This window comes from Lichenibacterium ramalinae (genome assembly GCF_004137085.1).
GTDB classification, from domain to species: Bacteria; Pseudomonadota; Alphaproteobacteria; order Rhizobiales; family Beijerinckiaceae; genus Lichenihabitans; species Lichenihabitans ramalinae.
In genome coordinates this window covers 279,881-336,254 of sequence record NZ_QYBC01000001.1, presented here as the reverse complement: position 1 = coordinate 336,254, position 56,374 = coordinate 279,881, and the positions used below count along the sequence as shown (strand labels likewise).

The following is a 56,374-nucleotide window of genomic DNA, read 5'->3' as shown; positions in this document are numbered from 1 at the left end:
GCGACGTTGCGGCCGCTCAGCGGGTGGTGCCGGTCGATGACCTCGCCGGTCGCGGGGTCGACCCCGCCCCAGAAGCTGAGGCCCGTGTCGGTGAAGAGGACGGGCCCGGCGGCGGCGCCGTCCACGAGGCAGCGGCCCCGCAGGGCCGGCGGTGGCGCATCGGCGGGATGCACGGTGCCGCTCAGCTGCCGAGGAGGGCGGCGGCGCCCGCGCCGGCCAGCCCGCGTGTCAGGCCGGCCTCCGGGGACACCAGCGGGAGCAGGCAGGCCTGCAGGGCGTGGTAGAGGTCCGGCTTGCCGGTGAAGACGCGGCAGACCCGGTTCAGGGCGGGGTCGAGCTCGGGGATCCAGCCGCCGAACCGCCGGTCGATGACGTGGTCGTCGACGAAGCCCCAGATGCGCCGGTACCAGGCCTCGAAGACCGGGTCCGGGTCGACCGCGCCCAGCGCCGCGGCGGCGCCGATGCCTTCCGCGCAGGGCCACCAGTAGCGGTCGGCCTGGGCCGGCACGTCGTCCCAGCCGAGCGTGTAGTAGAAGCCGCCCGTGCCGGCGTCCCACCCCGTCGCCACCGCCCGCCGGAACAGGTTTCCGGCGGCCTCCACCATCCAGGCGTGCCGGCGGCCCCCGAGGCCCCACAGTTGGACGAGCAGCCGGCTCCATTCGAGCGCGTGGCCCGGCGTGGTGCCGGCGGGCCTGAACATGGGGTCGCCAGCATAGGCCCGGTCGACCTGCCAGGCGGCGTCGAAATGTTCGGGGACGCGCCAGCCCGCGCGGCGGGCGTGGCGGTCGATGATGAGGGTGGCGATGCGCTCCGCCATGGCGAGGCTGCGGGCGTCGCCGGTGGCCTCGAAAGCCGCCATCAGCGCCTCGGTGAGGTGCATGTTGGAGTTCTGGCCGCGGTAGTCCTCGAGCGGCGCCCAGTCGGCCGTGTAGTCCTCCGTCGTCGCCCCGGCGGCCTCGTCCCAGAACCGGTCGCGCAGCACCGCCGTGACGTCGGCGAGCAGGCGGTCGGCATCGGGGTGGCCCACCACCTTGGCGGAGGCGGCGGCCAGCAGCACGAAGGCGTGGCCATAGGCCTTCTTGACGGGCTCGGTCGCGCGCGCGTCGTCGACGCCCCAAAAGTAGCCCCCGTGCGTGCCGTCCCGGTGCCGGTCCCACAGGAAGGCCATCCCGTGGTCGACGTAGCGGTCCGCGCCCGGCAGGCCGAGAAGGTGGGCGATGGCGAAACCATGCACGGTGCGGCACGTGTCGTGGAGCTGCCGCTCGACGCCGGCGAGGCCGGGCCGCCCGGGGTTCGGCGTGCCGTCGTCGGCGAGGGTGAAGAAGCCGCCGCGGGGGTTGAGGGCGGCGGGCCGGAACAGGTCGAGCAGCGCGCGGGCCTGTCCCATGAGCCAATGCCGGTGCGCCGGCCGCGTCACGAAGCGCGGCCCCTCGGTGCCCACCCAGGGGCGGGGCGGCGGGGCGGCGGACATGAAGGGGGTGGACACGAGGTGGGCGGACATGGCTCGGCGTTCCTCCCGCAAGCTGTGGCATGCGAGCCTGTCGGCAGGCTCGGGGGTGCGCCGCGGCCGGACGCCCCGTCGCTCGCCGCGACCGTCGCAGCATGCCCATGCGGGCGGCCGGCGCAAGCCGGTCCGGGATCGCCACGGCGCCCGCGGCCGGATAGAACCGCCGCCGTCGATCGAGGGGTGGGGCGCGCTGAAGCGCCCGGGAGGACAGGACATGGCCGAAACGCTGATGGTGGTCGGCAGCCTCAACCGCCCGACACCGCCCTTCGAGCACGCGAACGGCGTCGGGCTCTCGGTCCTGGCCTTCGACGGCGAGACCGGCAGGCTTCGCCTCGTCGCCGAGGAGCGGAGCATCGACAACCCCACCTTTCTCTGCGCCGATCCCGCCGCTTCCTGCGTCTACGCCACCTCCGAGGTGCCGCATTGGCACGAGGGCACCGTCACGGCCTATCGCTACGACCCCGCGAGGCGGCGCCTCGTCTACGTCAACAAGCAGACGAGCCTCGGCAGCGTGGCGGCCCATTGCAGCCTCGACGCCGCATCCCGCACCCTGCTGGTGGCGAACTACGGCGGCGTCCCCGAGGGCGAGGGGCCGGACCGGGCCATCGCGGCGCTGCCCCTCGGCCCGGACGGAAGGCTCGGCGCCGCCAGCGCCAGCGTGGCCCACCGGGGCCGCGGCACCGACCCCGAGCGGCAGGAGCGGCCCCATCCCCATTGCGTGCTGCCCAGCCCCGACGGGCGCTTCGTCGTGGTGGCGGATCTCGGCCTCGACCTCCTGGCCTCCTACCGGTGGGGGCCGGACGGCCTCTCGCCCGAGCCCGTCGCGGTGACGCGCCTGCCCGATGGGAGCGGCCCGCGCCACCTCGCCTTCGGCCCGGACGGCGGCCTCGCCCTGCTGGTCTGCGAACTCGCCTCGACGGTGTCGAGCCTGCGCTTCGATGCCGCCACGGGCGGTTTCGCCATGATCGACACCGTGCCGGCCCTGCCGGCCTCCGCCGGCCTCAGCCACGCCTCCGACATCAGGGTCCATCCGGGCGGGCGCCGCGTCTACGCCGCCAACCGCGGCCACGACAGCATCGTCGACATGGCGCTCGACCCCGCCACGGGTCGGCTGGCCGTGATGGGCCACCGCGCCTGCGGCGGCCGCACGCCGCGCAACCTCGCCCTCGACCCGGCGGGGCGCCATCTCCTCGTGGCGAACCAGAACGGCGACGCCATCGCGGTCTTCCGGCTCGACGGCGACGGCGCGCTCGGCCCGCAGGTCGGGCTCTTCCCGATCGGCACGCCGATGTGCATCGCGGTGCTGGGGCCGGGCTGAGATCGGGGGACGGCGGGCGGCTCAGGCCGCCCCGACGACATCGTCGTTCGCCAGCCCGTCGGCCTGGAGGCGCCACATGCGGGCGAAGGCGCCGTCCCGCCGCCGCAGCTCGGCGGGCGTGCCGTCCTCGACGATGCGGCCTTCGTCGACGACGAGGATGCGGTCGAAATCCGCCAGCGTGGACAGGCGGTGCGCCACCGCCACCACGGTGCGGTCCCGCAGCAGGCGGGTCAGGGCGCGGTGCACCGCCACCTCGGATTCGGTGTCGAGCGCCGAGGTGGCCTCGTCGAAGATGATGATCGGGGCGTCCTTGAGGAAGGCGCGGGCGATGCCGATGCGCTGGCGCTGGCCGCCCGAAAGCTTGGCGCCCCGCTCGCCCACGATCGTGTCGTAGCCCTCGGGCAGCGCCTGGATGAAGTGGTCGCAATGGGCGGCCCGGGCGGCGGCCTGCACCTCGGCCTCCGTGGCGCTCGGCCGGGCGAAGCGGATGTTGTCCATGACGCTGCGGTGCAGCAGGCTGATCTCCTGGGGCACCACGGCGAGGGCGGCCCGCAGGGAGTCCTGCGTCACGCCGGCGATCGGCTGCCCGTCGATCAGGATCTCGCCCTCCGTCACGTCGTGCAGGCGCTGCAGCAGGTGGATGAGGGTGGACTTGCCGGCGCCGGACGGGCCCACGATGCCGACCTTCTGGCAGGCCGGCACGACGAGGTCGACCCGGCGCAGCGCCCGGCGGCCGTGGCCGTGGCCGTAGCCGAAGCCGACGCCGCGAAACGCGATGCGCCCGCCCGTGCAGGCCAGGGCCGGCGCCCCGGGGGCGTCGTGGACGGCGCGGGTCTGGCCGATGACCGCCAGCGTGTCGTCGATGAAGCCGACGTATTGCGCCATATCGACCAGGGACAGCGCCAGGTCCTTCGACGAGTGGAGGATGCGGAACGTCAGGGTGAAGACGATCACGACGTCGCCCGACGTCGCCTCGCCGCGGCTCCACAGCAGCACCGCCGAGGCCAGCATGGTGCCGGCCATCACCCACAGCGCCACGTCGTGCAGGGCGCGTGTCTTTTCGAGGTAGAGCCAGCTGCCGCTTTGGGCCTCGGCCTCGCGGCGAAACCGCGCCTCGTGCCGCTGCCATTCCCGCCGGCGGGCCGAGAAGGCCTTGACGGTCCACATGTTGGAGATGGAGTCGATGAGGTCGCCGCCGGTCCGCGCCGCCTCGCCCGCGTAGCGACCGTGGAGCGGCTTGCCGCGCTCGCCGAACCAGATCAGCCCCGCCGTGACGGCCACGACCGACACGCCGAGCACGGCCGACAGGACCCGGTCGATGGTGGCGAAGATGACGACGGCGCCGAGCACGTCGATGGAAGGCGGCAGGGTCCGCCACACCACCGTGTTGGTCAGGGCGCCGAAGTTCCCCGCCGTGCCGGTGATGCGCTGGCCGAGCGAGCCCGCGAGGTTCTCGGCGAAATACCGCATGGACTGGCCGCTGAGGCAGTGGAACAGGTCGAGCCTCAGCTCGACGCCGACGCCCACGGTGGTACGGCAGACGACCCAGCCGAGCAGGCGCCAGAACAGGCTCTCGCCCGCCACGCAGGCCAGGAAGGCCGCCACCACCGTCACCAGGGCGCGGTTCATCTCCCGCGGGCCCGCCATGGCGTCGACCAGCAGCTTGAGCACGTATTGCGCCCCGACGGCGCAGCCCGCCGCGCCGAGGACGAGCAGCAGGATGGCGCCGAAATGCCACCGCCAGCGCGCCGCGTGGTGCAGGATGAAGCGGGTGGCCGAGCCGAGATGCCGGGGGACCTCGGCGGTGTCGTCGAAACGGGCGGGCTCGGCCCGCGGCGCGGGCTCCGCCATCTCCGGCAGGGTCACGCGTCGACCCACGCGTCGGCGGCGGGGGCCGCCTCTTTCGCGCCGGCCCCGGCCGGGACGGCACCGGCCCGCTGGCGTGCCAGCTCGTCGCCGAAATCCGGGTCGACCCGGCGGCGCCCCTGCGCGTCGGCGGCTGAGAACAGGCCGACGTCGCAGGGCCGGTCGTCTTCCCAGCCCGGGTAGTCCAGCACCGGATAAAGGCAGATGCCCTCGACCGCCACCCCGGCCCGCCGCGCCGCCCGCACCTCGCCGCCGACGTAATGCAGCCAGGCCGGCTTGGCCGTGCCCTCGGCGCCCGTCTCGGAGACGATGAGAGGCCGGCCGTAGCGGGCTTCAACCTCGGCCAGGATGGCGCGCAGCGGCCGGTAGGCGTGATGGCCGAGCGGGATCGTGGCGCCCCCGGCGTACCATTGGTTGTCGGGATAGTAGTTGACGCCGACGACGTCGATCATGTCGGGGCCGCCCCCGAGCTCGGGCGCCAGCCGCCCGCTCACCATGTCGAGCGCCTCGAACTGGGAGATGCGGTGGCGCTCGGCCGCCGCGACGGCGTCGGGCTCGGCGGTCCCGGCCACGACGTGGATGGCGGGTTCGGCGTGGATGAAGCGCGCCTCCGGCACGGCCGCGCGGACTGCCGCCGTCGCCGCGATGGAGGCGCGCACGAGCTGCCGCTTGAGTTCGGCGCCCCGTCCCGACGCGGCGGGGCCGAACCGGCCCGTCTCGCCCCCGGCCCAGGCCCAATAGGAGATCTCGTTGACGGGACACAGGATCGGGGGGTGCCCCGATTCCGCCTCCACCACGCGCGCCGCCGCCGCCGCGAACCCGGCGAACCGCTCGACGAAGGCTCCGGACCAGATGTCGAGCCCCTCGGGCCAGCCGTAGTGGCACAGGTCCCAGATCACCCGCACGCCGGCCTGGCGGGCGGCGCGCACCATCGGCAGGAGGCTGCTCCAATCGTAACGGCCCGGCGCGGTCTCGATCAGGTGCCAGCGCAGGCCGTCGCGGGCCGACGCCATGCCGTGGCGCCTCAGCATCCCGAAATCCCCCGCGCAGAGCCGGTCGTGGTCGGTGGCGGCAAGGAGGTCGAGGCGGTGCCCGTCCGGCCGGCGGAGCGCCGAACATTCGAAGCCGCCGAGGAAGAAGCTCGGCAGGCCGAGGCCGACGGGGTGGCGGCGGGCGCCGCCGCATGCGACATCGCCCCAGAAGTCCGCCCCAGGCTGGTCCGACATCCGCTGCGACTCCGGCCGGCACCGACAGGCCGGGATGGTGTCCGACCCGGACGGACCCAGGCAAGCTCATTGCCGGTTGAAACGGCCGCCCACTACCGAGGTTCCTCGCCGGCCGGCGCCCTGCCTGGTTTTTTCGCGGCCGTCCCCCGCCCTGTCGCGCAGCCGCCCGCCCGCCCCAGCGGCGACAGCCAGCAGGTGCCGGCTGACCTCGGAAATTCAAATTCTTCTAAATCGAGGTAATGCATGTTTAGAAGCGGTTTAAGTTGGTCTCGTTTCAGATTTTATCGTGTCATCGTCCCAACGATCCCGATACAGCAGAAGTGAACTTGCGAGTCTGTTGCGTCGGGAGCGTGGAACCATGGGTGGACGGGGCGGTGACCGGGAGGAAAACGGGGCCGGATCGGCATTCGAAGGGACCTATGCTGTCCGTTCCCGCCGCGGGCCGGCGCTTCTGCTGGTGGGCTGCGCGGCTGCCGCGCTTCTGTCCGGCCATGCCGCGCTGGCGCAGCAGGCGGCCGGCGGCACGGTGGAGCTCGACCCCATCGAGGTGAGGGGCGGCGGGCAGGGCGGCACGGCCTACGGGGCCGCCACCGGCCCCGTGCAGGGCTTCACCGCCACCGAGAGTACGGCCGGCACCAAGACCGGCACGCCGCTGAGCCGCACGCCCGCCTCCGTGTCGGTGGTGGGGGCGCGGCAGATCGAGGCGACACGCGCCGAATCCGTGCCCGAAGCGCTGCGCTATACGCCCGGCGTCCGGCCCGACAGCTTCGGCTTCGATCCCCGCAACGACTGGTTCCTGATCCGCGGCTTCACCGCCCAGGAGACGGGCTATTTCCTCGACGGGCTCCAGCTGTTCTCGACCGCCTTCGGCACGTTCCGGGTGGAGCCCTGGGGGCTCGAGCGGATCGACGTCCTGCGCGGCCCGGCCTCCTCGCTCTACGGCGGCTCCGGCTCGGGCGGCCTCATCGACGCCATCTCGAAGCGGCCGACGCCCACGCCCTACCACAAGCTCGAAGTCGGCGTGGACAACTTCGGCAATGCCTACGGCGCCTTCGACGTCAGCGGGCCGGTCGCGCCCGGGAGCCCCTGGTCGTACCGGCTGGCCGCGCTCGGGCGCGGCGGCGGCACCCAGGTCGACTCCACCGATTTCGACCGCGGCTTCGTGGCGCCCAGCCTGTCCTACCGGCCGGACGGTGCCACGAGCCTGACCTTCCTCGGCCAGTACATGCGCGATTTCACCAACGGCCAGAACTTCCTGCCCTACCAGGGCACGGTGCGGCCGGCGCCCTACGGCCGCATCTCGACGCGCGCCTTCACCAGCGACCCCGCCATCGACAAGTTCGAGCGCGAACAGGCCTTCGTCGGCTACGAATTCGAGCACAGCTTCGGCAACGCCATCACGGTGCGGCAGAACTTCCGCTATTCCCACCTCGATATCCAGGACCAGACGGCCTACGGGCTCGGCTATGCGGCGGCGCCCAGCGCCACCTCGGCCCTGCTGGCGCGCGGCAACTTCATCACGACGCCGCGGGTGAACCAGATCACGGTCGACAACCAGCTGCAGGCGCAGGTCGACACCTCCGCGCTGCAGCACACCCTGCTGTTCGGCGTCGACTACAAGCACTACCAGCTCGACGACAACCAGGGCTTCACGTCGGCGCCCGCGTTCGACCTGTTGAACCACAATTACAACGTCGTCACCACGGCCCCCAACAGCCGCTACACGCTGGCCCGGGACATCCAGGACCAGCTCGGCTTCTACGCCCAGGACCAGATCCAGCTCGGCCGCGTGTCGCTGGTGCTCAGCGGGCGCGAGGACCTCGTCGACACCAGCGTGGCCAACCGGCTCTACCCGGCGCTCAGCACCGAGACGGACCCGACGCGCTTCACCGGGCGGGCCGCCGCCATCTACAACACCGATGTCGGCATCAACCCCTACGTCGGCTATTCGACCTCGTTCAACCCGGTCCTCGGCACCAACAGCGCCACGCAGCAGCCGCTGCGGCCCGAATCGGGCGAGCAGGAGGAGGTGGGCGTCAAGCTCCAGGCGCCGAGCCTGCCCGTCACGGCGTCGCTGGCCCTATTCAACCTGACGCGCTCCAACGTCCTCACCGCCGACCCCACCAACGCGCTGGTCACGCTCCAGACCGGCGAGCAGCGCTCGCGCGGCATCGAACTCGACACGACCGCGACCCTGGCGGAGGGCCTCAAGGCCGTCGGCGCCTTCACGGCCTACGACATCACCAACACGCGGGACCTCAATACCGCGATCGTCGGCAAGGTGCCGGTCGCCGTCCCCGAAATGCTGTCGTCGCTGTTCATCGACTATACGATCCCGGACGGCGCCTTCCGCGGCGTCGGCTTCGGCGCCGGCGAGCGCTTCGTCGGCCGGTCCTATGCCGACCAGCTGAACCAATACAAGGTGCCGGATTATTGGCTGACCGACGCGGCCCTGCACTACGAGCGCGACGGCTATCGTGCCGCCATCAATGTGCAGAACCTGTTCGACCGCACCTATGTGGGGTCCTGCTCCTCCGTCTCCGCCTGCTTCTACGGCGACCGTCGGCGCATCACGGCCTCGCTGAGCTACACGTGGTGAACCCGGCCCGGCGCGAGCGGACCGCCCGCTTCAGCGGACGGCCTCGATGCTCACCGGGCGGCGGACGAGGCTGCGCCGTCCCGTGATGTCGCAGCCCTCGGTCTGCAGCACGTCGTAATAGAGATCCGGGTGGGTCCCGCTGCGGTCGAAGTTGCGGGACGGCGAGGCGGGGTCGAGCAGCACCGGATAGGCGATGAGGGGCCCGCCCGCCCGGCACGCATCGTCGTAGAGGGTCGGGCCCGGCAGCAGCAGCCGCGGGGCGCTCCAGGTGACGAGGTCGGGCGAGGTCGCCGTGTAGAAGCCCGAAACCGGGAAGGCGCCGGCATCGGCCTTGGCCTGGAAGGCCGCGAGCCAGAGCCCGCCGGGCGCGACCCGCACCACCGAGCCGACCGGGGCCGGGAAGGGCCCGATCGGCGCGCAGGGCGCCGGATGCGGCCGGGCCGCGTAGGGGTCGGCATAGGCGATCCTGAAGCCGCGCCCGTCGAAGGCGCGCCAGCTCGACGGATCGGCCGGCGTGGCGGACCGGAACAGGCAGACGCCCGCCGCCTGGTCGCCGCCCGCCTCGGGCGCGAGCCCGGCGGCGCCTGCCGGCCCGGCCCAGCCCGTGGTCGAGGCGAGGAAATAGGCGAAGCGCCCGTCCGACACGATGTTGGACGGGTTGAAGAACCCGCGGTGGCGGCCCTGGTCGACGTCCTGCCGGAACGGCGCCGACGCCACCACGGCGGCGGGCCGGGCGAAGGTCGCCCCGCCGTCGCGGGAGCGGACCTCCAGGACGGTGTTGAACCAGCACTGCATGTAGGCCGGGAAGCGGCAGCGCCCGGGATGCTCGTTGGCCTGGTATTCGTGGTGGACCAGCGCCGACACGTCGCGGCCGTCCCGCGTCCAGGTGGCGGCGATCCAGCTCCGGTCGTCGTAGCGGGCCGGGTCGGCCTCGCCGCGCGACGCGTAGACGATCCGGCAGTCGACCTTGAGGTGGGCGAAGTCGGGGCCCTTCAGGGCGCGGTTGTCGTAATGCAGGCCGAACAGCGTCACGCCGCCGTCCGCGTCGCGGAAGGCCCGCACCGGCGCGTCCGGCACGTCGTTGGGCTCGCATCCATCGCGCGGCGCCGCATAGACGGTCTCGGCCGCGCCCGGTGCCAGCACTGCCCGCAATGTCGGCGCGGCCTCGCCCGGGGAGCTGAGGCCGATCACGGCCGGCACCAGGCCCAGGCGGGCGAAGCGGCGCAGGGCGGCGGCGCGCCGTCGTGGGCTGGCGGGCGCGTCCGGCATGCAGGGTCTCCCAGGTTCAGCGGGCACGCGGGTGCGCGGCGCGGTAGGCCTCGACCAGCCGCGCCGAATCCACCGCCGTGTAGAGTTGGGTGGTGGAGAGCGAGGCATGGCCGAGCAGTTCCTGGATGGAGCGGAGGTCGCCGCCCGCGCCGAGGAGATGGGTGGCGAAGGCGTGGCGCAGCGCGTGCGGCGTCGCGCTGTCCGGCAGGCCGAGCGCGCCGCGCAGCCGCTCCACCGTCAGCTGGATGATGCGCGGCGACAGCGGCCCGCCCCGCACGCCGAGAAAGAGCGGCCCGGCGCCGGGCAGGGGGTGGGGGCAGAGCGCCAGATAGGCCTCGATGGCCCGCCGCACCGGCGCGATCACCGGCACCATGCGGGTCTTGCGGCCCTTGCCCGTCACGGTGAGGCCGTCCTGCTCGCCCATCGGCGCCTCGGCCCGGGTGAGGCCGAGCGCCTCGCCGATGCGCAGGCCCGCCCCGTAGAGCAGGGCCAGCACGGCGGCGTCGCGCGCCAGCACCCAGGGCAGGCGTTCCTCCCCGTCGCGCGTCGCCGGGTCCGTCATGGCGATGGCGGCCGGCGCCGGCACGGGCTTGGGCAGCCGCCGCGCCAGCTTGGGGGACCGCACCGTGGCGAAGACGGCGGCGCGCCCGAGCCCTTCGCGCTCGAGGTGGCGGGCGAAGGAGCGCAGGCCGGCGAGGTTCCGGGCCAGCGAGCGGCTCTCGACACCCTCCGCCCGGCGGCTGGCCAGGAAGGCCCGCAGGTCCGCCGGGGCGAGGCCGGCGAAGCCCGCGAGGTCGAGCGGGGCGCCGCCGTGCCGGGCCTGGAAGCCGAGGAACTGGCGCAGGTCGCGGCCATAGGCCTCGACGGTCTCCTCCGACATGCGGCGTTCGCCGCGCAGGCGGCCGAGCCAGGCGCAGGCCTGCCCGGAAAGGTCGGCGCCGGCCGGGGCGGGGAAGACGGTGGGCGCCTCGGGGGGCGCGGCGGTGCGGTCGAGCATGGATCCATCCTGTCCCGCGGAAGCTTAAAGCCATCTGACGGCCGCGTCAGGCGCTCCCCTGCCGGACACGGCGCGGCTTGACGGGGGCCGGGGGCGCCGCCAGAACCCGGACGGGCGGAGAGGGGCACCATGGCGAACACGAGGGACGTGCTGGTGGCGGGCGGCGGCATCGCTGGACTCGCCGTGGCGCTCGCCGTGCGCCGGGCCGCCCCCATGGCGCGGGTCGCCGTGGCCGACCCCGCCTTCGCCGATCCCGCCTTCGCCGACCCCGCCTTGGCCTCGGCCGGGCCGACCCAGGGCCGGCGGACGCTGCGGGCCGTGGCCGTGGCGGCGGGGTCGCGGCGCTTCCTCGACGCGCTCGGGGCCTGGGAGCCGGTCGCCGCCGCCGCCCAGCCCATGGTCGAGATGGTGATCACGGATTCGCGCGAGGCGGATGCGCCGCGCCCCGTCTTCCTCGACTTCGACGGCGAGGCCGAGCCGGGCGAGCCCTTCGCCCATATGGTGTTCCAGGACGACCTCAGGGCCGCGGTGCTGCGCGCCGCGACGGAGAACGGCGTCGAACTCGTGCCGGACCGCGTCTCCGGCTTCCGCCGCGAGGGCGGTGCCGCGCTGGCGATCGAGGCCGGCGGCACGGCGTCCCGCGCGCGGCTGCTCGTCGCGGCGGATGGGGGGCGCTCGCGCCTGCGCGAGGCCGCCGGCATCGCGACGGTGGGGTGGGATTACCCGCAATCCGGCATCGTGGCGACGCTGTCGCACGAGATCCCGCACGACGGCCGCGCCACCCAGCATTTCCTGCCGGGCGGCCCCCTGGCCATCCTGCCCATGCGGGCCGCCGACGGCAGCGAGCGGCGCTTCTCCCTCGTGTGGTCGGTGCCCCATGTCGAGGCGGCCCGCCTCCTCGCCCTGGCGCCGGCCGACTTCATCGCGGCGCTGGAAGCGCGGATCGGCTTCGCCTATGGGGCGCTGACCCTCGAGGACCGTCCGGCCGCCTATCCGCTGCGCCTCGTCCTGCCGCGGGCCCTGGTGGCGGAGCGCTTCGCGCTGCTCGGCGACGCCGCCCGCACCATCCACCCCCTGGCCGGGCAGGGGCTGAACCTCGGGCTGCGCGACGCCGCGGCGCTGGCCGAGGCCGTGGCCGAGCCGCTCGGCCTGGGGCTCGACCCGGCCGACCCCTCCGTCCTCGACGCCTATGCCCGCGCCCGGCGCTTCGACGCCGTGCTGATGGCCGGCGCCACCGACGGGCTGAACCGCCTCTTCTCCAACGACAGCCTGCCGGCGCGGGTGCTGCGCGACGTCGGCCTGGGGCTGGTCGACCGCGTCCCCGCGCTGAAGCGCCTCTTCATCCGCGACGCCTCGGGCCTTTCGGGGGCGGTGCCGGACAGGTTCAGGCGGTAGAGCGCCTCGCCTTCGGCGCGATTTGCACGATCGAGACGCGAGCCGGTTCACCGCCATCCGTCGAAGCTTCGCTCCGACGACAGCCTGACGGGCTCTCGGGCGGCGGGGCAGGGCGCCCGCCGCCGCGGGTCACTCCGAGGTGGGCGCCAGGGCCACGGCGGTGGCGTCGAGCGCGCCGCCGGGAGCCCGGTGGGCGAGCCCCGCCTGCGGGCCGGGCTTGGAGACGGCCGGGGCGGCGGGCGCCGCAGCCGCGGCCTGGGCGGCGGGTGCCGCCGTCACGGCCCCGGCGTTGGCGTCGCTGCTCCCCCTGATGCGGTCGAAGAAGGAGCGCGTCGCGCTCTTGGGCTCGTCCTTGGCATAGGCCGAGGGCGCGGCCGCGAAGGCGGCCGGAACCGCGCCGGTCACGTCGGTGGGGCTGACGGGGCTCGGCTTGACGGCCGCGGTCGAGACCAGTGCCCGCGTGCCCCGCTGGCCCGGCCTGGGGCTGGCGGAGGCTACGGCCGTGGCGGGCTCGGGCTTGTCGAGCCCGTCGCCGACCGAACGCCGGGCCGCCGCGATCTGCACCGCCACGGGCTTGGCCTTGGGCGAGTCGTCGAGGACGATCTCGGTCGGGGCCGCCGCGATGGCGTCGGGGCGGCTGACTTCGGCGAAGCGATGCGCGAAGGCCGGGTTCTGTCCGCCGTCCTGGTAGACGATGCGGATCGGCTTCACGCCCTTGGCGACGAGGCTCTGCACCTCGCTGTCGTCCCGGGCCTCCTTGTCGGCCACGGCCCGCAGCACGTCCTTGTCGACGTCGAGCGGCGGGCAGGCCGCTTCAGCGTCGAAGGACGCGCCGCCCTTGGGCTTGGCGAAGACGTAGTGGCGGTTGCACACGCCGACCGGCGTCTGCATCTTGGTCACGTCGAACGCGTCCGAACCCTTCTTGAGTTCGCGCCAGAAGGCGATGTTGGGGTCGAGCCTGTGCTTGGCGAGGTTCTCGGCCGTCATGCGGAACGGGAAGCTCTGCATCTGCACGGCGTGCTGCCCGCCCGCGAAGGCTTCCCGCATGATGGCGTAGATCTCCTCGATCTGCGTGTCCGTCATGGAGAAGCAGCCGGCCGAGGAGCAGATCCCGTGCACCATGATGGAGCCGCCCGTGTGGCCCCAGGCGCGGTCGTAGGCGTTGGGATAGCCGACGTTGAACGACAGGTAATAGGCCGAGTTCGGGTTCATCGAGCCCGGCGTGATCGTGTAGAAGCCTTCCGGCACCTGCCGGTCGCCCTCGCGCTGCTTGGGGCCGAGCTGGCCGGACCAGCGGCACATCGGGAAGGTCTTGACGTAGACGTAGCGCCCGTCCGCCCCCTGCTTCCAGACTTCGAATTCCGCCTCCTTCTTGAAGGCGCGGATCAGCACGGGCGCGTTCTTAGTCGTGCCCTTGGCGGTGAAGGAGGCGAGGGTCGCCTCCGGGATGGGGGCGAAGGCGCGGGCGTTGCCCGAGACCCCGAGGTCCTCGTTGCAGCCCGCCAGCAAGGCCGCTCCGGTCACCGCCAGGGCGATCCGGGAAAGGACCTTGATCGCGCGTCGTGCCCGCATGTCGCCGATATCCACTGCTCGCGCCCCGGGGAGAGGCTCAACGTCACCCGACACCCCTAGGGTTCTAGGCTTAAGCCCCCGTTACCGCAACCCGCGGCCCCAGCCGCGGAAAAGTTCCCGGCACTGGCGTTAATTTTCATTAAACATGAGGCTTTCGGGTGACTCCCGGTTCACCGTCGGCCGATGGCGAGGAACTTGTCGGCCCTGGCCGCCTTCACCTGCTCGCGCGACCAGCCGTCGAAGCCGTGCAGCGCGTCCGCGACGGCATCGCCCATGGCGGCGATGGCGGCATCCGGGTCCCGGTGCGCGCCGCCGGCCGGTTCGGCCACGACCGTGTCGATGATGGCGAAGCGCAGCAGGTCCTGCGCCGTGATCTTCATGTTGGTGGCGGCGTCCTGTGCCCGGGCCGGGTCGCGCCACAGGATGGAGGCGGCGCCCTCGGGCGAGATCACGCTGTAGATGGAATGCTCCAGCATGATGACGCTGTTGGCGGTGGCGATGGCGATGGCCCCGCCCGAGCCGCCCTCGCCGATGATGGCGGCGACGTTGGGCACGCCGAGTTCGAGGCAGGTCTGGGTCGAGCGCGCGATGGCTTCGGCCTGGCCGCGCTCCTCGGCCTCGATCCCCGGGAAGGCGCCGGCCGTGTCGACCAGCGACACGACCGGCAGGTCGAACCGGTCGGCGAGTTCCATCAGGCGCACAGCCTTGCGGTAGCCTTCCGGGCGGGCCATGCCGAAATTGTGCTTGATGCGGCTGTCGATGTCGGAGCCCTTCTCCTGGCCGATGAGGCAGATGGACCGGCCCCGGAAGCGGCCGAGCCCGCCCACGATCGCCTCGTCCTCGCCGAAGGCGCGGTCGCCGGCCAGGGGGGTGAAGTCGGTCATCAGGCTGCGGCAATAGTCGGAGAAGTGCGGCCGCTGCGGGTGGCGGGCCACCTGGGTCTTCTGCCAGGGCGTCAGCGCCGCGTAGAGCTCGGCCAGCGCCTTGGCGGCCTTCACCTCGAGGCGCGTCAGCTCCTCGCTGATGTTGATGGAATCCTCGTTGCTGGAAACCTGCCTCAGTTCCTCGATCTTGGCCTCGATTTCGGCGACGGGCTTTTCGAAGTCGAGGTAGAGGCGCATGGGATCCGGAACTCGGGGGAGGATGGTTCGCCAGGCGCGGCAGCGCGCCGGACGGGCCGGGGTCGGTGCCGGCGAAAGGCGCGGGACCGTGACGGCTCACCCCGCCGTAGTCAAGGCGCGGGCCGGAGTGCCGCTGCGTTAAGGTTCGGTAAGGACTCATGCTTAACGATGGGTGACGACGCCCGGGCCCCGGCCGCCCCGATGCCCCGGGGCGGCCGGGGCCGGCTCCCGCACGAGACGCTTCATGAGACGCTCCCCGCCCAGCCCCGCCCCGCGGCCCGACGCGCCCGTCCGCGCGGGCTTGGCCGTCTCGGCCGGCTCGGGCGTTTTGGTCTCCCTGACGCTGCTGGCCGCCGTGACCGTGCTGGCGGGTCCGGCCGGCGCGGCCCCGGCCCCGCCGCCGCCCGCCGCGACGGGTCCCCTCGGGGCCGACCCGGCGGCCGGGGCGGATGTGCCCTCGCTCGCCCTCGCCCGCGACCGGGACGCCCAGGCGGCGGCGGCCGTCGACAGCCTGAAGCTGGCGCTGCGCCCCGGCCACCTCGCCGACCCCATGCCGGGTATCGACCGCAGCTATGGGCTGGACATGCTGCGGGCGGAACTTTCCGAGATGGAGCGCAAGGCCGCGGGCTACCGGGCGACGCTGGGCAGCCAGCACCCCACCCTGGCGGCGGCCGACCAGGTCATCGCCGACCTGCGCGGGCAATTGCTCGATGCGACGCGCAAGGCGTTGGCCGGCGCCGAGCGTGACGCCGCCGCCGCTCGCACGGCCGTGGCGGGCGCGGAACGCGACGCCGCCCGGACCTTCGGTCCAACCGACGTAACGGGCACCATCGCGCCGGCCCGGGAGCCGTCCCGGCCAGCGCTGTATGAGTCGTCCCGGCCCTCCCTGCAGGACCCGTCCCGGTCCGGCGAGGCACCGTCGCGGCGGGCGGCCCGGGCCGAAGCGGGCGCCGGGCAGACGCCGGCGACCGCGGCCGTCCTGGCGGAGGCCCGGCAAGGCTCCCCGGCCTGGATCCTGGCCGCCGCCGCCCTGTCGGGACTGCTGGCCCTGCTGTCCGCCGGCTGGGCGTCGCGGCAACTGCTGCGGACCTTCCGCCGTCCGCCGCGCTCCCGCTTCGTCCTGCACCGGCGCGAGCCCGGCCTGGTGCCGGGCGACGTCCGTCCGCCAGTCGCCGCGCCCTCTGTCGCGCCCTCCGCCCTGTCCCGGGAAGCGCCCCACGCCGCGTCGCCGCAAGCGCCGTCGCAGCCGCAAGTGCCGTCGCAGCCGCAAGTGCCGTCGTCCCGGCAGCCGTCCCGCCCGCCTGTGACGCGGTCGACCGACGCCCCCGCCGAGATCGCGCCGCCGCTGCCCGGCCGCGCCGCACCGGTCGAGGCCCTCGCCGCCCTGTCGACGCTGCCGCTGCCCCGGACCGCCATGGCGGCCGACCTCGTCGGCGCCGTGGCGGCCGATCCGGGCGGCCCGCTGGCGCTCGCGGCCGCCCGTCTCTACGCCGGCACTCTCGCCTTGGCGGGCGCGGCACGCAGGGATCGCCTTTCCGTGCTGGTCACGGGCGTGGGCGACGCCCGCGACGCGGATGCCGACCTCGCCGCCCTGGCCCTCGCCCTCGCCGCCACCGCGTCGGGCGGGCGCGTGGCGCTGATGGAGGCCCGGCGGGTGGGCCGCCTCCGGCGCGACCTCGTCCCGGCGCAGGCCCGGCCCGCCCTCATCGAGGCGGGCGGCGCCGTCCGCACCCTGTATCGGCTCGGCACGCCCTTCGGGACGCTGGCGGTCCTGCCCTGCGACGCCTCCGAAGCCGCCTTGGCGGCGCTGCCGTCGGGCGCCGCGCGGCAGCGCGGGTTCGATGGTTTCGACCTCGTCGTGATGGTCGGCGAGGACCTGCCGACCCTGGCGCGGGGTGCCGACCTCGTCGTGGTGGCGGCCGCGTCCTCCGGGTCGGAGGACGATGTCGCGGCGGCGGCGCGCCTGTGCCGGGCTGCGGGCCGTCCCTGTGGCGGCGTCCTGGTCGAGCGCCCTGCGGCCGTCGCGGCCGTGGCGCCCCGTCCGGTGGCGGTCGGCGCGGCCCGGCGGCGTGCCGTCGGCCCCCCGCCCGCGCGGTCCGGCGCCGGGCGGCTGCAGCTCCGCGGCACGCTGGAGCCGCAGCGGCAGGCGGCGGGCTGACCTCCATCGGCCCGCCGCGACGCGCACGACGGCCCCGCGGCGATGGGGCCCGCTCCGCCCCGCAACGATCCGGGCGGACGGGCGTTGCCCCGCCACGACGGCGCCGGGCGATCGCGCCGCGGCCGTCGTCGACGGGAGACCAGGCATGACGACCACCGGCGACATCAAGGTCGAGGCGACCTCGGCACCCCAGGGGCCGGAAGGCCAGCGCTACCTCGCCAGCGGGCGTGCCCTGTCCATGCGCCTGTGGGAAGGCGAAGCCGGCGGCACCGAGAAGGCGCCGGTGCGCCGCGACTACGAGACCGTCGGCTACGTGATCTCGGGGCGGGCCGAACTCGAACTCGAGGGCCGCACCGTGAGCCTCGAAAAGGGGTCCTCCTGGGTCGTGCCCAAGGGCGCCGCCCACACCTACCGCATCATCGAAGCCTTCACGGCCGTGGAAGCGACGGCGCCGCCGGCCGAGGCGCACGGCCGCGACGCCGTCTGACGGGCGCGGCCGCTCCGCACGACCGATCCCGCCCGGGCTCAACCGCCCGTGGCGGCCTCCGGCCCGGCAGGGACGGGGACCGCTCTGCCTCCATGGCGACGTCGTCCCTTGCCGCTCCGCCTCCATGGCGACGTCGTCCCTTGCCGCTCCGCCTTGATGGCGACGCGGTCGCGCCCCACCATGAAGAGGACCGACCCGTAATCCCGAGCACCGATCGATGCAGGCACGCTTCCTTCCCTGGCTGGACCGCTCCGGCCGCCTGTCGATGCTCAAGCTCGTGGTGTTCGCGGCGCTCTTCGCCCCGGCAGTATGGATCGCCGTCCAGTACGACCAGGGGTGGCTGAAGTCCGACAGCGTCAAGTCGCTGATCCACGAGTCCGGCCTTTGGGCGATCCGCATCCTCCTCGTGTCCTTGGCGGTGACGCCGCTGCGCCGCATCGGGCATTGGAACAAGCTCATCGCGGTGCGGCGCATGCTCGGCGTCGCGGTGCTGGCCTATGTGCTGGGGCATTTCGCCCTCTACATCGTCCAGCAGCGCTTCGACCTCGTCCACGTGGCCGGCGAGATCGCGCTGCGGCTCTACCTCACCATCGGCTTCGTGGCGCTGCTCGGCCTCGCCGTGCTGGGGTCGACCTCCACCGACGCCATGATCCGGCGCATCGGCGCGGCCCGCTGGAACCGGCTTCACCTTCTGGTCTACCCGATCGCCCTGCTGGCGCTGGTCCATTTCATGCTGCAGACCAAGCTCGACGTCAGCGGGCCGCTGCTGCTCGTCGGCTTCTTTTTCCTGGAGATGGGCTGGCGGCTGCTGCAGCGCTTCAAGCGCGGCGAGGATGTCGCGGCGCTCTGCCTGCTGGCCGTGGCGGCGCCCGTCGTCACCGCCCTGTTCGAGGCCGGCTGGTACCACCTGCGCAACGGGATCGACGTAATGGACGTGCTGGGTGCCGACCTCAGCCTCGACGACGGGTTGCGGCCCGTCTGGATCGTGCTGGCCGTTGGGCTCGCCGCCGTGGCCCTGCGCGTCGCGCGCCCGCTCTGGGCGCGGCGCCCGGCGCCGGCGTCGCGCCTGCGTGCGGCGGCCGAGTGAGGGCGGCGGCATGACCCCGCGCATGGATCGGGCGGCCCAGCGGGCCGCGCTGCTGGAACTCGGCGCCGCCGTCGCCGAGGAGATGCGCGCCGGGCAGGGCGGCGCCAGCGCCAGCGCGGTGGGCGACGTGCTCGCCACCCTGCCGCAGGCGAGCCTGGAGATCGTCGGGCTGATCGGCCGCGAAGCGCGCCGCCGCCGCCCCGACCCGCACCTCGTGGCGGCGCTCGCCTTCATCTGCGGGCAGGCGCTGGAGATGCTGCGCTTCGGGATGGAGCGCTCCGACCCCGCCGCCGCCGCCATGCTGGATTCGGTTCGCGGCCGCCTCGTCGCCGAGGCCCGCTCGGACCGCGCCGACCCCGCCGTGCTGATGCTGGTGACGAAGCAGTTCGCCATGGCCAAGCTCGACATCGGCGACGAGCTGCGCGGCGCCATGGGCGATATCCTGGACGAGCAGGCCGACGAGGCCGCCGAACAGGGCGCTGGCGACCTCGACATGGAGAACCACCTCGTCGAACTCGCCCGCGAGCTCGGCGACGACGCCTTCGCCATCCACCTCGAGCTCGCCGAGACCGCCTCTTCCTTCCCGGTGGACCATCGCCTCGCCATGGCGAGCTTCATGCTCGCTTCGGACGCCGCACCCGTGAAGGATGCTGCGCTCGGCTGGCTCTTCGACCCCGACCCGGCCGTGCCGCCGGCCCTCTGCGCCGCCCTCGGCGAGGAGGCCGCCGCCGGCCGCCTCGACGGCACCACGCTCCGCCGCCTCGTGGCGGCGCGCAACTGGCTGGGGCCGGCGGTGCGACCCGGCGTCGACGCCGTGGTGCGGGCCGCGCGGCGGCGCGGGGGCGAGCCCCTGCCGGTCGCCTCGCCGCATGTCGAGGATCTCCGGGTGTCGGGCTTCGACGGCGCGGGCGCCGCTAGTGCCTTCGCGCTGGTGCGCACCGGCAAACGCTACGCCGTGGCCTCCGTCCTGTTCAAGTTCGGCCACGGCGTGCGGGACGCCTGGGTGCACCGCAACCTGTCGCGGGCCGAAGGCGATGCGCAGCTCGACCGGGTGGGGGCCGAGATCGACCTCGTGCCCCTGTCGGTCCCGACGCTGCGCCGCCTGTTGTCCCACATGCTGGCGCTGAACGCCGCCGACGCGCCCCCGCCCTTCGGCACCATCGACGTCGTCGAGGCGCTGGGCCTCGGCACCGTCAACCCGGAGGCCGTCGACCCCGGCGAGATGGTCGCCGAGATCCTGGCGGCCGGCGAGGGGGCGCAGGACGAGGCCGAAGTCCTCGCCGACGCCGCCGGCTGGCCCGCCCGCTACGGCTTCATGAACAGCTGGTTCGAGGACGACGCGGCCCTCGACGACCTCCTGGCCGGCCGCAAGGGCCTGTCCCGGGCCCGCCGGGTCGACCTCGTGCTCGACCGCTTGGTGATGCCGCGCCGCCGGCGCTGGGGCGAGATGCTGGCCTGGATGGCCCTCATGACGGCCGACAACGACGACGGCGAGGAAGCGGGCCGTTTCGCCGTCGTGGCCGGCGCGATGCTGGGCGAACGCCCGGCCGCCGAAGTGCCGCTGCTCCGCGCCATCGCCGACAGCACGATCGCGGCGCGGCGGACCCAGCGGGCCTGATGCGCGGGCGCCCGCGCCGGTGGCCATTGGACGCCCTCGCCAAGTCGAGGTTCCCGCTTTAATCCCAAATTCACCCTGTTGTACCGCGGTCGAGCCAAGTTGGAAGCTGCGATGGGGCACTCATCGACGCTTCTAGGGAAGGTAAACGGATAGTAAACAGCTAGATTGTAGTTGATACATGGTTTTTGCACTTAGCCAATTTGTAGCCATATTTGCTGAATGAGCCCCGATTAGGGTAAACAGTGGGGGTCGGCCAGAGCAAGGCGCACTTCGCCGGATCATGGCTGGGCGGCGTTCCGCGTGGGTTCGGGAGTTCAGTGATGAAGCATCTGTTGTTGGCGGCCGTGGCGATGTCGGCCGTCCTGGGCGGTTCGGCCCTGTCCGGCGCGTCCGCCGCCGATCTGCCGCGCCGGTCCCCCGCCTATATCGCGCCGGCCTACGCCCCCATGTTCACCTGGACGGGCTTTTACGGCGGCATCAACGGCGGCTACGGCTTCGGCGACGCCAACGGCATCGGCCGCGCCCTCGCCGGCAGCCCGAGCGGCGGCCTCATCGGCGGCACGGTCGGCTACAACTACCAGTACCAGCGCTTCGTGCTCGGCCTCGAAGCCGATTTCGATTACGCCAGCATCGGCAACAGCCAGACCTCGGCCGGTCCGCTCACCGCCAAGAGCAACCTCAACTTCGAGACGACCGTTCGGGCCCGCGCCGGCTACGCGGTCGACCGCGCGCTGTTCTTCGTGACGGGCGGCTATGCGGGCGGCAACCTGCATTCCACGACCTACGACACGCCGAACAACTTCTACGCCGCCAACACCAACTATCTCAACGGCTACGCCGTCGGTGCCGGCGTCGAATATGCCTTCATGCCCAACCTGTCGGGCAAGGTGGAATACCTCTACACCGACCTCGGCCAGGCCTACAATTTCGCCTATACGCCCGACGTCAGCCGCATCGGCCTCAGCACGTCGAACATCAAGGCCGGCATCAACTATCACTTCTAGTATCGATCGCGGCCAGGTCGTGCGCCTGGCCGCGTCGACAGGGGCGGCGAAGCCCGGAGGCGCCCGCGCGGTTCGGGAGACGGTTCCGTCCGCGGTTCGCGCTCGGCGAGCCTGGGCCGCAGATCCGGACGCCCGCCGGCATCTCGGCCAGATGTCGTACGATCCACGGCATCGCGTTCCTCGCGTCACATCCCCGGCAGCACCATCACCTTCACGTCGCCGGGTGCCGCCGGCGCCGCCACGGTCTCGGCCACGGCGTCGAGCCCGATGCGCCGCGTGACGAGGCTGTCGAGGTCGAGGACGCCCGCGGCCACGAGGTCGGCGGCGCGGCGGTGCGTGAAGGGGTTGATGAAGGAGCCCAGCAGGCGCAACTCCCGGAACAGGATGTCGAAGGGCTCGATCGTCACCTTGGCGCCCTGGGGCATGACGCCGAGGATCACCACCGTGCCGCCCGAGCGCGCCATGCGGGGCGCCTGCTCCACGGTCTCGGCGACGCCCGCGCATTCGATCACCACGTCGGCCCCACCCGGCAGCAGCCCACGCGGGCCCGCCACCGCCGCCACGACGTCCTCGCGCCGCGCATCCACCGTGGCGGTGGCGCCCACGGCTTCGGCGAGGGCCCGGCGCGACGCCTGGCGCGTCGACAGCACCACGGCGCCGGCGCCGGCCAGCCGTGCCAGCTGAACCACGAGGAGGCCGATGACGCCGCCCCCCAGCACCACGACGCCCGCACCCGGCGTGATGGCCGCCAGGTCCATGCCGTGCAGGCAGCAGGCCAGGGGTTCGCAGAAGGCGCCATGGACCGGATCGAGGTTCGCCGGCAGAACGTGGGCCTGGCTTTCCGGCACCACGACATAGTCGGCGAAGCCGCCGTCGCGGTGGATGCCGAGGGCGCGCAGGTTGCGGCACAGGTTGATGCGCCCGGCCCGGCAGGCCTCGCAGCGGCCGCAGACGATGTTGGGGTCGCCGGTGACGCGGGTGCCGGGCGCGATCTCCGCCACGCCCTCGCCCACGGCTTCGACGATGCCGCAGAACTCGTGTCCCAGCGTCACGGGCGGGGCGGCCGGGAACTCTCCGTGCAGCAGGTGCCGGTCCGTCCCGCAGATCCCGCTGGCCTCGACCCGCACCAGCAGGTCGGTCGGTCCCGGCACGGGGCGCGACACCTCGCGCAGCGCCAGCCGGCCCACGGCCTCGAGTCGCACGGCTCTCATCCTGTTTCCCCCCGTTCGCCGCGATCGCCGCCGCATCGTCGCGCCATGCGGTCGGCTCCGCCGCCGCATCATGGCCCATATCGCGGGCCGGGATAAGCGTTGCCGATCGACGAAGGCCCGAGCCTTCGGTGGGAGCGATCCGCATCGCCGCCGCCGTCCTGGCATCCGTCTTGCTGTCCGCCGGTCTCTTCGGCGCGTCGGATGGGGACAGCAGGATGGATTTCACGATCGGTTGCACCCTCCCTTACAGGGTCAAGTCGCCGACCTCCTTCGTGTTCAACATCGAGGCCGTCCGCCATCCCGGCCAGGTGATCACGGCGGAAACCCTGACGCTCACGCCGGACGCCGCCGTCGAGCGGTGGACCATGCCGGAATCGGGCAATCGCTACCTGCGCATCGACGCCGCGCCGGGCCCCTTCACCCTGGACTACCGGGCCGAGGTGACGCTGTCGCCGGTGCTGGAAGCCCCGGAAGCCGTGACCGAGATCCCCGCCAAGGCCCTGCCGCTCTCGGTGCTGCCGCACCTTTGGCCGAGCCGCTACTGCCAGTCGGACAAGCTGAACCGCCTGGCGCAGCGCACCTTCGGCGCCGAAACCCCGGGCTATGCCCGCGTCAACGCCGTGTGCAACTGGATCCACGACAACGTCGACTACGTCGGCGGCATCTCGGACGAGATGACCTCGGCCTTCGATACGGCGACGCAGCGGGCCGGCGTGTGCCGCGACTTCGCGCATCTCGCCATCGCGCTGTGCCGGGCGCTCGGCATCCCGACGCGCTACGTCAGCGCCTACGCGCATCGGCTGGAGCCGCCCGACTTCCACGCCGTGATCGAGGCCTACCTCGACGGCCCGTCGGGCTTCGGCTGGTACCTGTTCGACCCGACCCGCAAGGCCGCCCCGGACGGGCTCGTGCGGATCGGCATCGGGCGCGACGCCGCCGAAGTGGCCTTCTCGTCGCCCTTCGGCGATATCGTCTACGACAAGCCCGTGGTCTGGATCGAGCCCAAGCGCGGCACCGTCGGGGCCGTCACCACGCAGGCGGTGCGGGCGGAACTGTGAGGGCGGCCATGGTGTCGGGGCGGGATGCGATGCGAGGGACGACGATCCGCGCCGCGGCGGCGCGGCACGGGTTCGGCGAGGCGGCGGTCGACGCGCTGTGGCACGCCTTGGAGCGTGGCGACGGGCGCATGGCCCAGTTCTCCCACCCCGAGTTGGGCGGCATGGGGCAATGGTCGGCGGGGGGCCTCGTGCAGATCGGCGCCATGTTCGACGACCGGCTCAAGGCCCGCGTCGCCGCGGCCTGCCGCGACCTCGCCGCCGCCATGGCGGAGGGCGACGCTTCGGGACGGGGCGAGTCCACGAAACCCGCCGAGGCCGCCGCGGACGGGCCGGCGTGGTGGCCGGGCGGCCTCGGACAGCCCTCCGCCTCCGGCGCGCAGAACGGGCTGCGCTACGCCTATTTCGCCGAGCGGCGCCGGCTCGCCATCGCCCGCGATGGGCGCGTGACGCTCTACGACACCGGGCGACACCGCATCTTCGGCGTGTCCCAGCGCCAGAGCCGGGGGCCACATCTCGCCTTCACCGCCGACGATGGGACCGTCGACGTCGACAGCCTGGCCGTCGTGCCGTCCTGAAGGCACGGGCGGTTAACGACGATCGCGACGCGGCGTCGGGGGAAGGCCGAGGGCGGTGCTAGAGCGGTGGCGGGGGTGCGCACGCCCCGAACCTGCCCGCCCGCCGGAGACCCCTCGCCATGTTCGCCTCCCTCGAACGGCCCTCCGCGGCGCCGATCGCCATCGTGGTGGCATGCTGCCTTGGGATTGCCGGCACGGCGCTCGGCCTGGCACATGCCGCCGTCGCGGGCGACGACCTCGGCCTGCGCCGCGCGGAGTTCTGGCCCGAACAGGTTTCCGTGGCGGCCTCCTCGCCGGCCCCGGCCACCCGCACGGCGGCGCGCCGCCGCGGCCCGCGCCGCATCTGGGCGGCGTCGCGGTCGCGACCGCTGCGGGTCATGCTCGCCCGCCGTGAGCGCCGCCTGCGCCTGGCCCGGCATCGCCGGGCCGGGCGGCGGACTGCGATGGCGGAGCGCGTCGCGCGCCCCGCATCCCCGACCGTGCTGACCCTGCCGAGGCCGGACCGGCCGGCGCTGGTGTCCATCTACCAGGACCGGACTTTGCGGGACGGCGACGCCGTCATGCTGGCGGACGGCATCCACCTGTTCCACGGCGGCGCGCGCTGGCCGCATCGCCCGGACGATTTCCTCCGGCTTCAGTCGGTGGTGAGGCTCGGCTGGTCGCTGCGCCACACGCTGTCCGACATCGACAGCGCGCCGCCGAGCCGCTGGACCATGGCGGGCACGAGGATGGGCTGAACGCCGCCGCGCCGGGCGCGGCGTCTTTGCCTGAACGTCGCCGCGCCGGGCGCGGCGTCCCCAGGCGTCAGGCCGCCGCCAGCGTGCCGTCGGCCCTGGCGTATGGCGCGAGGCGCGGCGGCGTTCCGGCCGGCGCATCGGCGGCGCGGTCCCGCTCCGCCAGCCAGGCCCACAGCCGCTGCGGCGGCATCGGCCGGCCGAAATGATAGCCCTGCGCCAGCCGGCAGTTCATGGCGGACAGCGCCGCGACGTCGTCCGCGGTCTCGACGCCTTCCGCCACGACCTCGATGCCGAAGGACACGCCGATCCCCAGGATGGCCTGGACCAGGATCTGGTCCTTGCGGCGGCCCGCCAGGCCCGTGACGAAGCTCCGGTCGATCTTGATGCGGTCCACCGGCATGCTGCGCAGGTAGGCGATGGACGAACAGCCGGCGCCGAAATCGTCGATCGCCAGCCGCACGCCGACCGACACGAGGTCCGACAGCACCGCGAGCCCGTTCTCGCTCGCCGCGAAGGCTTCTTCGGTGATCTCCACCTCCAGCTGGCGGGGATCGATTCCGTGGCGGGCGATGGCGCGGCGCAGCAGCGAGGCGACGTCGTATTGGGCGATCTCCTTCGGGGACAGGTTGACGCCGACCCGGATGTCGTCCCGCCCGGCACCGCACAACTGGCTCGCCATGGCGGCCGCCCGGTCGACGATGAAGCCCGTCAGTTCCGCCGACCTGCGGGTGCGCAGCGCCGCGTCCACGATGGCGGGCGGCGCGACCCAGCCGTGCGCGGGGTGGTTCCAGCGCAGCAGCGCTTCCAGGCCCACCGTCGCGCCCGTGGCGATCGCCACCTGCGGCTGGAACCACACCTCCAACCCGTCGCCCTGGAGGGCCTGTTCGAGGTCGTGCTCGATGTCGCGGGCCATGGTGGCGGCGGCGAGCAGGGTGGCGTCGAAGCGGCGCGCGCGGTGCCGGCCCTCGTCCTTGGCGGCGTAGAGGGCGAGATCGGCATGGGCCAGCAGGCCTTCGGCGGTGGAATCGTTCTCCGGGGCGGCCGCGAAGCCGAGACTCATGGCGATCGTGAGCCGGCGCTCGCCGATCGCGAAGGGGCCGCTGACCCGGGCGATCAGGGCTTCCGCCAAGGCCTGCCCGCGGTCGCCCCGCCCCGCCGCGCCGCCCGGGCCCCCGACATCCGCCACCAGGATGGCGAATTCGTCGCCGCCGAGCCGCGCCACGATCTGCGTGGCGCCGACCGCGCCGGTGAGCCGTGAGGCGACCTCCTTGAGCACCCTGTCGCCGGAGCCGTGCCCCAGCGTGTCGTTGATGGACTTGAAGTGGTCGAGGTCGATCAGGAACAGGAAGAAGGCGTCGAGCCCATCGTCCCCGACGCGCCCCAGCCAGCCGTCGAGCGCCTGGGCGAAGGCCGCGCGGTTGCACAGGCCGGTGAGCGGGTCGTGGTTGGCGAGATGGTGGAGGCGCTGGGCCGCCAGCGTCGAGGCCGCATGCTCGAGCTTGAGCGACTCGGCCAGCGCGACGGCCTCGGTCCTGAGGTAGACGGCCCGGGTGAAACTCTGCTGGGCGTTGGTCGAGGACCGCGTGATGATGGCGGCGAACAGCACCACGGTGAGGGCGAAGGTGGCGTGCTGGATCCCGCCGGTGAGCATGTACTTGACCGCCACCGCGCCGAGGATCGGCAGGGCGAAGACCTGGCCCACGAGGGCGAAGGCCCCGGCATAGGCCGAAGCCCCGGCCGTGATGCCGGCGATGACGAAATAGGCGAGCGGCCCGGACGGATTGCTGTCCTCGAGCATGGCGGCGGGCAGGACCGCCCAGATCAGCCCGTTCACCGCCGCCAGCCCGACCTGGAGGCCGATCCGCCGCGACAGCGACAGCCGCCAAGGCCCGAAGCCGAGGCAGCAGACCGAGAGGGCGAGGCGGGCCCCGTTGGTCACCAGGACGCCGGCGTACCAGCACCAGATCGCCCAGGGCGCGACCGAACCCCACACCACCAGGAGCGTCACGGTGGCGATGAAGCAGTTGGCGGGCAGCGACAGCATCTGGCCCGACGCCAAGGCCGCAACCTGCTCCTCCTTCACCTCGGTGCTCAGTTCGACACTGCGCTCGGGGCCCATCTTCGTCATCTCAGGAACGTCTCCCTCGGCGTGCTGGAACCCGCCGATGCCAATAACCTGGGAGAAAACTCCTAAAACAATGGTCACATCCAGACTTCGCGGCCCACGACATCGCGTCTCGACCATAACGACCGCCGAAAGATGCCGATGAGGACTGCGGCGACCGCGCATCGAGGGCTCGTCATCGACGCGACGACTCACGATGAAGGACGATTTTACTCCATCGAAGCTGCCTGGGACCGTTCGGCAGGGCGTTCGACAGGGATCGAACGGCGAGTCTCCCCGCCGGAAGAAGCTTTTTACGTCAGGTCACACCATCCGCCGGATGGCGGCCTTGTGCAGCTTGCCGGTCGCCGTGTGGGGGAGTTCCGACACGACGCGCAGGTCGGTCGGCACCATCCAGCGCGCCACGCGCCCCTCGAACAGCGACGCCATGTCCTCCGCGTCGAAGCTCGCGCCCGCCACCGTCACGACGAAGAGCACGGGCCGCTCCCCCCAGCGCGGGTCGTCGCGGGCCACGACGGCGGCCTCCTGCACGGCGTCGTGTTCGAGGGCGATGTTCTCGATTGCGATGGAGCTGATCCATTCCCCGCCGGACTTGATGACGTCCTTGGCGCGGTCGACGATCTCGACGAAGCCGTCGGGGTCCACCGTCACCACGTCGCCGGTGGCGAACCAGCCCGGCGTCGCGAAGGACTCGTCGGCCTCGGAGCCGAAGTAACGCGACGCCACGCAGGGGCCCCGCACCAGCATGGCGCCGAAGGCCTCGCCGTCGCGGGAGACACTCTCGCCCGCCGGCCCCACGGCGCGCAGTTCCACGCCGAAGAGGGGGCGCCCCTGCTTGCGGGCGAGGGCCAGCCGGGCCTCGGGCGCGAGGCCGGCCTGGCTGTGTTTCGGCTGGTTGGTCACGGCGACGGGGCTGGTCTCCGTCATGCCCCAGGCGTGGACGACCGACACGCCCAGGGCGGCGAAGCGCTCGATCATCACGGGCGGGCAGGCCGAGCCGCCGATGCCGACCCGCCGCACGGGGGCCAGCGCCTCGCCCCGGGCCTCGACCCAGTCGAGCAGCCCCAGCCAGACCGTGGGGACGCCGGCCGTGAGGGTGACGCCTTCGCGGCGGATCAAGCCATGCAGGCTTTCCCCGTCGAGCCGGGGACCCGGCATGACCAGTTTCGCGCCCGCCATCGCGGCCGCGTAGGGCAGGCCCCAGGCATTGACGTGGAACATCGGCACCACCGGCAGGACGGTGTCGACGGCCGAGAAGCCGAAGCCGTCGGGCACCGAGATGGTCAGGGCGTGGAGCACCGTCGACCGGTGGGAATAGAGCACGCCCTTGGGCGCCCCGGTGGTGCCCGACGTGTAGCAGAGGCCGCAGGCCGCCCGCTCGTCGAGGGCCGGCCAGTCGTAGCTCTCGTCCTCGGCGGCGAGCAGCGCCTCGTAGCAGAGCAGGCCCGGCAGGCGCGAGGCCGGGGGCATGGATTCGGGGCCGCCCATCACCACGACGGCCCGCACCTCCGGCATGCGGCCCGACAGGGCCTCGACGAGCGGCACGAGGCCGGGATCGACGAACAGCACCGCATCGCCGGCATGGGCCACGATGGCGGCGATCTGCTCGGGAGACAGCCTCGGATTGACCGTGTGGCAGATCCGCCCCGAGCCCGAGGCCGCGAAATAGACTTCGAGGTGGCGGTGCCCGTTCCACGCCAGCGTGCCGACGCGGGCCGCCCGCGCGAGGCCCAGCCTGTCGAGCGCGCGGGCGAGGCGGCGGCTCCGGCTCGCCACCTCGCCGTAGGTGGTGGCGCCGACACCGCCGGCGGCGTCGCGCCACACGACCGGGGTGTCGCCGTGCGACGTTTCGGCGTGTCTCAGTATGGACGAGACCAGCAGCGGCACGTCCATCATCGATCCCAGCATGGCGCCTCCCCGGCGGCGTTCCGCCCTTCACAAGGCCCGGCGCGCCTTCTGGCGCGTCTCGGGCCGGGGAGTGAAGCATGGGGCGCGCCCCTTGCCCAGGGCGGCGGCGAACGTCGCGGGGGGCCGGGCCGAGAGCGCCCGGACGGCTGCGGCCCCGGGCGCGTCAGCGGCCGTGGAAGGCCTGCAGGATGCGGGCGCGCTGGAGATCGAACTCGCTGACCACGCCGACCGGCGCCACGGGAGCGGCCTCGGCGGGCAGGCGGATGGAGCGGTCGAGGTAGATGATGCGGTTCTGCAGGCGCAGCGAACGGTCGGTCAGGTCCTGGAGCAGCGGCGGCAGCTGGGCGAAGACGCCCGGGCCCGAGGCCACGTCCTGCGGGCACAGCCGCACCTTGTGCTTTTCGGCCTCGGCCTGCTCCGGGTCCATCTCGCCCTCGTTGACGGCCCGCTGAACCAGCAGCCAGGAGGCCACCTGCATGAGGCGCGTCGTCAGCCGCATGCTTTCGGCCGCGTAGGCGATGGCGACGGGGCGCGGCAGGTTCTTGGCCTCGTCGCGGCCGGGCCCGTCGAGATAGGCCGCCACCTCTTCCACGAGGTGCATGCCGTCGCGGAACAGGGCCTTGAAGCGCGGCGAGCCGGCGAGGCGGTGGGCGAAGCTGATGGTGTTGCCGCCGTCGACGCTGGAGTTGACGCTTACCATGCCGGTTCCTCGAATCGCGCGATGCAGTGGTGCCGAAGCTGCGGCGCCGCCGTGACGAAGCGGGCGGCTGCCGCCACGCCCGCTGCCCCTGTTGTAGCAGCGATCATTCGAGGGGCGCCTTTAACCCGACATTAGGGTTAATGGCTGGACGCAAGGCCAAAGGAGAACCGCACGGCAGCCGCCCTCGAAGTCGAACAGGGAAACGTCCTGCCCGGCCGGCGAACACGACGGCTCGCCGACAGATCAAGACCGCGCCATCGGTCGACGAGAAAGGTTGACGCCCGATGAAAGCCGCGGCACCGGCGAGATGCCGGCGCCTGTCGCGACGGTGCAAGCGCCCCGGCACGAAGCTTGCTCTCAGCCCGTCGCGACACCGGCCGGTCATCTCTGCACGCCCTGCAGATGTGACTGGACTCGGCCTGAACAATCGCATCAAATCCGCCGCGGCCTCGACAACCGGCACGGCCGGATCTTGCAGCCACGGAGAATTATGACGTGAAGACCATCGGATTGACGGGTTTCGTGCTGGCGGCGGGTCTCGCCTTTTCCGGCCTCGCCCATGCGGCAGATTTCAAGCTCGCCGTCGCCGGGCCGCTCACCGGCCCCAACGCGGCCTTCGGGGCACAGTTGCAGCAGGGCGCGCAGCAGGCGGTGGAGGACATCAACGCCAAGGGCGGCATCCTCGGCAACAAGATCACGATCGAGACCGGCGACGACGTGTCGGATCCCAAGCAGGGCGTCTCCGTCGCCAACAAGTTCGTCGGCGACGGCGTGAAATACGTCGTCGGCCACTTCAACTCGGGCGTGACCATTCCGGCCTCGGACGTCTACCTCGAGAACGGCATGCTGATGATCACGCCGGCCGCCACCAACCCCACCCTCACCGAGAAGGGCAAGTGGGACGTGTTCCGCACCTGCGGCCGTGACGACCAGCAGGGCGCCGTCGCCGCCAAGTACATCGAGGATCACTTCAAGGGCAAGAAGATCGCCATCCTCCACGACAAGACCACCTACGGCAAGGGTCTGGCCGACGCCACCATGGCGGCCCTGGCCAAGGCCGGCATCAAGCCCGCCCTCTACGAGGGCGTGAACGCCGGCGAGAAGGACTATTCGGCCGTCGTCTCCAAGGTGAAGGCCGCCGGCGCCGATGTGGTCTACTGGGGCGGGCTCCACCCCGAGGGCGGCCTCATCCGCCGCCAGATGACCGACCAGGGCATCAAGTCCCCGATGATGTCGGGCGACGGCATCACCGACAACGAGTTCGCCTCGATCGCCGGCCCCGGCGCGGAAGGCACGCTGATGACCTTCGGCCCCGACCCGCGCAAGAACCCCAACGCCGCGGCCGTGGTGAAGGAATTCGCCGCCAAGAACTTCGACCCCCAGGCCTACACGCTCTATAGCTACGCCGCCGTGCAGGTGATGGCGCAGGCCGCCGAGAGCGCGAAGTCCATCGACCCGCACAAGATGGCCGACGCCATGCACTCGGGGATGAAGTTCCACACGGTCATCGGCGACCTGTCCTACGACAAGAAGGGCGACCTCACCCAGGCCGGCTACGTCATGTACACCTGGAAGAAGCAGCCCAACGGCCAGATCACCTACGTCCAGAACGACTGATCCCGTCACGGGACCATCGCGAGGGGCCCGCCGCCAGGCGGGCCCTTTTTATTTGGCGATGATCGCCGCCCCGATCCGAGCTGGCACGGCGTTAAGGCCGTTCAGGCCGCCGCCGACGCGGAGCTTCACGGCGAGCCTGTGACACCACACACGATGCGGATGGCCGGCGATGACGCGGAACAGGGGCGACGAGGACGGTGAGGGGGAGGGGCAGTCGAGCGGCACCGGGGCCGACACGCTCAGCGACACGTTCCAGACGGCGATCTCGTCGGCGCCCGAGCCCGTCAAGATCCACGACATCATCCGCCATGACGGCGAACGCGAACTCGACCGCAGCATCTCGGCCCTGGCCTGGTCGGGCCTCGCCGCCGGCCTGTCGATGGGCTTTTCCTTCCTGATCATGGCGGTGATGCGCGCCGCGCTGCCGGACGCGCCCTGGCGCATCCTGGTCTCGGGTTTCGGCTACACCACCGGCTTCCTCATCGTCGTGCTCGGCCGGCAGCAGCTCTTCACCGAGAGCACCCTCACGGCGGTGCTGCCCGTGCTCACCAAGCCCACCGGGGCGGCGGTGTCGGGCATGCTGCGGCTCTGGGCGGTGGTGCTGGTCGCCAACGTGGTCGGGACCGTGCTGTTCGCGGCCCTGCTGGCGGTGCCGGGCCTGTTCCAGGAGCCCGTCACCCAGGCCCTGTCGGAGATCGGCCAGGAGGCCCTGCGCGACTCCTTCTGGCACATGGCGCTGAAGTCCATGCTGGCGGGCTGGCTCATCGCCCTCATGGTCTGGCTCATGCCCAGCGCCGGCCAGTCGCGGCTGCTGCTGATCCTCATCATCACCTACCTGGTGGCGATCTCCCACACCTCCCACCTCATCGCGGGCTCGTCGGAGATCGCCTACCTGGTGATCGTCGGCCAGATCGGCATCGGCGACTACGTCGGCCACTTCTTCGTGCCGACCTTCCTGGGCAACGTGGTGGGCGGCACCTCGCTGGTGGCGCTGCTCAACCACGCCCCCGTGCGCGAGGAACTCGACAAGGCCAATGGCGGCTGAGCGCGACCGGCGCCCGGCGGACGCCGGTTCCGGGTGCTACTTGTCGAAGGCGGGATTGCCGGCGATCTCGCCCTTCTCCTTCGGGACGATCTTCCAAAGGTTGAACGTCCGCTCCGTCCATCCGTGGGGATTGTAGCGCGGCGAGTTCTGGATGGCCGAGTTGGTGACGTAGAGCGTCGCGTCCGGCCCTTCGGCGAAGGTGTCGGGCCACACGAGGCGGGGGTCCTTCACCAGGAGGTGCCGCTCCTTGGCGCCGGGCTCCTGCGTCTCGATCGCGTCCTTCTGCACGGCGGTGAAGAAAAGCTTGCCGGTCCGGTCCTGCCACAGGCCGTCGTTGGGCTCGCTCGGCGACACCGTCTCGACCTTCGCCGACATCGCGTCGGGCGCCAGGCTCGCGTCCTGGAGCGCCGACGTCGCGATCCGGTACAGCGTCTTGCCGGTCAGGGGCTGGAGGTACAGGTACTCGCCCTTGGGATCGAGCGAGATGGAATCGGCCGCGAACTGGACGCCACGACCGTCGGCGGTGTGGATCTCCTTGCCGCCGATAACGACCTTCACGGACTTGTCGACCTGGGTCTGCATGGCGCCGTCGAGCACGCGGCGGGCCTGGCCCGTCGTGACGTCGAGCACCACGAGCGCGCCCTGGGCGCCGCTGTCCGTCATATAGGCGAAGCGCCCGTCGGGGGAGAGCCGCACGTCGTTGAGGTAGCTGCCCTGCGGGGCGACGTCGCCGCCGAACTTGAAGGTTCGCACGACCTTGTCGGTCTTGAGGTCGATCTCGACGAGCTTGGGCCCGCCCGGCACGATGAAGCCGGTGGCGGGGGCGGCGGGGTCGATGACCCAGAGGTGGCCCTTGCCGTCCGCCGTCTCGGCCTGCACGCAGACGAAGTGGTCGCCCGGGCTCTTGGGGTCGGCGTTGCGGAAGCTGTTCCATTCCGCATCCGGATAGGGGCGCAGCTTGCCGTCCTTGGTGACTTCGGCCAGCGACACCGGCACGTCCTCGAACCAGCGCGGGAAGCTCACGAAGATGCGGCCGTCCTCGCTGACGGCGACGCCCGTGACCTGGTGGTCGAAGCTCATGACCTTTTCGAGCTTGGCCGTGGCGGCGGCGTGGCCGGCCATCGGGGCCTCGGCGTTGGGCGCGGCGGCGAAGGCCGCCGTGGACGCCAGCAGCGTCGCGCTCAACAGGGCGTGGGCGGCGCGGCGGCGGTGAGGCAGGGGAGGGCGCATGGGCGGTTCCGGTCGGGGACGAGGTGACGGCGAACGTCGTAGACCGGACCGCTGTTCCTGCGGCTCCCGGCGCAACCGCCGGGAGCGCGCCGCGCCGGGGAGGTTTCAGGCCGTGACGGCGGCCCCGGTCGACAAGGTTGCCGCGCTCCGGCGCTCGGCGACCGCCTCGTCGTAGAGCGCCTGCTCGCTTTCCCTGTGGGCGAGCGAGAAGCGGATGGCGGCGGCGCCGCAGGCACAGACCACGGCGACGATGCCCAGGATCAGGAAGGTGACCTGGACGTTGCCGGTGCCGCGGGCCAGGAAGCCCGCCACCACGCCGCCGACGTTGCCGCCGGCGCCGATGATGCCGGTGACGCCGCCCAGCACCTTGCGGTCGACGAAGGGCACGATGGCGTAGAGGGAGCCGCAGGCCATGTGGGTGAACAGGCCGAAGACCAGCAGGAAGACCACGGCGAGCGCGACCGAGTCGGACTGCGAGAAGGCGATGAGGAACACGCCCTCGCACAGCAGCATGGCGAAGAGCAGCCAGGTCCGGCCGCCGAGGCCCTTGGAGTAGGCCACTCGGTCCGACAGGAGGCCGCCGAGCGCCCGGGCGAACAAGGCGAGCAGGCCGAAGGCGCCGACCGCGTAGCCGGCATTGCCCTGCGTCATCTGGAACTTGCCGACGAAATACGTGACGGCGATGGAATGGACGAAGAGCTCGACGCCGAAGGAGGCGCCGTAGCCGGCGGCGAGGAGCCAGACGCGGTAGTTCCGGGCCGCCTGCCGCATCACGCCGAGGCCGCCCTTCTTGCCGGTGTCGACCACGATGCCCTTGGCGCGCAGGGCGGACAGGTTGCCGAGCGGCGTGTCCTGGGTGAAGCGCCAGTAGAGCACCGCCACGATCAGCATCGCCACGCCCGGCACCACCATGGCGGCGCGCCAGCTCAGCGACGCCGAAAGGCCGTAGGCGGCGATGCCGCTGAAGATGATCGGCATGATGGTCTGGGTGACGCCGCCGCCGGCATTGCCCCAGCCCCCCACGGTGGCGTTGGCGGTGCCGACCACGTTCGGGGCGAACATCACCGACGTGTGGTACTGCGTGACCACGAAGGAGGCGCCGATCACGCCGATGAACAGGCGGCCGATCATGAAGGACGTGTAGTCCTGGGCGAATCCGATCAGGAAGACCGGGATGGCGCCGAGCGCGAGCAGCAGCGTGTAGGTGATGCGGGGCCCGTAGCGGTCGCACATCGGCCCGATCACGGCCCGGGCCAGGATGGTGGCGAACACGCCCGCGATCGTGATGTTGTAGACCTGGTCCTTCGACAGCGACAGGTCCTTGGCGATGGTCGGCATCAGGGGTGCCGTCGCGAACCAGGCGAAGAAGCAGACGAAGAAGGCGAGCCATGTCAGGTGGAAGGCCCGCATCTGCGGGGTCTTCAGGCTGAACAGGTCGATGCGGGTGGCCTTACCGGTGGGCGTTCCAACTGCCATGATGCGCTCCAAGAGGCGTTGTCTCCCCGGTCGCTGACGCGAGGAGGCACGGATTGCCCACGGCTCTGTGGGCACGACTCGGCGTGCGAGGCGAAAGTCGGCCGCGTCGGTGCAGCCGAGCCGGGATTTGCACGATGCGTGCCACCCGTTTGGGCCGGGCGGCGCGGGGCTTGCACCGCCCCCCGGGCTCCCATGCGGCGGTGGGTCCGGTTGGCGGTTGCTCCATGACGACGGTCTCGTTCTTCTCCTCCGGCGGCCCCGGCGCGCCAGGGCTCGCGCGCGACCTCGAAAGCGTGGGGCTCACGGTGGGGGCGGCGCTCGACCTGCGCACCATGGTGCAGGACGTGATCCGCTCTGCCCCGGACGTGGTCGTCTGCTATGAAAATCACCCGGGCGATGCCCTGTTCGCCATCACGGCGACGCTGCAGGACACGGCGCCCCGCCCCTTCGTGCTCTTCACGGCCGACCCGGATGCCGAGAAGATCGAGCGCGCGGCGGGTGCGGGCGTGCATGCCTATGTGGTGGACGGCTACGCGCCGCGGCGCCTGCGCTCGGTCATCCACGTGGCCCAGGCCCGGTTCCGGCGCGACCAGGCGCTGCGGGCCGAACTCTCCGACGTCCGCGACCGCTTCAGCGAACGCAAGCTGGTCGACCGGGCCAAGGGCATCCTCATGCGGGTCCGCAACGTGCCCGAGGAGGAGGCCTTCAAGGTGCTGCGCTCGGCCGCCATGCAGTCGAAGCAGCGCATCGGGCAGGTGGCCCAGCAGGTGATCGACGCGACCCGCTACGCCGATGCCATCAACCGCGCCGGGCAGCTCCGCATGCTGTCGCAGCGCATCGTCAAGCTGAACGGCCTGGGCTGCGCCGGGATCGAGCCCGAGGCCGCGCGCCGGCTCTGCGACGATTCCGTCGCCCAGGCCGACGCCAACCTCGCCGTGCTGGGCCGCAGCCTGTCGCGGGCGACCTTCGGGGACCTGCTCGACGGCGTGCTCGGCCCCTGGTCGGAGCTCAAGGCTGCGGTGCGGGACCGCCCGACCACGGCGCGGCTCGCCGCCGTCGATGCCCTCGCGGAACGGCTGCTCGGCCAGGCCGAAGCGCTGACCCGCAACCTCGAGACGGCCGGCTTCGCGGCGGCGTTGCGCATCATCAACGTGTCGGGGCGCCAGCGCATGCTGTCGCAGCGGATCGCCAAGGGCGCCATCCTGTCGACGCTGATCGACCGCCCCGGCGACGGCGATGCCATGCGCCGGGCGGAGGCGGATTTCGAGCAGGGCCTGGCCTTCCTGGCGGCGGCACCGCTCAGCACAGGCGAGATCCAAGCCGTGATGGGGGACGCCCTGCAGGCCTGGGCGGGCTTCCGCCACGCCCTCGCCGACCCCGTCGCGGCCCGCCGCGATGTCGCCGTCCTCAGCGAAACCCTGCTGGCGCGGTTCGGCGAACTCACGGCGCTCTACGAGCAGGGCATCCAGACCCTGATGGCGTGAGGCGGGCACCGCCCACCCAGCCACGGCCCGGCATCGCCCTCGGTGGCGGTGGCCTTTAGGCTCGCTGGCCTTTGAGCTCAGCCGCCCGTGGTGCTCATCATGCGGGCGACACGGGGCTTGGCGGCGAGGCGGTCGGCGACGAAGTCGTGGCCCTTGGGCTTGCGCGAGATGGCCTCGGCGATGGCGGCCTCGAGCGCCGCGTCTGGGTCTGGCGAGCGCAGGGCGGCTCGCAGGTCCGCGGCGTCGTTCTGGCCGAGGCACATGTAGAGCGTGCCCGTGCAGGTGACGCGCACCCGGTTGCAGCTTTCGCAGAAATTGTGGGTGAGCGGCGTGATGAAGCCGACGCGGCCCCCCGTCTCGCCGACGCGCCAGTAGCGCGCCGGCCCGCCCGTCGACACCGCGAGGGGCGACAGCGAAAAGCGTTCGCCCAGCCGCGACCGCACCTCTTCCAGCGACAGGAACTGGTCGGACCGGTCCCCGCCCTCCTCGCCGAGCGGCATCACCTCGATGAAGGTGATCTCCATGCCGCGGTCGTGCGACCAGGCCACCATGTCGGCGAGTTCGTCCTCGTTGACGCCCTTCAGCGCCACGGCGTTGAGCTTCACCTTCAGCCCGGCCCGCTGCGCCGCCGCCATGCCGTCGACCACGCGGTCGAAATCGCCCCAGCGCGTGATGACGCCGAACTTCGCGGGGTCGAGCGTGTCGAGCGACACGTTGACCCGCCTGACGCCGCACCCCGCGAGTTCCTCGGCGAAGCGCGCCAGCTGCGAACCGTTGGTGGTCAGCGTCAGCTCGTCGAGCGCCCCGGAGCCGAGATGGCGCGACAGCTTGCCGAAGAGCTGCATGATGTCGCGCCGCACCAGGGGCTCGCCGCCGGTGATGCGCAGCTTGCGGGTGCCGCGCTCGACGAAGGCCGTGCAGAGCCGGTCGAGCTCCTCCAGGGTGAGGAGGTCGCGCTTCGGCAGGAACTGCATCTGCTCCGACATGCAGTAGACGCAGCGGAAGTCGCAGCGGTCCGTCACCGAAACGCGCAGGTAGGTGATGGCGCGCCCGAACGGATCGATGAGCGGCGCGGCTTCGGCGGCGGCGAAGCCTGAGGCGGGCATTTGCAGCATGGGATCTATATAGGGCGTCTCGCCGCCGAGCGGTAGCGGGGGGGGGTGCCGTCACGGGAAGGACAGCACCCCCGCGCGACGTCAGACGTAGTCGGCCGCCACCGTGGCGTCGCGGCGCTCGGGCCTCAGCACCATGTTGACCAGCAGCGTCACCACCACGGCCACGATGAGGTTGGCGGCGAGCGCGTAGATGGCGACGTAGCCGGGGAGCTGGTAGCCGCCGACCGACAGCACGTAGGTGGCGTTCTTGAAGGCGTTGGCGTCGACCACCAGCGTGCCGAAGGCCATGCCGACGGCCCAGCCGGCCAGCAGGGCCCAGGAGTTGAACCAGCGCGTGTAGAGGCCGATCAGCACGGCCGGCAGGGTCTGGATGATCCACACGCCGCCGAGCAGCTGCAGGTTGATGGCATATTCCTTGGGGATGCCGAGCACGAAGACGAGGGCGCCGAACTTCACCAGCAGCGACACCAGCTTCGCCATCCGCGACTCTTCGGCGGGCGTGGCGCGCGGGTTGATGAATTCGAGGTGGATGTTGCGCGTCCACAGGTTCGCGGCGGCGATCGACATGATGGCGGCCGGCACGAGGGCGCCGATGCCGATGGCGGCGAAGGAGAAGCCGGCGAACCACGGGGGGAAGATGTCGAGGATCAGGGCCGGCACGGCGAACTGGTTGCTGTAGCGGGCGAACAGCGCGGCATATTCCGGCTTGGCCTTCACGCCGACGGCGATCGCCATGAAGCCCAGCAGCGTCAGGAAGGCCAGCACCAGCGAATAGGCCGGCAGCAGGGCCGAGTTGCGGCGGATCACGTTCCGGGTCGACGAGGACAGGATGGCGGTGATGGCGTGGGGATACATGAAGAGCGCGGCGGCCGAGCCGAGCGCGAGGCTGGCGTAGACGCCGTAGACGCCGGTGGAGCCGGCCGGCGGTGTCGGCAGGATGAGCTTCTCGGGCGGCACGGCGGCGAAGAGGGGGCCGAAGCCGCCGAAGGTGCGCACCACCACGCCCACGGCCGCGATGATGACGATGTAGATCATCAGGTCCTTGACGACCGCGATGGTGGCGGGGGCGCGCAGGCCCGACGTGTAGGTGAAGGCCGCCAGGATCACGAAGGCGATGAGCAGCGGCAGGTGGCCGATGAGGCCTTCCGTCGTGACGCCGAGGCCGGCGATGACGACTTCGAGGCCGACGAGCTGCAGGGCGATGTACGGCATGGTGGCGAGCAGGCCGGTCAGCGCCACGGCGAGCGCCAGCCAGCGGTTGCCGAAGCGGCCCCGCACGAAATCCGCCGCCGTGATATAGCCGTGGCGGCGGCACACCGACCACATGCGCGGGAACACCACGAAGGTGATGGGGTAGATCAGCGTCGTGTAGGGGACGGCGAAGAAGGCGAGGGCGCCGGCGCCGAAGGCCACGGCCGGCACCGCGATGAACGTATAGGCGGTGTAGATGTCGCCGCCGATGAGGAACCAGGTGATCAGCGTGCCGAAGGTGCCGCCGCCGAGGCCCCATTCGTGCAGGAGGTCGAGATCGCCCTTGCGCCAATGGGCGGAGGCGAAGCCCAGGACGGTGACGCCCGCGAAACACAACACGAAGACCGTCAGGGCGATCCAGTTGACCGGCATGGTTCTCTCGATTCGGCAGAAGGGTTCGGGGCCCGGGCGAGGCGCCGGGGCCGCTGCGAGGTCAGGGCCGCTGCGGCGTCAGTCCGTGACGGCGTAGACGAGGGCCGTGACGATGGCGGTCAGCACCACGAAGGCCATCTGATAGGCGTAGAAGAAGGGGAACCCGAGGATCTGCGGCTCGACCCTGTTGTAGAACGGCACCCAGAGCAGGGCCGGGTAGGGGATGAGCAGCAGCCACAGCCAGGGCGAGGGGCGCTTGCGGCGCACGGGGCTGTCGTCGATCCGATGGACCATGGGGTTCCTCCCGAGATGATGGCCCCCGCCGGCACAGCCCGTCCCCACCGCTCGCCGCATCGAAGCGGGGCGGAAGCGACAGGCCGCGGTGGTGGGAGCCCTTTGTGCGGAAGGCTACAATGTCCGGCGAGACTGTGGCAACGGATTTGGCGCGAAACCCAGGGAACAACGGAATGTCGACGCAAAATTGGCCGATCGAGCTGCGCCTCAAGGACGGTGGCCGCCTCCTCGCCGTCACCTACGACGACGGCATCTTCGATCTCGCGGCGGAATACCTCCGGGTCACCAGCCCGAGCGCCGAGGTGCAGGGCCACACGGCGGCGGAGAAGCGCACGGTCGGCGGCAAGCGCAACGTGCGCATCGCGGCGGTCGAGCCCGTCGGCCATTACGCCGTGAAGCTCGTCTTCGACGACGGCCACGACAGCGGCCTGTTCACCTGGGACTACCTGCACGAGCTCGGCACCGACCGCCCGGCCAAATGGGAGCACTACCTCGGCGAACTCGCCGCCAAGGGCCTGTCGCGGGACCTGCCGGGTTTCTGAGTGGCTTCCGCCCGAGCCCGATCCGCTCCGGCTTGGAATCGAGGGCGTTCCTGCTCTAGGCTCGGGCGTCGTCCCACCGCGAATCGAGGAGTCGAGCCATGCCCCGTCTGTTCACGGGACTCGCGCTTCCGGCCGAACTCGCCGAGGAACTGGCCCTGATGCGGGGCGGGCTGACCGGCGCGCGCTGGATCGACGTCGAGGATTACCACCTCACGCTGCGCTTCATCGGCGACATCGATCCCGAGACCGCGGATGCGGTCGACGAGGTGATGGCGGGAATCCACCGCAAGCCCTTCACCGTCACGCTGGAGGGGCTCGGCTATTTCGGCGGCGACAAGCCCCGCGCCATCGTCGCCAAGGCCCAGCCCGGTTCCGCCCTGGTGGAGTTGCAGGCCGAGCAGGAGCGGCTGTTCCGGCGCATCGGGCTGCCGCCCGAGCCGCGCCGCTTCGTCCCCCACGTGACGCTGGCCCGCATGCGCAACGCGTCGCAGACGGCGGTGGCGCATTACCTCGGAACCCGCGGTTTCCTGACGCGGCGCTTCGAGGCCGCGAGCTTCAACCTGTATTCGGCGCGCGATTCGGTCGGCGGCGGCCCCTACGTGGTCGAGGCTTCCTATCCGCTGGAATGACCCGACTGCCGGGACAGCGGCGGCCGGCGCTCGAAACGACAGGGCCCGCGGCGTCCCGGCGCCGCATGACGGCGGCCTGGACTGCGCGGGCCCGATGATCGGCACGGTCTGTGACGGCGGCCCCGCGAGGGGCCGCGAGATACCGGGTGACGGCGACCCCTCGCGCGGTCGCCGCGGGCCTCACTCGAAGTGGTAGGCGGCGCCGACCCGGAAGAAGTCGCCTTCGATCGACTGCTTGGCGGTGTTGGTGTTGTTCAGGTTGACGATCTTGTCGTTGATGCCGAACTCGTGGAGGTACTCGCCGCGCACCGAGACCCGCTCGGAGATGCGGTAGTCGAGGCCGGCGCCGACCTCGATGGCCTCGTTGTTGACGCGGCCGAGCTGCGAGCCGGTGTTGGTGTCGATCTGCTCGCTGCGGCCGTAGGCGAAGCCGGCCGAGACGAAGGGCAGGTAGGAGCCCCAGGCGTAACCGGCGCGGGCGCGCAGGTCGGCGTTGATGTAGTTGCGGAACGAGACCGGCCCGGTCGGCTGCCGGCCCTTGCCCTCGATGTCGGTGTAGGCGGTCGAGCCTTCGATGCCGAGCATGTAGTGGTCGCGGAAGATGAAGTTCGTGCCGGTGTAGAGGCCGCCCTGGGCGCCCGACGTGTCGTAGCGGGTCTTGCCGCCCGTGAGGAGGTTCTTGGTCTCCGGGGTGATGAAGCCGCCGCCGCCGAAGACGCCGCCGTAGCCGCCGGCCCAGTTCACGGTCTGCGTGGCGGCGTCGATGTAGGGACGTGCCGGGTTGTCGCCAAAGCGCTGGATGATGGCGGCGCGGATGATGTCGCTGTCCGAATTGGTGCGGAAGGAGCGGCCCGCGAAGGCGTAGGTCGAGGTCGGCAGGCTGTCGTGGAGGTATTCCACGCGCACGACCAGCGGCCCGAGCAGGCTGGCGAGGAAGCCGTTCTGCAGGCCGAGGTAGCCGGCCGGGTTGACCTTGACGTCGACGCCCGCGCCGATCGTGTAGCCGGTCGACTGCTTGTTGGCGCCGGACGCGTTGAGCGGCGCCTCGGACGACTGGTAGCTCTCGTTGATGACGGCGCCGCCCGCCACGAAGGGCATGAACCAGCCGAACTCGTAGCCCAGGCGGCCGCGCAGGCGGACGTCGTAGAGGCTGTCGAGATGGGTCGGCAGGCCGGCCGTCGTGGCCCGCTCGTTGCCGCGCACGAGGTTCAGGTCGATGCCGCCTTCGGCGCCCACCACGACATGGCCGAACTGGTAATTGTAGCCGACGAAGCCGCCGCCGCTCTGGCCCGACTTGTCGAGCTTGCGCGACGCGCCGTTGCCCTGCCGGGTGCGGAAGTTGGTGAAGTCGTAGCCGTAGGTGGAGCCGGCGTAGAACCCGCCCCAGTCGCTCACCACGGGGGCGACGAAGACCGGGACCGGGGCGGTGCGGGCCGGAAGGTCGGCCGCCTGGACCAGCGCGGTGCCCGACATGAGGCCCAACGCGGCGACGAGGCCGCCCTTGATGTGATGACGCATGAAACCCCGCCCTAGACCAGGAGCCGAAACTTGGATTTGAAATTACAGGACGGTAAGGCGCCCCGTAACCCCGGCGGGGGCTCGGGGCGCAACATCAGCGGCGCTGTGGCATTTGTGCGACGTCCGGCCCGGCGGGAGGGGAGCTGGCGTGGTCACATTCTTAGCGCAGCCGCACCGCCGCGCCCGCCTGGCGGCCGGTGGCGTCGACGACGGTGAGCCGCGCGAAGCCCGCGCCGTCCGGCTGCCAGCGGGATTCGCGGCGTGACGAGCCGCCGGCCGGCAGGCCGTTGACGAACCAGGTGAAGGGCGGCGCGCCGCCTTCCGCCTTCAGGGCCAGGGGATCCGGCACGCCGTTCGGGTCGGCGAGGCCGAGGTCGACCGTGGCGCCGTCGGGCGGATAGGCGATGCGCAGGGCCGGCGCGGCGCGGGCGCAGCCGGCCGCCCCGGGCGCGACCCCGCAGGCGACCTCCCCCTCCAGGCGCGGCGTCGCCAAGCGGCGCAGGGGTTGCGGCAGGGGTTGCGGCAGGGCGGCCTCGGGCGCCGGGACGCCGGGCGGGCGCGGGGGCGGTTCGAGCGGGCCGGGCAGGCGCGCCGCGGCGTCGAACAGCAGGGGCGCCGCCGCCTGCCGCCCGACGAGGCCCGGCACGGCGCCGTTGTCCGGCCGCCCGAGCCACGCCGCCAGGGTGAAGCGCCGGCTGAAGCCGAGCGCCAGCGCGTCGCGGAAGCCGTAGGAGGTGCCGGTCTTGAAGGCGAGCCGCCCGGCGAGGCCGTTGGCGGGCGGGGCCGCGCCGCGCAGGATGTCGCCCACCGCCCAGGCCGAGACGGGGTCGGTTAGGCTCCGCCCGGGCGGCCGGGGGGGCGGCGGCGGTTCCAGCCGCTCGACCAGGGCCGGCACCGCGCCGCCCCGGGCCAGCCCGGCATAGAGCCGCGCGAGGTCGACGAGGCGGATCCCGAGCCCGCCGAGCGCCACGGCAAGGCCGGGCGGGTCGGTGCCGGGCAGGGCGGTCGGCACCTCCACGTCGGCGAGCCGCGCCAGGAACCGCGCCGGCCCGACCCGCTCCAGCAGCGCCACGGCCGGCAGGTTCAAGGACTGCTGGAGGGCGCGCCGCGCCGTCACGGTGCCGGTGAAGGCGTCGTCGAAGTCCGCCGGCCCGTAGGCGCCGAAATGCGTCGGCCGGTCCTCGACCAGCGTGTCGGGCGCCGCCGCCCCGTCCTCGAAGGCCATGGCGTAGACGAAGGGCTTCAGCGCCGAGCCAGGCGAGCGCCAGGCCCGCGCCATGTCGATGCCCCCGGCGCTGGCCGCGGCGCCGGGGTCGGCGGTGCCGACATCGGCCAGCAGCTCGTCGCTGGCATTGTCGATGACCAGCAGCGCACCCGACACGGCCGGGCCAAAGCGGGCGGCGTGGCGGCGGACGAGCGCCTCGAGGTTCGCCTGCAGCCGCCCGTCGAGCGTCAGCCGGATGCGCCGGGCCGTGGGCGCCGCGGCCCGGGCCTCGCCGGCGGCGTGGAAGGCGAGGGCGGGCAGGGGGTGGCGCGCGCCCGGCACGGGTTCGGCCCGCGCGGCCGCGACCTCGCCCGGGGCGGCGAGGCCCAGCGCCTCCGCCCGCGCCAGCACCCTGTCCCGCGCCGCCCGCGCACGGGCGGCCTGCCGGTCCGGCCGGCGGCGCTCCGGCGCCTGGGGCAGGGCGACCAGCAGCGCCGCCTCGGCGAGCGTCAGGCGGTCCGGCTCGTGGCCGAACCAGGCGAGGCTGGCGGCCCTGACCCCCTGGAGGTTGCCGCCATAGGGGGCGAGGCGGAGGTAGAGGTCGAGGATGCCGGCCTTGCCGAAGCGCCGTTCCAGCGCGAGGGCGCGGATGGCCTGGCCGGCTTTGGCACGCAGCGAGCGGGGGCGCGGCGCGAGGAGCCGGGCGACCTGCATCGACAGGGTCGAAGCCCCCGACACCACCCGCCGCCGCCACGCCCACTGGGCGGCGGCGCGCAGGGCGGCGCGGGGGTCGATGCCGGCGTGGTCGGCGAAGCGGGCGTCCTCGACGGCGGTGAGCAGCGTCAGGAAGCGCGGGTCGACGTCGCGGCCGGCGACCGGCAGGGACCAGCGCCCGTCCGGCGTGGCGAAGGCGCGCAGCAGGCGCCCGTCGCGGTCGACCACGAGGGTCGAGGGCGCGGGCGGGACGAGGTGGGCCTCGGCGCGCCGCACGGCGCCGTCCAGGCAGAGGGCGCCGAGGAGGGCGGCCAGCACGAGGGCAGCCAGGACGAGAGCGGACGGGACGCGGGCGAACGGGAGCCGCCGCGGCGGCCCCGCGGGCTTCGGATCAGGAGCGGTAGTCGCCGTTGATCTCGACATAGAGTTTGGTCAGGTCGCAGGTCCAAACGGTGGCGCGTCCCGAGCCTAGGCCGATGTCGACCCGGATGTCGATGTCCTGGCCGCGCATGTAGCTGGAGGTGGCGGCTTCGTCGTAGGCGGGGTCGCGCAGCCCCTCGGCGGCGACCCGGATGGGCCCGAACCAGATGGCGAGCCGGTCGCGGTCGGCGGCCTCGCCGGCCTTGCCGACGGCGGCGACCACCCGGCCCCAGTTGGCGTCCTCGCCCGCCACCGCGGTCTTGACCAGCGGCGAATTGGCGATCGACAGCGCGATGCGCTTGGCGGAGGCATCGCTTTCGGCGCCCTCGACCCGCACCGACACGAACTTGCGGGCGCCCTCGCCGTCCTTGACGACGAGGTGGGCGAGGTCGAGCAGCAGCCCGTCCAGCGCCGCCGCGAAGCCGGCCAGCCGCGGGTCGGCGGGATCGGCGATGGCGGGGGCGCCGCGCTCCGCCGCGCCCCCGGTGGCGAAGAGCATCAGCGTGTCCGACGTGGAGGTGTCGCTGTCGACCGTGATGCAGTTGAACGAGGCCTCGACCCCGCGCGACAGCAGCGCCTGCAGCGCCGGGGCGGCGATCGGGGCGTCGGTGAAGACGAAGCTCAGCATCGTGGCCATGTCGGGCGCGATCATGCCGGCACCCTTGGCGATGCCGTTGATCGTCACCGGCACGCCGCCGATGTCGGCCGTGGCGGTGGCGAGCTTGGGAAAGGTGTCGGTCGTCATGATGGCGCGGGCGGCCTCGGCGATGCCGTCCTCGCGCGCCTCGGCGACGAGCCTGTCGAGCACGCCCTCGAAGCGCGACGCGTCGAGCGGCTCGCCGATGACGCCCGTCGAGGCCAGGAAGATCTCGGCCGCCGTCGCGCCGCTGGCGCGGCCCGCGATCTCGGCGGTGAGTCGCGTCGAGGCGACGCCGGTGCGTCCCGTGAAGGCGTTGGCGTTGCCGGAATTGACCACGAGGAGCCGCGCTCTGCCGCCGCCGAGGTTCGCCCGGCACCAGTCGACCGGGGCCGAGGGGCAGCGCGACCGGGTGAAGACGCCCGCCACCGCGGTGCCTTCCGGCAGCACCGCGACCGTGACGTCGGTCCGCCCCTTGTAGCGGATGCCGGCCTCGCCGGCCGCGAAGCGCAGCCCCGCGATGGTCGGCATGGCGGGCGTCGCCGTGGGGGCGAGCGGCGAGACGGGGACGGAAGGAGCCATGGATCTGCGGTTCCGGTGGCGGCCGCGGCCGCGGACCCGGCCCTTCTAGAGCAGGATCGGGTCCGTTGGAATCGCCTTGGCGCTTCCGGGCCGACGTCGCCGCTGCCGCGCTACGGCTGGGCCGGCACGGCCAGCCCGGCGAGGTCGCGGTGCCAGACCGTGCCGTCCCGCGCCTCGCCGGTGCCGACGGCATAGACCCGGTCCATGTACGAGGCGGCGAAGGGCGTCGTGGGGTCGTAGGCCACGGCATGGTCGATATAGGCCAGCGAGAAGGCGACGCCGAGCCGGCGCGCCGCCTCGCTGGCCGCCGTCACGGTGGCGTTGGTCTGGCTCTTCATCACGGTGGCGAGCGACCGGTAGGCGATCGGCAGCGTCCCCCGGGCCGTGACGGTGAACTCGGGCGGCAGCGTGTTGTTGACCACCGCCCAGATGTGGAGGCGCCGGCTCGGGAAGGCGGCGGCGAAGACGTCGGGCCGCAGGTAGATCTGGGCCGTCGCCACCCCGTCGACATGCATCTCCTCCAGCGCGCGCGCGCCGGCCTCGGCCCGGATCATCACCGGAGGGAACACCGCCGGCACGCTGGCGGAGGCGACCAGCACGTCGCGGAACAGCGCGGGCGCGTCCGGCCGGCCGCTCGCCGCGATGGCCCCCATGTCCCACACGACGGGCCGCTGGGCGTCGAGGTTGGTGGTCACCACCAGCAGGCGCCGCCCGCGCCGGTGCTCGGCCGCGATCGCGGCGATGAAGTCCGGCGTCGCATAGGCCTCGACCATGCGGCGCAGCGGCCCGGGGTCGAGCAGCCCGTCACCGGTCGCGATGGCGACGATGTTGGCGGGCTCCGCGACGCCGCCCGCCCCGTCCCCGGTGTAGAGCCGCGCCAGCACGGCGTCGTAGGCCGGCCCGAGGAAGGCGAAGGGCGCGATGAGCGCGCCGGTCGACACGCCCGTGACGACGTCGAAGGCGGGGCGGTCGCCGCGCCGCGTCCAGCCGTCGAGCAGGCCGGCCGCGAAGGCTCCGCCGGCGCCGCCCCCCGAAAGGGCCAGCACGTTCACGTCGCGCCCCATGCCCCGCGCCGGGGCGGGCAGGACGGCCCTGGCGACGGCCCGCGCCGGCGCGTCGCCCCACACCCGGACGGCACCGAAGCCCGGCACGGCCGCCACCGCCTGGTCGGCGGCCGTGAAGGCGTCGCGCCCGCCCAACGCGCAGGCGCCGAGCGCCAGCGACAGGGCGAGGGGAAGCGCGAGGGCTGCGGCGCGGCGGGCGCGGCGCCGCGGCCCTGGCGTCGCCGTCACGTGGGGCTCGGGGATTGCGTCATGGGCGGGTGTTCCGGAAGCAGGCTCGGGCTTGGCCATAGCGGCAGACCGCCGCTTTGGCGAGGCTCGCGCAACGGAAACAGTGGGTCCCCCGGCCTGCGCCGGCCTGATCAGGCGGCCGGCAGGGCGATGCGGCAGCACAGGCCGTGCGGCAGGCGGTTGCTCAGCGTCAGCGTGCCGCCATGCGCCGCCACGATGGCCTGCACGATCGGCAGCCCGAGCCCGAAGCCGGACGGCTGCGGCCGGTTGCCGTCGTCGGTCCCGCGGCGGAACGGCTGCATGACCTCGTCGAGCCGCTCGGGCGGAATGCCGGGGCCGTCGTCGCTGACCGTCACGGCGACGGTACCGTCGGCCTCGCGGCTGAGCTCGACCAGGGCCTCGGCCTCGACCCGCGCGGCATTGTCGACGAGGTTGCCCACGGCGCGGCGCAACTCGTCCTCGTGTCCCCGGATCACGAGGTGGTCGGGCCCGCCGTAGCGGGCGCGATGGCCGAGGTCGGCCGCCTCGTCGCAGACGGTGCGCAGCAGGCTGGCGAGGTCGAGCCGCGCCGGCACCCGTTCCACGGCCCTGTCGCGGATGAAGGACAGCGCGGCATGGACCAGCGCGTCCATCTGGCCGAGGTCCCGCAGCATGAGCTCGCGCAGCGGCGGATCGGCGACGAATTCGGCCCGCAGCCGCAGCCGCGTGATGGGGGTGCGCAGGTCGTGGCTGACGGCGGCCAGCATGTCGGTGCGCTCCGCCATCATCCGGGCGATGCGTGCCTGCATGCGGTTGAAGCCGCGCGCCACGGTGGCGATCTCGGTGGCGCCCGTTTCGGGCAGCACGCGGGGCTTGCCGGCCAGCGACGCCGCGTCGAGGGCGACGCCGTCGAAGGCTTCCGCCACGCGGCCGAGCGGGGCGGTGACGCCCCGCACGGCCCAGACCACGAAGAGCGTGGTCGACAGGGCGATGAAGACCAGGGTGCCGGAGGCCAGGACGGACGGGTCGGGCCCGCTCCTCCGGGACGCCGTGTCGGCGAGCGTGACGGCCGCGCCGCCGCGCAGGGCGACGCGCCGCCGCCCGGGACCCGCCGGCGCCCCGGACGCGTCGGGGCGGATGTCGAGGGCGGGATCGGAGCGGGCGAGGGCGTCGACGACGGCGGCGCGCCCGTCCGGCGCGGCCGCTTCGAGGACGCCGACCGCGTAGTCGAGCCGGTTGACGAGGGCGGGATGCATGGGCCGGAACCAGCCGTTGCGGTTCAGCAGGAACACCCCGCTCATGCAGAGGTGAAAGATGAGGGCCGACAGCGTCACCAGCAGCATGAGCTGGGTGGCGATGCGCCCGGGCAGCAGCCGGCCCGGCGCCCTCACGGCTCCGCCTCGACGCCGGGCGAGAAGATGTAGCCGCTGGACCGCACCGTCTGGACGAAGTCCGGCTCGCGCGGGTTGCGCTCGATCTTGAGGCGCAGGCGGCTCACCACGATGTCGATGCTGCGATCCTGAGACACGCTGCCGGGCCCCTGCGTGAGGTCGAGCAGGCGCTCGCGCGACAGCACCCGGCCCGGGTGGTCGCAGAACGTCGACAGGAGGTCGAATTCCGCGCTGGTCAGGGCCACGCGGGTCCCGTCGGGGTCGGTCAGGCGGCGGGCGCCGCGGTCGATGGTCCAGCCGGCGAAGCGCAGCACCCGCGGTGGCCCGGCGGCCGGCGCGGGGCCGGGCCCGACGCCCTGTCGGCGCAGCACGGCGCGGATGCGGGCCAGGAGTTCGCGCGGGTTGAAGGGCTTCGGCAGGTAGTCGTCCGCCCCCATCTCGAGGCCGAGGATGCGGTCCACGTCCTCGCCCTTGGCCGTCACCATGATGACGGGCGGCCCCCCGGCATTGCGCAGCCGCAGGCAGAGCGACAGCCCGTCCTCGCCCGGCAGGTTGATGTCGAGCACGACGATGTCGGGGCGGCGCTGCGCCATGCGGCGGTCCATGGCGACGCCGTCCCCGGCGATCTCGGTGGAGAAACCGTTGTCGCCGAGGTAGCGGGCCATCAGGGCGCTGATGTCGGCATCGTCCTCGACGATCAGCACGAGAGGGTCGTCCACCGGCGTCATGATCGGAAGCTCCCGGGTGATCCCATGGCGATGCTCGTGCTGATCGCAGCAGAGTGTGGAAGCTTTGAGGAGGGTGGGTATCGGTCATGTTTCGACGATGACCGGGGCCGCCCTCAATTGGCTGCGGCAGGGGCTGCGCCCCTGAGTTGACGCTCGAGCATCGCTTCGAGCATCGATTCCATGCCCGACAACGCAAGAAAGCCTCGCTTCCACGAGTCGTCGGCCTCCTCCAGAACCTTGTAGTAGGGCTGCTTGTCCGCCGCGATCTGCTCTGGAATCGTCGGTGAGCCCGGCAGGACATACCCAAGCTTCGCGCTCAGGACCATGTAGCAGATCGTTCTTGCCGTGCGGCCGTTCCCGTCAGCAAAGGGATGGATCCAGTTGATCCGCCACAGAACATAAGCGGCAAGTTCAGTGGCATCGATACCGTGCCAGTATTCATCGATATGATCGCACATCCCAAGGACAAAATCCGGGATATCTGCAGGTCGAGGGGGGATATGCTGACTTCCCTGAATTGTGACGTGTTCGTTTCTATACGAACCGGCTTGAATATTGATGCCGTCCAAGGCAACTTTGTGCAGACCTTTGATCAAGGTCGGTGTGAGGAGCAAAGGTCGATCGGGTTTCGCGATATGGGCTTGGATGATGTCCAGGGCTGATCTGAATTGACGGATGCCGTTCTCGGCCTCTCGCCGTGCCTTCATCGACGGATCGGTGATCAGATCAGCCGGGTTTGGCTTGCTGCGCCGATCCTCGAACTCACTCAAGACGGCTGCACGAGGTCGACGGTCTCCTCGCGCGACACTTTCGCATCGGCCTCTGCAACGATGTCCCGCGTGATGCGCTCGTTCTCGATGTGCGTGTTGCCGTAAACGAAGCTCAAGCGCTGCTCGCGCTTCTGCGCTTCGTCCATCGTGATGGTCCGGGTTTGGTTTATCAGAGTCTCGAGCGCATCGGACATGATCGTCTTCCAAATCGTCTCGGTCAGCCGGCCATGGCCAGGGATCACGACGCGGCTTAGCGAATCAACCGGAGGAGCCGCGAAACAGTTTCACGTCTTGCCTCGGTCCGACCCGCCCCGGATCGGGAAGGGGGGGCCGTCAGCCTTTGCCCACCTTGCCCTCGATCGCGTCCCACACGGCCTCGGCGAGGTCCGGGCCGCCGAGGCGCCGGATGGCGCGAAGCCCCGTCGGCGACGTGACGTTGATCTCGGTGAGGTTGCCGTCGATCACGTCGATGCCGGTGAAGAGCAGGCCGCGGCGCTTCAGTTCCGGCCCGATGATGTCGCAGATTTCCCGCTCGCGCGCCGTGAGGTCGGTGGCCCCGGCCGCGCCGCCCCGCACCATGTTGGACCGGATGTCGTCGTCGGCCGGGACGCGGTTGACGGCGCCCATGGCGACGCCGTCGACCAGGATGATGCGCTTGTCGCCCTTGGTGACCTCCGGCAGGAAGCGCTGCGCCACCCAGGGCTCGCGGAAGGTGGCGGTGAAGAGGTCGAACAGCGAGCCGAAGTTCGGGTCCCGCCGCGACACCTTGAACACCGCCGCGCCGCCGTTGCCGTAGAGCGGCTTCATCACGATGTCGCCGTGCTCGGCCCGGAAGGCCTCGATGGCGGCCCGGTCGCGGGAGATCAGCGTCGGCGGCATCAACTCGGGAAAGTCGAGCACGAAGAGCTTCTCGGGCGCGTTGCGCACGCCCGCCGGGTCGTTGACGACGAGCGTCTTCGGGTGGACGCGCTCGAGGAGGTGGGTCGAGGTGATGTAGGCGAGGTCGAAGGGCGGGTCCTGGCGCAGCAGCACCACGTCGACCTCGGCGAGGTCGGTGTGCCGCGGCTCGCCGAGCGTGAAGTGGTCGCCCGCCGCGTCGCGCACGGCGAGGGGCCGCATCGGGGCGAAGACGCTGCCGGCGCGCTGCGAGAGGGTTTCGGGCGTGTAGTAGAGCAGCGCGTGGCCCCGCGCCTGGGCGGCCAGCAGCAGGGCGAAGGTGGAATCGCCTGCGATGTTGATGCGGTCGATGGGATCCATCTGGACCGCGACGGTGAGACCCATGGCGTGTTCTCGAGACTGAGGCCGGCCCGCCGGCGCGTGAGGGCTCGCGGCGCGGCGCGGTGCCCGGCGCCGCCGAGACCCTGCCGCGCCGGGACCCTGCGCGGCACTGTGCCGACGCGCGGCCTTTCGTCAACAGCCGCGCGTCGCCGCGCCGTCTCGCGTCGCGCCGGCCGGGCGGCCGGGCGGTCACGCGATCAGGCGGTCGTCCCCGAAGCTGTCCGCCGGGGCCTCGCCGAGGCCGAGATAGGCGGGGTCGAACATGGAAGCGGCGGCGAGGCGCTCGGGATTGGGGATGTCGACGCGGCGCCGATCCCAGCGGATCAGCCCTTCCCCGCGCAGCTGCTGCAGCGTCCGGTTGACGTGGACCACCGAAAGCGCGGTCGTGTCGCCGATGTCGTACTGGGTCAGGGGCAGGTCGTAGCTGTGGCCCTGCGCGGCGCCGATCGCCCGCATCCGCACCAGGAGCTCGCACAGGAGGTGCCCGATGCGCTGGTAGGCGGTGCGGCGCCCCACATTGACCAGCCATTCCTGCAGGATGGCCTCGTCCGTCACCGTGGCGAGCCGCAGGGCGCGGTCGATGGCGGGCCGCCGCCGGGCGAGGTCAAGGAAGGCGTCGCGCGGGATCTGGGCGACGGCGCAGGGCGTGAGGGTGCCGATCGTGCTGGTGGCGGCCCGCATGGCCCCGTCCTGGAGGCCGAAAAGGTCGCCGGGGATGAGGTAGGCGGTGATCTGGCGCTGCCCGCCCGGCAGCAGGCGGTAGCGGCAGGCGAAACCGCGCAGCACCGCCAGCACGGAGTCGCAGGGGTCCCCCTCGCGCACCATGTCGCAATCGGGCCCGACGCAGACCGCATCTGCCGCAAGGGCCGCGAGGTCGGCAACATCGGCGTCCGGCATCGGCCCATACACCTGCAGCTTTCGGCCGAACTGATCCGCCATGAATCGGTCCTGCATTGGAAAACTCCCAAATCTATATCGATGAATTTGGTCAAAGTCTACGTAAACTTAAATTATCGTCAGATGATGCAAGGTCCTGTATTTGATCCTACTGCGACGTCCTGTAAGATCACGGCAGCGTCGCTTCCGCAGGGGACAGTCCTATGCAAGCCGAACGTCGTCGCGGATGGAGAGACGCCACGGGGAGCGTCGACCAGAGATCCTGCCGCAACCGCCTCCTGGCCGTCATGGCTTCGGAGGACTTCGACCTGCTGCCGCTGCAGCCCGTGACCCTGTCGCTGCACGAGGTGCTGCTTTCGGCCGAGAAGCCGGCCAGCCACGTCTGCTTCGTGGAAAGCGGCTTCGCATCCGTCACCACCGACGAGGCCTTGGGCCAGGTCGAGGTCGGCATGATCGGTCGCGAGGGGCTGATCGGCGCCGTCCCGGTCCTGCTCCGGGCCGACCGCAGCCCCCTGTCGTGTTCCGTCCAACGGCCGGGACAGGGCTATCGCGTGGCCGTGCCCGACCTCGAATCCGCCGTGGCCCGGAGCCCGGGGCTCCACGCCCTGCTGCTCCGCTACGTGCAGGCCGTCGTGGTGCAGGGCGCCTTCACGGCCTACAGCAACGCGGGTTTCACCATCGAAGTCCGGCTCGCGCGCTGGCTGCTGATGTGCCACGACCGGTCGGACGACGACGTCCTGCTGGTGACGCACGGCTTCCTGTCGACCATGCTGGGGGTGCGACGTCCCGGCGTGACGGTGGCGGTGCAGGTCCTCGAAGGGCACGGTCTCGTGCGGGCGCGGCGTGGGCGCATCACCGTCCTGGACCGGGCCGGGCTGAGGGCGCTGGCGGGGCGAAGCTACGGCCTGGCCGAGGCCGAATACGAGCGGCTCCTGCCGGCCAGGGGCGCTCATGCGGTGACGGCGCCGGTGTGAGCTTCCCGCCGGGGCAGGGCCGCCTCGACGGCGGCGAGCAGGACCGGCATGTCGGCCGGCTTCCGCAGCCACGGCACGCCGTCGAACTCGCCCGGAACCCCGCTGGCCGCGTAGCCGCTGTGCACCACGATCGGGATGCCGCGGCGCCGGATGTCGCGCACGAGGTCGGTGCACATGCGGGCCCGCAGCACGACGTCGAGCACGACGACGTCGGGCTGGGTGGCGGCGAGCGCGGCCGAGGCCCCTTCGGGCGACGCCACCCAATGCACCGCGAACCCCGCTTCGCTCAGCGCGTCCTCGACGTCCATGCCGACGAGGGCCTCGTCTTCGACGACGAGACAATGAGGATGGGAGGCCGGAACCCGCATCGCACCACCTTTCGGCTGACACCGTCGAGCGATTTGCGACAAAACTGTTCACCCGCGGCTCCGAGGCTGTCGAGCGTTTTCACGTCAAACACGGGTCTGGGTCCGATCGCGTACATTGGTCGCAGCGAAAATACTTGCATGTGTTATCGGGTTCAGGGCCGCGCCGCATCGGCCGACCCCATTTCAAGCCCGCCCGCTCCGCGCGGCTCCCGGCGGTCCCGCGGGGGCGGGGCCCGGGCGGGTCTGGCGGCGCCCCCCGTCGGGTGGGGCGGCGGCCCGTCGGCGGCGGCGCATCCGATGCGGCACTGCGGCCAAGTGGCCCCTCGACGGCGGACGGGCGCGCGCCATCTCGCCGGTGCATCATGCACTGCAACATGCGCGGGGACCGGGCCTCAGTGGACAAAGACACGACTGCGACGACAGCGCCGGGCACCGGGACGGCGACGGCCGGCCTGCGGGACCACCGCTACCCGGACGGCACCTTCGCGGCGCTGATCGCCACGCCCTTCGTCACCGCTCCGACCCGGGCGGCGCTGCAGGCACGCATGGACAAACCGCCGGTCATCGAACCACGGTTCCTCGCCGCGGGCGAATTCGCCCTGCTCGGCGCCGTCTGCGACCACCTGCTCGGCGAGACGGGCGAACGCCGCATCGACGTGCCGGGCGCCATCGACGCCCGCCTCGCCGCCGGCACGACGGACGGCTGGCGCTACGATGCGCTGCCGGACGACGGCAGTGCCATGAAGCGCGGCCTCGCCGGCATCGACGAGACGGCGCGCCTGATGGCGGGGGCGCCCTTCGCGGACCTCGCCGCGGCGGACCGCGAGCGGGTGATCGCCGCCGTAGCGGCCGGCGACCCTCCGGGCGAGACCTGGCGGGGGCTTCCAGCCCGAACCTTCTTCGAGGACCTCCTGGCGGCCGCCACCGAGAGCTTCTACGCCCATCCGCTCGCCCAGGAGGAGATCGGCTACGCGGGCTACGCCGACGCCCGCGGCTGGCAGGCCATCGGCCTCGACGAGCGCGAGCCGCGCGAGCCCGAACCCGTCGCCGCCGCCTTCGCCACCTCGGAGGGCCGGCCGTGAGCCGCGCCCCCTTCGCCCCGTCCGACGAGGTCGACGCCGTGGTGATCGGCACGGGCGCGGGCGGCGCGCCGCTGCTGGCGCGGCTCGCCTCAGCCGGGCTGTCGGTCGTGGCGCTCGAGGCCGGCCGGGCCCTCGACCCGGCGCGCGACTATGCCCGTGACGAGGAGGCCCAGGGGTTCCTCTTCTGGAACGACGAGCGCCTCAGCGCCGGCCGCGACCCCGTCGCCTTCGGCCGCAACAATTCCGGCACGGGCGTGGGCGGCTCCACGCTGCATTACACCGCCTATACGGTGCGGGCGCAGCCGGCGGACCTGCGCCTCAAGACGGAGTTCGGCGTCGGCGAGGACTGGCCCTTCGACTACGCGACGCTGGAGCCCTATTACGACGAGGTCGAGGCCACGGTGGGGGTTTCGGGTCCCTCGCCCTATCCCTGGGGCCCGCCCCGCACCCCTTACCCGCTGAAGCCGCTGCCGCTGAACGGCGCCGCGCAGCTGATGCAACGCGGCTGCGACGCGCTCGGGCTGCGCACCTCGCCGGCCGCCAATGCGGCGCTGTCGGGCTCCTATTCCAGCGACGGCACCGTCTTCCGCCCCGCCTGCCACGCCTGCGGCTTTTGCCAGGCGGGCTGCGCGACGGGCGCCAAGGGCTCGGCCGACGTCACCTGGCTGCCGCTGGCCCGCGCGGCCGGCGCCGAGATCCGCCCCGAATGTTTCGCGACCGGGTTCGAGCGCGACGCCGCCGGCCGCATCACGGCCGTGGTGTACCGCACGCCGGCGGGCGAGGAGCGCCAGCGCTGCCGCGCCGTGTTCCTCTGCGCCGGCGCCATCGAGACGCCGCGCCTGCTGCTGCTCGGCGGCCTCGCCAACGGCAGCGGGCAGGTGGGCCGCAACTTCATGGCCCATACGGGCATCCAGGTGTGGGGCCAGTTCGACGATTTCGTGCGGCCCTTCAAGGGGATCCCGGGCGGGCTGATCTCCGAGGACACGCACCGGCCGGCCGATGCCGACTTCGCCGGCGGCTACCTGCTGCAGTCGATCGGCGTCATGCCGGTCACCTATGCGTCGCAGGTGGCGCGCGGGCGCAAGTTGTGGGGGCCGCAGCTCCGCGCCCACATGCGCGGCTACAACAACACGGCCGGCATCAACATCCTGGGGGACTGCCTGCCCGACGCCGGCAACTACCTCGAACTGTCCGACGAGCCGGATGCCCGCGGCCTGCCGAAGCCCCGCGTGCACTTCACCATGGGGGAGAACGAGCGGCGCATGACCGACCATGCCGACCGGCTGATGCGGCGCATCTGGGAGGCGGCGGGGGCGCGCGACATCTGGTCCTTCCCGCGCAACGCCCACATCATCGGCACGGCGCGGATGGGCACCGACCCCGAGCGCTCCGTCGTCGACCCGGACGGGAAGGCGCACGACGTGCCGAACCTCTACGTGTCGGACAATTCCACGTTCCCGAGCGCGCTCGGCGCCAACCCGGCCCTGACCATCATGGCCCTGGCACTGCGGACCGCCGACCGGTTCCTGGCGAAACGCGGAGCGTGACGGCTGTGAAGAGCTTTCTCGACAAGCTGCAGGACCTCGAGGGCGGCGGCCGGCCCGGCGACCGGGCGGAGCGCGACGGTGCCTTCATGTTCGCCACCGGCATCGAATGTTCCTACCCCAAGGTCGACGGCGGCCGGTTGCGCCGCGACCTCCTCGCCGAATGCGGCCATTACGAGCGCTGGCGCGAGGACCTCGACCTCGTGAAGGGCCTGGGCCTGCGCTACCTGCGCTACGGCCTGCCCTACCACCTCACCCACCTCGGCCCCGGCCGCTACGATTGGAGCTTCTCCGACGTCGTCATGCAGGGCATGCGGGAGCGCGGCATCGTGCCGATCCTCGACCTCCTGCATTTCGGCGTGCCGGACTGGCTCGGCAACTTCCAGAACCCGGACCTGCCGGC

General features: G+C 72.3%; 48 protein-coding genes (2 of these 48 cut by a window edge). 20 read left to right on the top strand and 28 right to left on the bottom strand.

Annotation, left to right across the window (positions count from 1 at the left end; genetic code table 11):
* Together lhpI and D3272_RS01545 are read right to left on the bottom strand one after the other, a co-directional pair.
* On the bottom strand, positions 1-173 hold the 5' portion of the coding sequence (gene lhpI, locus D3272_RS01550; RefSeq protein WP_129217306.1) for a cis-3-hydroxy-L-proline dehydratase. 1,567 nt of this gene lie to the left of the window's left edge; the window shows 173 of its 1,740 coding nt (coding positions 1-173); the start codon lies at positions 171-173; its stop codon lies beyond the left edge, outside the window.
* A gap of 8 nt (positions 174-181) precedes the next feature.
* Entirely contained in the window at positions 182-1,501 is a 1,320-nt protein-coding gene (locus D3272_RS01545) for an AGE family epimerase/isomerase (RefSeq protein ID WP_245496315.1), read from the bottom strand.
* A 220-nt stretch (positions 1,502-1,721) separates the two neighbouring features.
* Between D3272_RS01545 and D3272_RS01540 the strand changes: the two genes are divergently transcribed.
* The gene (locus tag D3272_RS01540) at positions 1,722-2,825 is read left to right on the top strand and encodes a lactonase family protein (protein WP_129217305.1); all 1,104 of its coding nucleotides are present in this window, start codon (positions 1,722-1,724) and stop codon (positions 2,823-2,825) included.
* Between the two features lie 21 nt (positions 2,826-2,846).
* Here D3272_RS01540 and D3272_RS01535 read toward each other — a convergent pair whose 3' ends face one another.
* Positions 2,847-4,691, bottom strand: coding sequence for an ABC transporter ATP-binding protein (locus D3272_RS01535; protein ID WP_245496314.1), 1,845 nt, complete (start codon positions 4,689-4,691; stop codon positions 2,847-2,849).
* Positions 4,688-5,917: a beta-glucosidase gene (locus D3272_RS01530; protein ID WP_245496313.1), complete on the bottom strand. Its 1,230-nt coding sequence runs from the start codon at positions 5,915-5,917 to the stop codon at positions 4,688-4,690. Before D3272_RS01530 ends, D3272_RS01535 begins: the two co-directional genes overlap by 4 nt.
* A gap of 358 nt (positions 5,918-6,275) precedes the next feature.
* Between D3272_RS01530 and D3272_RS01525 the strand changes: the two genes are divergently transcribed.
* Positions 6,276-8,516 (top strand): TonB-dependent siderophore receptor, encoded by a 2,241-nt coding sequence (locus D3272_RS01525; RefSeq protein WP_129217304.1) that lies wholly within the window; start codon positions 6,276-6,278, stop codon positions 8,514-8,516.
* Positions 8,517-8,546: 30 nt separating this feature from the next.
* On the opposite strand, the gene D3272_RS01520 is transcribed toward D3272_RS01525, so the two are convergent.
* Both D3272_RS01520 and D3272_RS01515 read right to left on the bottom strand, forming a co-directional pair.
* Entirely contained in the window at positions 8,547-9,743 is a 1,197-nt protein-coding gene (locus tag D3272_RS01520; protein ID WP_428977956.1) for a hypothetical protein, read from the bottom strand.
* Positions 9,744-9,801: 58 nt separating this feature from the next.
* Positions 9,802-10,782 (bottom strand): tyrosine recombinase XerC, encoded by a 981-nt coding sequence (locus D3272_RS01515; RefSeq protein WP_129217302.1) that lies wholly within the window; start codon positions 10,780-10,782, stop codon positions 9,802-9,804.
* Positions 10,783-10,911: 129 nt separating this feature from the next.
* Between D3272_RS01515 and D3272_RS01510 the strand changes: the two genes are divergently transcribed.
* On the top strand, positions 10,912-12,177 hold the full coding sequence (locus D3272_RS01510) for an FAD-dependent monooxygenase (RefSeq protein ID WP_129217301.1): 1,266 nt from the start codon (positions 10,912-10,914) through the stop codon (positions 12,175-12,177).
* Between the two features lie 129 nt (positions 12,178-12,306).
* Here D3272_RS01510 and D3272_RS01505 read toward each other — a convergent pair whose 3' ends face one another.
* Positions 12,307-13,749, bottom strand: a complete 1,443-nt coding sequence (locus D3272_RS01505) for a L,D-transpeptidase family protein (RefSeq protein ID WP_129217300.1) — start codon at positions 13,747-13,749, stop codon at positions 12,307-12,309.
* A gap of 170 nt (positions 13,750-13,919) precedes the next feature.
* Positions 13,920-14,870 (bottom strand): acetyl-CoA carboxylase carboxyltransferase subunit alpha, encoded by a 951-nt coding sequence (locus D3272_RS01500; protein WP_129217299.1) that lies wholly within the window; start codon positions 14,868-14,870, stop codon positions 13,920-13,922.
* 244 nt (positions 14,871-15,114) lie between these two features.
* Here D3272_RS01500 and D3272_RS27100 point away from each other — a divergent pair, with 244 nt between their 5' ends.
* From D3272_RS27100 to D3272_RS01475, 5 genes are all read left to right on the top strand, one after another.
* Entirely contained in the window at positions 15,115-17,028 is a 1,914-nt protein-coding gene (locus tag D3272_RS27100; protein WP_165361168.1) for a hypothetical protein, read from the top strand.
* A gap of 145 nt (positions 17,029-17,173) precedes the next feature.
* Positions 17,174-17,515 carry a cupin domain-containing protein gene (locus D3272_RS01490; protein WP_129217298.1) on the top strand — a complete coding sequence of 114 codons (342 nt, stop codon included), beginning with the start codon at positions 17,174-17,176 and terminating at the stop codon, positions 17,513-17,515.
* Between the two features lie 217 nt (positions 17,516-17,732).
* The gene (locus D3272_RS01485) at positions 17,733-18,602 is read left to right on the top strand and encodes a protein-methionine-sulfoxide reductase heme-binding subunit MsrQ (RefSeq protein WP_129217297.1); all 870 of its coding nucleotides are present in this window, start codon (positions 17,733-17,735) and stop codon (positions 18,600-18,602) included.
* Positions 18,603-18,612: 10 nt separating this feature from the next.
* On the top strand, positions 18,613-20,220 hold the full coding sequence (locus tag D3272_RS01480; RefSeq protein ID WP_129217296.1) for a hypothetical protein: 1,608 nt from the start codon (positions 18,613-18,615) through the stop codon (positions 20,218-20,220).
* 320 nt (positions 20,221-20,540) lie between these two features.
* A complete protein-coding gene (locus tag D3272_RS01475) occupies positions 20,541-21,224 on the top strand; it encodes an outer membrane protein (protein WP_129217295.1) in 684 nt (227 codons plus the stop codon).
* A 185-nt stretch (positions 21,225-21,409) separates the two neighbouring features.
* On the opposite strand, the gene D3272_RS01470 is transcribed toward D3272_RS01475, so the two are convergent.
* Positions 21,410-22,435 carry a zinc-dependent alcohol dehydrogenase family protein gene (locus D3272_RS01470; protein WP_129217294.1) on the bottom strand — a complete coding sequence of 342 codons (1,026 nt, stop codon included), beginning with the start codon at positions 22,433-22,435 and terminating at the stop codon, positions 21,410-21,412.
* Positions 22,436-22,650: 215 nt separating this feature from the next.
* Here D3272_RS01470 and D3272_RS01465 point away from each other — a divergent pair, with 215 nt between their 5' ends.
* The 3 genes from D3272_RS01465 (at position 22,651) to D3272_RS01455 (ending at position 24,805) form a co-directional block, all read left to right on the top strand.
* Positions 22,651-23,493 (top strand): transglutaminase-like domain-containing protein, encoded by an 843-nt coding sequence (locus tag D3272_RS01465; protein WP_129217293.1) that lies wholly within the window; start codon positions 22,651-22,653, stop codon positions 23,491-23,493.
* A gap of 29 nt (positions 23,494-23,522) precedes the next feature.
* A complete protein-coding gene (locus tag D3272_RS01460) occupies positions 23,523-24,068 on the top strand; it encodes an SHOCT domain-containing protein (protein WP_129217292.1) in 546 nt (181 codons plus the stop codon).
* Between the two features lie 119 nt (positions 24,069-24,187).
* On the top strand, positions 24,188-24,805 hold the full coding sequence (locus D3272_RS01455) for a hypothetical protein (protein ID WP_129217291.1): 618 nt from the start codon (positions 24,188-24,190) through the stop codon (positions 24,803-24,805).
* A gap of 67 nt (positions 24,806-24,872) precedes the next feature.
* Here D3272_RS01455 and D3272_RS01450 read toward each other — a convergent pair whose 3' ends face one another.
* The 3 genes from D3272_RS01450 to rcdA form a co-directional block, all read right to left on the bottom strand.
* On the bottom strand, positions 24,873-26,933 hold the full coding sequence (locus D3272_RS01450) for a putative bifunctional diguanylate cyclase/phosphodiesterase (RefSeq protein ID WP_165361167.1): 2,061 nt from the start codon (positions 26,931-26,933) through the stop codon (positions 24,873-24,875).
* A gap of 300 nt (positions 26,934-27,233) precedes the next feature.
* Positions 27,234-28,838 carry a long-chain fatty acid--CoA ligase gene (locus D3272_RS01445; protein WP_129217289.1) on the bottom strand — a complete coding sequence of 535 codons (1,605 nt, stop codon included), beginning with the start codon at positions 28,836-28,838 and terminating at the stop codon, positions 27,234-27,236.
* 163 nt (positions 28,839-29,001) lie between these two features.
* The gene (gene rcdA, locus D3272_RS01440; RefSeq protein ID WP_129217288.1) at positions 29,002-29,538 is read right to left on the bottom strand and encodes a protease adaptor protein RcdA; all 537 of its coding nucleotides are present in this window, start codon (positions 29,536-29,538) and stop codon (positions 29,002-29,004) included.
* Positions 29,539-30,033: 495 nt separating this feature from the next.
* Between rcdA and D3272_RS01435 the strand changes: the two genes are divergently transcribed.
* The gene (locus D3272_RS01435) at positions 30,034-31,155 is read left to right on the top strand and encodes a branched-chain amino acid ABC transporter substrate-binding protein (RefSeq protein ID WP_207210098.1); all 1,122 of its coding nucleotides are present in this window, start codon (positions 30,034-30,036) and stop codon (positions 31,153-31,155) included.
* Positions 31,156-31,324: 169 nt separating this feature from the next.
* Complete coding sequence (locus tag D3272_RS01430; RefSeq protein WP_129217287.1) at positions 31,325-32,200, top strand: formate/nitrite transporter family protein; 876 nt, start codon at positions 31,325-31,327, stop codon at positions 32,198-32,200.
* A 36-nt stretch (positions 32,201-32,236) separates the two neighbouring features.
* On the opposite strand, the gene D3272_RS01425 is transcribed toward D3272_RS01430, so the two are convergent.
* A complete protein-coding gene (locus D3272_RS01425; protein WP_129217286.1) occupies positions 32,237-33,430 on the bottom strand; it encodes an L-dopachrome tautomerase-related protein in 1,194 nt (397 codons plus the stop codon).
* A 105-nt stretch (positions 33,431-33,535) separates the two neighbouring features.
* A complete protein-coding gene (locus D3272_RS01420) occupies positions 33,536-34,906 on the bottom strand; it encodes a NarK family nitrate/nitrite MFS transporter (RefSeq protein ID WP_129217285.1) in 1,371 nt (456 codons plus the stop codon).
* A 224-nt stretch (positions 34,907-35,130) separates the two neighbouring features.
* Between D3272_RS01420 and D3272_RS01415 the strand changes: the two genes are divergently transcribed.
* Positions 35,131-36,390: a type IV pili methyl-accepting chemotaxis transducer N-terminal domain-containing protein gene (locus D3272_RS01415; protein ID WP_165361166.1), complete on the top strand. Its 1,260-nt coding sequence runs from the start codon at positions 35,131-35,133 to the stop codon at positions 36,388-36,390.
* Positions 36,391-36,467: 77 nt separating this feature from the next.
* Here D3272_RS01415 and moaA read toward each other — a convergent pair whose 3' ends face one another.
* The 3 genes from moaA to D3272_RS01400 form a co-directional block, all read right to left on the bottom strand.
* Positions 36,468-37,505, bottom strand: a complete 1,038-nt coding sequence (moaA, locus tag D3272_RS01410; protein ID WP_129217283.1) for a GTP 3',8-cyclase MoaA — start codon at positions 37,503-37,505, stop codon at positions 36,468-36,470.
* An 81-nt stretch (positions 37,506-37,586) separates the two neighbouring features.
* Complete coding sequence (mctP, locus tag D3272_RS01405) at positions 37,587-39,128, bottom strand: monocarboxylate uptake permease MctP (RefSeq protein WP_129217282.1); 1,542 nt, start codon at positions 39,126-39,128, stop codon at positions 37,587-37,589.
* Positions 39,129-39,206: 78 nt separating this feature from the next.
* Positions 39,207-39,422: a DUF3311 domain-containing protein gene (locus tag D3272_RS01400; RefSeq protein WP_129217281.1), complete on the bottom strand. Its 216-nt coding sequence runs from the start codon at positions 39,420-39,422 to the stop codon at positions 39,207-39,209.
* Between the two features lie 173 nt (positions 39,423-39,595).
* Between D3272_RS01400 and D3272_RS01395 the strand changes: the two genes are divergently transcribed.
* Positions 39,596-39,964, top strand: coding sequence for a gamma-butyrobetaine hydroxylase family protein (locus tag D3272_RS01395; RefSeq protein WP_129217280.1), 369 nt, complete (start codon positions 39,596-39,598; stop codon positions 39,962-39,964).
* Positions 39,965-40,062: 98 nt separating this feature from the next.
* Entirely contained in the window at positions 40,063-40,593 is a 531-nt protein-coding gene (gene thpR / locus D3272_RS01390) for an RNA 2',3'-cyclic phosphodiesterase (RefSeq protein ID WP_129217279.1), read from the top strand.
* A gap of 180 nt (positions 40,594-40,773) precedes the next feature.
* On the opposite strand, the gene D3272_RS01385 is transcribed toward thpR, so the two are convergent.
* The 10 genes from D3272_RS01385 to D3272_RS01340 form a co-directional block, all read right to left on the bottom strand.
* Entirely contained in the window at positions 40,774-42,111 is a 1,338-nt protein-coding gene (locus D3272_RS01385) for an outer membrane protein (protein ID WP_129217278.1), read from the bottom strand.
* Positions 42,112-42,271: 160 nt separating this feature from the next.
* Positions 42,272-44,452 (bottom strand): penicillin-binding protein 1C, encoded by a 2,181-nt coding sequence (gene pbpC, locus D3272_RS01380; protein ID WP_129217277.1) that lies wholly within the window; start codon positions 44,450-44,452, stop codon positions 42,272-42,274.
* A complete protein-coding gene (gene argJ, locus D3272_RS01375; protein WP_129217276.1) occupies positions 44,421-45,668 on the bottom strand; it encodes a bifunctional glutamate N-acetyltransferase/amino-acid acetyltransferase ArgJ in 1,248 nt (415 codons plus the stop codon). Before argJ ends, pbpC begins: the two co-directional genes overlap by 32 nt.
* Before the next feature lie 110 nt (positions 45,669-45,778).
* Entirely contained in the window at positions 45,779-46,960 is a 1,182-nt protein-coding gene (locus D3272_RS01370) for a patatin-like phospholipase family protein (RefSeq protein WP_165361165.1), read from the bottom strand.
* 131 nt (positions 46,961-47,091) lie between these two features.
* On the bottom strand, positions 47,092-48,330 hold the full coding sequence (locus D3272_RS01365; RefSeq protein WP_129217274.1) for an ATP-binding protein: 1,239 nt from the start codon (positions 48,328-48,330) through the stop codon (positions 47,092-47,094).
* Positions 48,327-49,058, bottom strand: a complete 732-nt coding sequence (locus D3272_RS01360) for a response regulator (RefSeq protein WP_129217273.1) — start codon at positions 49,056-49,058, stop codon at positions 48,327-48,329. The genes D3272_RS01365 and D3272_RS01360 overlap by 4 nt, the downstream gene beginning before the upstream one ends.
* Before the next feature lie 113 nt (positions 49,059-49,171).
* Complete coding sequence (locus D3272_RS01355; protein WP_245496312.1) at positions 49,172-49,828, bottom strand: Fic family protein; 657 nt, start codon at positions 49,826-49,828, stop codon at positions 49,172-49,174.
* Complete coding sequence (locus D3272_RS01350) at positions 49,825-50,022, bottom strand: hypothetical protein (protein ID WP_129217272.1); 198 nt, start codon at positions 50,020-50,022, stop codon at positions 49,825-49,827. Before D3272_RS01350 ends, D3272_RS01355 begins: the two co-directional genes overlap by 4 nt.
* Before the next feature lie 139 nt (positions 50,023-50,161).
* Positions 50,162-51,109, bottom strand: a complete 948-nt coding sequence (gshB, locus tag D3272_RS01345) for a glutathione synthase (protein WP_129217271.1) — start codon at positions 51,107-51,109, stop codon at positions 50,162-50,164.
* Between the two features lie 186 nt (positions 51,110-51,295).
* Positions 51,296-52,045 (bottom strand): Crp/Fnr family transcriptional regulator, encoded by a 750-nt coding sequence (locus D3272_RS01340; RefSeq protein ID WP_165361164.1) that lies wholly within the window; start codon positions 52,043-52,045, stop codon positions 51,296-51,298.
* Between the two features lie 161 nt (positions 52,046-52,206).
* Here D3272_RS01340 and D3272_RS01335 point away from each other — a divergent pair, with 161 nt between their 5' ends.
* Positions 52,207-52,977 (top strand): Crp/Fnr family transcriptional regulator, encoded by a 771-nt coding sequence (locus D3272_RS01335; protein ID WP_129217269.1) that lies wholly within the window; start codon positions 52,207-52,209, stop codon positions 52,975-52,977.
* Here the strand turns inward: D3272_RS01335 and D3272_RS01330 are convergent.
* Positions 52,953-53,345, bottom strand: coding sequence for a response regulator (locus D3272_RS01330; protein WP_129217268.1), 393 nt, complete (start codon positions 53,343-53,345; stop codon positions 52,953-52,955). The genes D3272_RS01335 and D3272_RS01330 overlap by 25 nt on opposite strands.
* A 395-nt stretch (positions 53,346-53,740) precedes the next feature.
* Between D3272_RS01330 and D3272_RS01325 the strand changes: the two genes are divergently transcribed.
* The 3 genes in view from D3272_RS01325 to D3272_RS01315 are tightly spaced (each overlapping or abutting the next) and all read left to right on the top strand, a layout consistent with a single transcriptional unit that may run on beyond the window.
* Positions 53,741-54,427, top strand: a complete 687-nt coding sequence (locus D3272_RS01325) for a gluconate 2-dehydrogenase subunit 3 family protein (protein WP_207210097.1) — start codon at positions 53,741-53,743, stop codon at positions 54,425-54,427.
* Positions 54,424-55,974, top strand: coding sequence for a GMC family oxidoreductase (locus D3272_RS01320; protein ID WP_129217267.1), 1,551 nt, complete (start codon positions 54,424-54,426; stop codon positions 55,972-55,974). The genes D3272_RS01325 and D3272_RS01320 overlap by 4 nt, the downstream gene beginning before the upstream one ends.
* Positions 55,971-56,374, top strand: partial view of a family 1 glycosylhydrolase gene (locus D3272_RS01315; RefSeq protein WP_207210096.1) — the 5' end (the start) only. The gene runs 898 nt beyond the window's last position; the window shows 404 of its 1,302 coding nt (coding positions 1-404); the start codon lies at positions 55,971-55,973; its stop codon lies off the right edge, out of view. The genes D3272_RS01320 and D3272_RS01315 overlap by 4 nt, the downstream gene beginning before the upstream one ends.

What these genes read in the sequence shown, in the direction of transcription:
- rcdA (WP_129217288.1), bottom strand. Translation starts at nt 29,538, where the DNA reads ATGGTAAGCGTCAACTCCAGCGTCGACGGCGGCAACACCATCAGCTTC.
- D3272_RS01455 (WP_129217291.1), top strand. Translation starts at nt 24,188, where the DNA reads ATGTTCGCCTCCCTCGAACGGCCCTCCGCGGCGCCGATCGCCATCGTG.
- D3272_RS01460 (WP_129217292.1), top strand. Translation starts at nt 23,523, where the DNA reads ATGCGAGGGACGACGATCCGCGCCGCGGCGGCGCGGCACGGGTTCGGC.
- D3272_RS01395 (WP_129217280.1), top strand. Translation starts at nt 39,596, where the DNA reads ATGTCGACGCAAAATTGGCCGATCGAGCTGCGCCTCAAGGACGGTGGC.
- D3272_RS01340 (WP_165361164.1), bottom strand. Translation starts at nt 52,045, where the DNA reads ATGGCGGATCAGTTCGGCCGAAAGCTGCAGGTGTATGGGCCGATGCCG.
- D3272_RS01485 (WP_129217297.1), top strand. Translation starts at nt 17,733, where the DNA reads ATGCAGGCACGCTTCCTTCCCTGGCTGGACCGCTCCGGCCGCCTGTCG.
- D3272_RS01450 (WP_165361167.1), bottom strand. Translation starts at nt 26,933, where the DNA reads ATGACGAAGATGGGCCCCGAGCGCAGTGTCGAACTGAGCACCGAGGTG.
- D3272_RS01350 (WP_129217272.1), bottom strand. Translation starts at nt 50,022, where the DNA reads ATGTCCGATGCGCTCGAGACTCTGATAAACCAAACCCGGACCATCACG.
- mctP (WP_129217282.1), bottom strand. Translation starts at nt 39,128, where the DNA reads ATGCCGGTCAACTGGATCGCCCTGACGGTCTTCGTGTTGTGTTTCGCG.
- moaA (WP_129217283.1), bottom strand. Translation starts at nt 37,505, where the DNA reads ATGCTGCAAATGCCCGCCTCAGGCTTCGCCGCCGCCGAAGCCGCGCCG.
- D3272_RS01545 (WP_245496315.1), bottom strand. Translation starts at nt 1,501, where the DNA reads ATGTCCGCCCACCTCGTGTCCACCCCCTTCATGTCCGCCGCCCCGCCG.
- gshB (WP_129217271.1), bottom strand. Translation starts at nt 51,109, where the DNA reads ATGGGTCTCACCGTCGCGGTCCAGATGGATCCCATCGACCGCATCAAC.
- argJ (WP_129217276.1), bottom strand. Translation starts at nt 45,668, where the DNA reads ATGGCTCCTTCCGTCCCCGTCTCGCCGCTCGCCCCCACGGCGACGCCC.
- D3272_RS01445 (WP_129217289.1), bottom strand. Translation starts at nt 28,838, where the DNA reads ATGCTGGGATCGATGATGGACGTGCCGCTGCTGGTCTCGTCCATACTG.
- D3272_RS01490 (WP_129217298.1), top strand. Translation starts at nt 17,174, where the DNA reads ATGACGACCACCGGCGACATCAAGGTCGAGGCGACCTCGGCACCCCAG.
- D3272_RS01430 (WP_129217287.1), top strand. Translation starts at nt 31,325, where the DNA reads ATGACGCGGAACAGGGGCGACGAGGACGGTGAGGGGGAGGGGCAGTCG.
- D3272_RS01400 (WP_129217281.1), bottom strand. Translation starts at nt 39,422, where the DNA reads ATGGTCCATCGGATCGACGACAGCCCCGTGCGCCGCAAGCGCCCCTCG.
- D3272_RS01530 (WP_245496313.1), bottom strand. Translation starts at nt 5,917, where the DNA reads ATGTCGGACCAGCCTGGGGCGGACTTCTGGGGCGATGTCGCATGCGGC.
- D3272_RS01505 (WP_129217300.1), bottom strand. Translation starts at nt 13,749, where the DNA reads ATGCGGGCACGACGCGCGATCAAGGTCCTTTCCCGGATCGCCCTGGCG.
- D3272_RS01540 (WP_129217305.1), top strand. Translation starts at nt 1,722, where the DNA reads ATGGCCGAAACGCTGATGGTGGTCGGCAGCCTCAACCGCCCGACACCG.
- D3272_RS01500 (WP_129217299.1), bottom strand. Translation starts at nt 14,870, where the DNA reads ATGCGCCTCTACCTCGACTTCGAAAAGCCCGTCGCCGAAATCGAGGCC.
- D3272_RS01360 (WP_129217273.1), bottom strand. Translation starts at nt 49,058, where the DNA reads ATGACGCCGGTGGACGACCCTCTCGTGCTGATCGTCGAGGACGATGCC.
- D3272_RS01525 (WP_129217304.1), top strand. Translation starts at nt 6,276, where the DNA reads ATGGGTGGACGGGGCGGTGACCGGGAGGAAAACGGGGCCGGATCGGCA.
- pbpC (WP_129217277.1), bottom strand. Translation starts at nt 44,452, where the DNA reads ATGTCGAGATCAACGGCGACTACCGCTCCTGATCCGAAGCCCGCGGGG.
- D3272_RS01510 (WP_129217301.1), top strand. Translation starts at nt 10,912, where the DNA reads ATGGCGAACACGAGGGACGTGCTGGTGGCGGGCGGCGGCATCGCTGGA.
- D3272_RS27100 (WP_165361168.1), top strand. Translation starts at nt 15,115, where the DNA reads ATGAGACGCTCCCCGCCCAGCCCCGCCCCGCGGCCCGACGCGCCCGTC.
- D3272_RS01330 (WP_129217268.1), bottom strand. Translation starts at nt 53,345, where the DNA reads ATGCGGGTTCCGGCCTCCCATCCTCATTGTCTCGTCGTCGAAGACGAG.
- D3272_RS01415 (WP_165361166.1), top strand. Translation starts at nt 35,131, where the DNA reads ATGACGACGGTCTCGTTCTTCTCCTCCGGCGGCCCCGGCGCGCCAGGG.
- D3272_RS01425 (WP_129217286.1), bottom strand. Translation starts at nt 33,430, where the DNA reads ATGCGCCCTCCCCTGCCTCACCGCCGCCGCGCCGCCCACGCCCTGTTG.
- D3272_RS01470 (WP_129217294.1), bottom strand. Translation starts at nt 22,435, where the DNA reads ATGAGAGCCGTGCGACTCGAGGCCGTGGGCCGGCTGGCGCTGCGCGAG.
- D3272_RS01475 (WP_129217295.1), top strand. Translation starts at nt 20,541, where the DNA reads ATGAAGCATCTGTTGTTGGCGGCCGTGGCGATGTCGGCCGTCCTGGGC.
- thpR (WP_129217279.1), top strand. Translation starts at nt 40,063, where the DNA reads ATGCCCCGTCTGTTCACGGGACTCGCGCTTCCGGCCGAACTCGCCGAG.
- D3272_RS01480 (WP_129217296.1), top strand. Translation starts at nt 18,613, where the DNA reads ATGACCCCGCGCATGGATCGGGCGGCCCAGCGGGCCGCGCTGCTGGAA.
- D3272_RS01335 (WP_129217269.1), top strand. Translation starts at nt 52,207, where the DNA reads ATGCAAGCCGAACGTCGTCGCGGATGGAGAGACGCCACGGGGAGCGTC.
- D3272_RS01420 (WP_129217285.1), bottom strand. Translation starts at nt 34,906, where the DNA reads ATGGCAGTTGGAACGCCCACCGGTAAGGCCACCCGCATCGACCTGTTC.
- D3272_RS01465 (WP_129217293.1), top strand. Translation starts at nt 22,651, where the DNA reads ATGGATTTCACGATCGGTTGCACCCTCCCTTACAGGGTCAAGTCGCCG.
- D3272_RS01385 (WP_129217278.1), bottom strand. Translation starts at nt 42,111, where the DNA reads ATGCGTCATCACATCAAGGGCGGCCTCGTCGCCGCGTTGGGCCTCATG.
- D3272_RS01515 (WP_129217302.1), bottom strand. Translation starts at nt 10,782, where the DNA reads ATGCTCGACCGCACCGCCGCGCCCCCCGAGGCGCCCACCGTCTTCCCC.